This window comes from Lentzea pudingi, assembly GCF_014646255.1.
Lineage (GTDB): Bacteria > Actinomycetota > Actinomycetes > Mycobacteriales > Pseudonocardiaceae > Lentzea > Lentzea pudingi.
In genome coordinates this window covers 893,513-949,130 of the sequence record NZ_BMNC01000002.1, presented here as the reverse complement: position 1 = coordinate 949,130, position 55,618 = coordinate 893,513, and the positions used below count along the sequence as shown (strand labels likewise).

General features: G+C 69.4%; 60 protein-coding genes (2 of these 60 cut by a window edge). 30 read left to right on the top strand and 30 right to left on the bottom strand.

Translation table 11 applies throughout. From position 1 onward, the window contains the following. The 6 genes from IEY88_RS10310 to IEY88_RS10285 form a co-directional block, all read left to right on the top strand. On the top strand, positions 1-1,319 hold the 3' portion of the coding sequence (locus IEY88_RS10310) for a methylmalonyl-CoA mutase family protein (RefSeq protein WP_189154373.1). Its footprint begins 655 nt before the window's first position; 1,319 of the gene's 1,974 nt are visible here — the last part of the coding sequence; the start codon falls outside the window, past its left edge; its stop codon occupies positions 1,317-1,319. Then, entirely contained in the window at positions 1,316-3,454 is a 2,139-nt protein-coding gene (scpA, locus tag IEY88_RS10305) for a methylmalonyl-CoA mutase (protein WP_189154372.1), read from the top strand. The genes IEY88_RS10310 and scpA overlap by 4 nt, the downstream gene beginning before the upstream one ends. Further along, positions 3,447-4,439 carry a methylmalonyl Co-A mutase-associated GTPase MeaB gene (meaB, locus tag IEY88_RS10300; RefSeq protein ID WP_189154371.1) on the top strand — a complete coding sequence of 331 codons (993 nt, stop codon included), beginning with the start codon at positions 3,447-3,449 and terminating at the stop codon, positions 4,437-4,439. The genes scpA and meaB overlap by 8 nt, the downstream gene beginning before the upstream one ends. Positions 4,440-4,495: 56 nt before the next feature. Continuing rightward, a complete protein-coding gene (locus IEY88_RS10295; protein WP_189154370.1) occupies positions 4,496-4,789 on the top strand; it encodes a hypothetical protein in 294 nt (97 codons plus the stop codon). 204 nt (positions 4,790-4,993) lie between these two features. Further along, a complete protein-coding gene (locus IEY88_RS10290; RefSeq protein WP_189154369.1) occupies positions 4,994-6,166 on the top strand; it encodes a M20 family metallopeptidase in 1,173 nt (390 codons plus the stop codon). After that, entirely contained in the window at positions 6,163-7,440 is a 1,278-nt protein-coding gene (locus tag IEY88_RS10285) for a M20 family metallopeptidase (protein WP_189154368.1), read from the top strand. Before IEY88_RS10290 ends, IEY88_RS10285 begins: the two co-directional genes overlap by 4 nt. A 107-nt stretch (positions 7,441-7,547) precedes the next feature. Here the strand turns inward: IEY88_RS10285 and IEY88_RS10280 are convergent, their stop codons facing one another. Further along, positions 7,548-8,981 carry an alkaline phosphatase D family protein gene (locus IEY88_RS10280; RefSeq protein ID WP_189154367.1) on the bottom strand — a complete coding sequence of 478 codons (1,434 nt, stop codon included), beginning with the start codon at positions 8,979-8,981 and terminating at the stop codon, positions 7,548-7,550. Between the two features lie 20 nt (positions 8,982-9,001). Beyond that, positions 9,002-10,663 (bottom strand): glycerol-3-phosphate dehydrogenase/oxidase, encoded by a 1,662-nt coding sequence (locus IEY88_RS10275; protein WP_229693270.1) that lies wholly within the window; start codon positions 10,661-10,663, stop codon positions 9,002-9,004. A gap of 332 nt (positions 10,664-10,995) precedes the next feature. On the opposite strand from IEY88_RS10275, the gene IEY88_RS10270 reads away from it, so the two are divergent. Both IEY88_RS10270 and glpK read left to right on the top strand, forming a co-directional pair. Further along, positions 10,996-11,739: an MIP/aquaporin family protein gene (locus tag IEY88_RS10270; protein ID WP_189154365.1), complete on the top strand. Its 744-nt coding sequence runs from the start codon at positions 10,996-10,998 to the stop codon at positions 11,737-11,739. Positions 11,740-11,753: 14 nt separating this feature from the next. Continuing rightward, positions 11,754-13,262, top strand: coding sequence for a glycerol kinase GlpK (gene glpK, locus IEY88_RS10265; RefSeq protein ID WP_189154364.1), 1,509 nt, complete (start codon positions 11,754-11,756; stop codon positions 13,260-13,262). A gap of 70 nt (positions 13,263-13,332) precedes the next feature. On the opposite strand, the gene IEY88_RS10260 is transcribed toward glpK, so the two are convergent. From IEY88_RS10260 to IEY88_RS10235, 6 genes are all read right to left on the bottom strand, one after another. Further along, on the bottom strand, positions 13,333-14,043 hold the full coding sequence (locus IEY88_RS10260) for a hypothetical protein (protein WP_189154363.1): 711 nt from the start codon (positions 14,041-14,043) through the stop codon (positions 13,333-13,335). 29 nt (positions 14,044-14,072) lie between these two features. Then, positions 14,073-14,651, bottom strand: coding sequence for a class F sortase (locus IEY88_RS10255; RefSeq protein ID WP_189154362.1), 579 nt, complete (start codon positions 14,649-14,651; stop codon positions 14,073-14,075). Then, positions 14,648-14,992, bottom strand: a complete 345-nt coding sequence (locus IEY88_RS10250; RefSeq protein WP_189154361.1) for a hypothetical protein — start codon at positions 14,990-14,992, stop codon at positions 14,648-14,650. The genes IEY88_RS10255 and IEY88_RS10250 overlap by 4 nt, the downstream gene beginning before the upstream one ends. 202 nt (positions 14,993-15,194) lie before the next feature. Continuing rightward, entirely contained in the window at positions 15,195-15,734 is a 540-nt protein-coding gene (locus IEY88_RS10245) for a sortase domain-containing protein (protein WP_189154360.1), read from the bottom strand. 70 nt (positions 15,735-15,804) lie between these two features. Beyond that, a complete protein-coding gene (locus tag IEY88_RS10240) occupies positions 15,805-16,263 on the bottom strand; it encodes a hypothetical protein (RefSeq protein WP_189154359.1) in 459 nt (152 codons plus the stop codon). 256 nt (positions 16,264-16,519) lie between these two features. Beyond that, positions 16,520-17,923 carry an NAD(P)H-quinone dehydrogenase gene (locus IEY88_RS10235; protein ID WP_189154358.1) on the bottom strand — a complete coding sequence of 468 codons (1,404 nt, stop codon included), beginning with the start codon at positions 17,921-17,923 and terminating at the stop codon, positions 16,520-16,522. 109 nt (positions 17,924-18,032) lie between these two features. Here IEY88_RS10235 and IEY88_RS10230 point away from each other — a divergent pair, with 109 nt between their 5' ends. Further along, the gene (locus IEY88_RS10230; RefSeq protein WP_189154357.1) at positions 18,033-18,503 is read left to right on the top strand and encodes a gamma-glutamylcyclotransferase family protein; all 471 of its coding nucleotides are present in this window, start codon (positions 18,033-18,035) and stop codon (positions 18,501-18,503) included. A gap of 38 nt (positions 18,504-18,541) precedes the next feature. Here IEY88_RS10230 and IEY88_RS10225 read toward each other — a convergent pair whose 3' ends face one another. The 8 genes from IEY88_RS10225 to IEY88_RS10190 form a co-directional block, all read right to left on the bottom strand. After that, entirely contained in the window at positions 18,542-19,348 is an 807-nt protein-coding gene (locus IEY88_RS10225) for an ESX secretion-associated protein EspG (RefSeq protein ID WP_189154356.1), read from the bottom strand. Next, positions 19,348-20,550 carry a PPE domain-containing protein gene (locus tag IEY88_RS10220; protein ID WP_189154355.1) on the bottom strand — a complete coding sequence of 401 codons (1,203 nt, stop codon included), beginning with the start codon at positions 20,548-20,550 and terminating at the stop codon, positions 19,348-19,350. The genes IEY88_RS10225 and IEY88_RS10220 overlap by 1 nt, the downstream gene beginning before the upstream one ends. Positions 20,551-20,552: 2 nt before the next feature. Beyond that, on the bottom strand, positions 20,553-20,918 hold the full coding sequence (locus IEY88_RS10215; RefSeq protein WP_189154354.1) for a transcriptional regulator: 366 nt from the start codon (positions 20,916-20,918) through the stop codon (positions 20,553-20,555). A 97-nt stretch (positions 20,919-21,015) separates the two neighbouring features. Next, positions 21,016-21,606 (bottom strand): DUF3558 domain-containing protein, encoded by a 591-nt coding sequence (locus IEY88_RS10210; RefSeq protein ID WP_189154353.1) that lies wholly within the window; start codon positions 21,604-21,606, stop codon positions 21,016-21,018. A gap of 6 nt (positions 21,607-21,612) precedes the next feature. Continuing rightward, a complete protein-coding gene (locus IEY88_RS10205; protein ID WP_189154352.1) occupies positions 21,613-22,179 on the bottom strand; it encodes a GNAT family N-acetyltransferase in 567 nt (188 codons plus the stop codon). A gap of 173 nt (positions 22,180-22,352) precedes the next feature. Continuing rightward, entirely contained in the window at positions 22,353-23,150 is a 798-nt protein-coding gene (locus IEY88_RS10200; RefSeq protein WP_189154351.1) for an HAD family hydrolase, read from the bottom strand. After that, a complete protein-coding gene (locus tag IEY88_RS10195) occupies positions 23,129-23,515 on the bottom strand; it encodes a DUF1707 SHOCT-like domain-containing protein (RefSeq protein ID WP_229693227.1) in 387 nt (128 codons plus the stop codon). Before IEY88_RS10195 ends, IEY88_RS10200 begins: the two co-directional genes overlap by 22 nt. Before the next feature lie 31 nt (positions 23,516-23,546). Continuing rightward, entirely contained in the window at positions 23,547-25,313 is a 1,767-nt protein-coding gene (locus IEY88_RS10190) for an acetyl/propionyl/methylcrotonyl-CoA carboxylase subunit alpha (protein WP_189154350.1), read from the bottom strand. A gap of 135 nt (positions 25,314-25,448) precedes the next feature. On the opposite strand from IEY88_RS10190, the gene IEY88_RS10185 reads away from it, so the two are divergent. Further along, positions 25,449-26,099 (top strand): hypothetical protein, encoded by a 651-nt coding sequence (locus tag IEY88_RS10185; RefSeq protein ID WP_189154349.1) that lies wholly within the window; start codon positions 25,449-25,451, stop codon positions 26,097-26,099. On the opposite strand, the gene IEY88_RS10180 is transcribed toward IEY88_RS10185, so the two are convergent. The 3 genes from IEY88_RS10180 to IEY88_RS10170 all read right to left on the bottom strand — a co-directional run bounded on the left by IEY88_RS10180 (position 26,096) and on the right by IEY88_RS10170 (position 29,536). Next, on the bottom strand, positions 26,096-27,382 hold the full coding sequence (locus tag IEY88_RS10180) for a dicarboxylate/amino acid:cation symporter (protein ID WP_189154348.1): 1,287 nt from the start codon (positions 27,380-27,382) through the stop codon (positions 26,096-26,098). The genes IEY88_RS10185 and IEY88_RS10180 overlap by 4 nt on opposite strands. Positions 27,383-27,567: 185 nt before the next feature. Further along, positions 27,568-28,167: a Maf family protein gene (locus IEY88_RS10175; RefSeq protein WP_189154347.1), complete on the bottom strand. Its 600-nt coding sequence runs from the start codon at positions 28,165-28,167 to the stop codon at positions 27,568-27,570. After that, positions 28,127-29,536 (bottom strand): MFS transporter, encoded by a 1,410-nt coding sequence (locus tag IEY88_RS10170; protein ID WP_229693226.1) that lies wholly within the window; start codon positions 29,534-29,536, stop codon positions 28,127-28,129. Before IEY88_RS10170 ends, IEY88_RS10175 begins: the two co-directional genes overlap by 41 nt. Before the next feature lie 77 nt (positions 29,537-29,613). Between IEY88_RS10170 and IEY88_RS10165 the strand changes: the two genes are divergently transcribed. Further along, positions 29,614-30,000 (top strand): hypothetical protein, encoded by a 387-nt coding sequence (locus IEY88_RS10165; RefSeq protein ID WP_189154346.1) that lies wholly within the window; start codon positions 29,614-29,616, stop codon positions 29,998-30,000. Here the strand turns inward: IEY88_RS10165 and IEY88_RS10160 are convergent. Further along, a complete protein-coding gene (locus IEY88_RS10160; RefSeq protein ID WP_189154345.1) occupies positions 29,997-30,218 on the bottom strand; it encodes an acyl-CoA carboxylase subunit epsilon in 222 nt (73 codons plus the stop codon). The two genes, IEY88_RS10165 and IEY88_RS10160, sit on opposite strands and share 4 nt — an antisense overlap. Then, positions 30,215-31,861, bottom strand: coding sequence for an acyl-CoA carboxylase subunit beta (locus IEY88_RS10155; protein ID WP_189154344.1), 1,647 nt, complete (start codon positions 31,859-31,861; stop codon positions 30,215-30,217). Before IEY88_RS10155 ends, IEY88_RS10160 begins: the two co-directional genes overlap by 4 nt. 117 nt (positions 31,862-31,978) lie before the next feature. Here IEY88_RS10155 and IEY88_RS10150 point away from each other — a divergent pair, with 117 nt between their 5' ends. From IEY88_RS10150 to IEY88_RS10140, 3 genes are read left to right on the top strand one after another with little or no spacing between them, the layout of a single operon-like run. Next, positions 31,979-32,782, top strand: coding sequence for a biotin--[acetyl-CoA-carboxylase] ligase (locus IEY88_RS10150; RefSeq protein WP_189154343.1), 804 nt, complete (start codon positions 31,979-31,981; stop codon positions 32,780-32,782). Between the two features lie 13 nt (positions 32,783-32,795). Next, on the top strand, positions 32,796-33,320 hold the full coding sequence (locus IEY88_RS10145; protein ID WP_189154342.1) for a PH domain-containing protein: 525 nt from the start codon (positions 32,796-32,798) through the stop codon (positions 33,318-33,320). Further along, positions 33,307-34,239 carry a hydroxymethylglutaryl-CoA lyase gene (locus IEY88_RS10140; protein ID WP_189154341.1) on the top strand — a complete coding sequence of 311 codons (933 nt, stop codon included), beginning with the start codon at positions 33,307-33,309 and terminating at the stop codon, positions 34,237-34,239. Before IEY88_RS10145 ends, IEY88_RS10140 begins: the two co-directional genes overlap by 14 nt. A 349-nt stretch (positions 34,240-34,588) precedes the next feature. On the opposite strand, the gene IEY88_RS10135 is transcribed toward IEY88_RS10140, so the two are convergent. After that, positions 34,589-35,029 (bottom strand): MaoC family dehydratase, encoded by a 441-nt coding sequence (locus IEY88_RS10135; protein ID WP_189154340.1) that lies wholly within the window; start codon positions 35,027-35,029, stop codon positions 34,589-34,591. 95 nt (positions 35,030-35,124) lie between these two features. Between IEY88_RS10135 and IEY88_RS10130 the strand changes: the two genes are divergently transcribed. From IEY88_RS10130 to IEY88_RS10115, 4 genes are read left to right on the top strand one after another with little or no spacing between them, the layout of a single operon-like run. After that, positions 35,125-35,613: a YbaB/EbfC family nucleoid-associated protein gene (locus IEY88_RS10130; RefSeq protein ID WP_229693225.1), complete on the top strand. Its 489-nt coding sequence runs from the start codon at positions 35,125-35,127 to the stop codon at positions 35,611-35,613. Beyond that, the gene (locus IEY88_RS10125) at positions 35,610-35,924 is read left to right on the top strand and encodes a hypothetical protein (protein ID WP_189154339.1); all 315 of its coding nucleotides are present in this window, start codon (positions 35,610-35,612) and stop codon (positions 35,922-35,924) included. Before IEY88_RS10130 ends, IEY88_RS10125 begins: the two co-directional genes overlap by 4 nt. A gap of 1 nt (position 35,925) precedes the next feature. Then, positions 35,926-38,460: a TNT domain-containing protein gene (locus IEY88_RS10120; RefSeq protein ID WP_189154338.1), complete on the top strand. Its 2,535-nt coding sequence runs from the start codon at positions 35,926-35,928 to the stop codon at positions 38,458-38,460. After that, positions 38,457-38,711, top strand: a complete 255-nt coding sequence (locus tag IEY88_RS10115; RefSeq protein WP_189154337.1) for a hypothetical protein — start codon at positions 38,457-38,459, stop codon at positions 38,709-38,711. The genes IEY88_RS10120 and IEY88_RS10115 overlap by 4 nt, the downstream gene beginning before the upstream one ends. Here IEY88_RS10115 and hisN read toward each other — a convergent pair. Next, positions 38,692-39,471: a histidinol-phosphatase gene (hisN, locus tag IEY88_RS10110; protein WP_189154336.1), complete on the bottom strand. Its 780-nt coding sequence runs from the start codon at positions 39,469-39,471 to the stop codon at positions 38,692-38,694. The two genes, IEY88_RS10115 and hisN, sit on opposite strands and share 20 nt — an antisense overlap. A gap of 32 nt (positions 39,472-39,503) precedes the next feature. On the opposite strand from hisN, the gene IEY88_RS10105 reads away from it, so the two are divergent. Further along, positions 39,504-40,178, top strand: coding sequence for a response regulator transcription factor (locus IEY88_RS10105; RefSeq protein ID WP_189154335.1), 675 nt, complete (start codon positions 39,504-39,506; stop codon positions 40,176-40,178). After that, positions 40,178-41,452, top strand: a complete 1,275-nt coding sequence (locus IEY88_RS10100; RefSeq protein ID WP_189154334.1) for an ATP-binding protein — start codon at positions 40,178-40,180, stop codon at positions 41,450-41,452. The genes IEY88_RS10105 and IEY88_RS10100 overlap by 1 nt, the downstream gene beginning before the upstream one ends. Before the next feature lie 10 nt (positions 41,453-41,462). Here the strand turns inward: IEY88_RS10100 and IEY88_RS10095 are convergent, their stop codons facing one another. The 3 genes from IEY88_RS10095 to IEY88_RS45050 form a co-directional block, all read right to left on the bottom strand. Next, the gene (locus tag IEY88_RS10095; protein WP_189154333.1) at positions 41,463-41,996 is read right to left on the bottom strand and encodes a GtrA family protein; all 534 of its coding nucleotides are present in this window, start codon (positions 41,994-41,996) and stop codon (positions 41,463-41,465) included. Beyond that, positions 41,926-42,525, bottom strand: a complete 600-nt coding sequence (locus IEY88_RS10090) for a GtrA family protein (RefSeq protein ID WP_373294063.1) — start codon at positions 42,523-42,525, stop codon at positions 41,926-41,928. The genes IEY88_RS10095 and IEY88_RS10090 overlap by 71 nt, the downstream gene beginning before the upstream one ends. 111 nt (positions 42,526-42,636) lie before the next feature. Next, on the bottom strand, positions 42,637-44,889 hold the full coding sequence (locus IEY88_RS45050) for a sigma-70 family RNA polymerase sigma factor (RefSeq protein WP_268241222.1): 2,253 nt from the start codon (positions 44,887-44,889) through the stop codon (positions 42,637-42,639). A gap of 142 nt (positions 44,890-45,031) precedes the next feature. Here IEY88_RS45050 and IEY88_RS10080 point away from each other — a divergent pair, with 142 nt between their 5' ends. From IEY88_RS10080 to IEY88_RS10050, 7 genes are all read left to right on the top strand, one after another. Continuing rightward, positions 45,032-45,799 carry a GGDEF domain-containing protein gene (locus IEY88_RS10080; RefSeq protein ID WP_229693224.1) on the top strand — a complete coding sequence of 256 codons (768 nt, stop codon included), beginning with the start codon at positions 45,032-45,034 and terminating at the stop codon, positions 45,797-45,799. A gap of 111 nt (positions 45,800-45,910) precedes the next feature. Then, the gene (locus tag IEY88_RS10075) at positions 45,911-46,291 is read left to right on the top strand and encodes a GntR family transcriptional regulator (protein ID WP_189154332.1); all 381 of its coding nucleotides are present in this window, start codon (positions 45,911-45,913) and stop codon (positions 46,289-46,291) included. Next, positions 46,288-47,082, top strand: a complete 795-nt coding sequence (locus IEY88_RS10070) for an ABC transporter ATP-binding protein (protein WP_189154331.1) — start codon at positions 46,288-46,290, stop codon at positions 47,080-47,082. The genes IEY88_RS10075 and IEY88_RS10070 overlap by 4 nt, the downstream gene beginning before the upstream one ends. Beyond that, positions 47,079-48,155: an ABC-2 membrane transporter-related protein gene (locus IEY88_RS10065; protein WP_189154330.1), complete on the top strand. Its 1,077-nt coding sequence runs from the start codon at positions 47,079-47,081 to the stop codon at positions 48,153-48,155. Before IEY88_RS10070 ends, IEY88_RS10065 begins: the two co-directional genes overlap by 4 nt. Before the next feature lie 103 nt (positions 48,156-48,258). Then, entirely contained in the window at positions 48,259-49,446 is a 1,188-nt protein-coding gene (locus tag IEY88_RS10060; protein ID WP_189154329.1) for a 5-(carboxyamino)imidazole ribonucleotide synthase, read from the top strand. Further along, complete coding sequence (gene purE, locus IEY88_RS10055; RefSeq protein WP_268241221.1) at positions 49,443-49,931, top strand: 5-(carboxyamino)imidazole ribonucleotide mutase; 489 nt, start codon at positions 49,443-49,445, stop codon at positions 49,929-49,931. The genes IEY88_RS10060 and purE overlap by 4 nt, the downstream gene beginning before the upstream one ends. Positions 49,932-50,009: 78 nt before the next feature. Then, a complete protein-coding gene (locus IEY88_RS10050) occupies positions 50,010-51,173 on the top strand; it encodes an acyl-CoA dehydrogenase (protein WP_189154328.1) in 1,164 nt (387 codons plus the stop codon). Between the two features lie 118 nt (positions 51,174-51,291). On the opposite strand, the gene IEY88_RS10045 is transcribed toward IEY88_RS10050, so the two are convergent. From IEY88_RS10045 to IEY88_RS10035, 3 genes are all read right to left on the bottom strand, one after another. Then, a complete protein-coding gene (locus IEY88_RS10045) occupies positions 51,292-51,645 on the bottom strand; it encodes a hypothetical protein (protein WP_189154327.1) in 354 nt (117 codons plus the stop codon). 93 nt (positions 51,646-51,738) lie between these two features. Then, positions 51,739-52,218, bottom strand: coding sequence for an SRPBCC family protein (locus IEY88_RS10040; RefSeq protein WP_189154326.1), 480 nt, complete (start codon positions 52,216-52,218; stop codon positions 51,739-51,741). Then, entirely contained in the window at positions 52,218-52,541 is a 324-nt protein-coding gene (locus IEY88_RS10035; RefSeq protein WP_189154554.1) for an ArsR/SmtB family transcription factor, read from the bottom strand. Before IEY88_RS10035 ends, IEY88_RS10040 begins: the two co-directional genes overlap by 1 nt. A 301-nt stretch (positions 52,542-52,842) precedes the next feature. Here IEY88_RS10035 and IEY88_RS10030 point away from each other — a divergent pair, with 301 nt between their 5' ends. The 3 genes from IEY88_RS10030 to IEY88_RS10020 all read left to right on the top strand — a co-directional run bounded on the left by IEY88_RS10030 (position 52,843) and on the right by IEY88_RS10020 (position 55,405). After that, entirely contained in the window at positions 52,843-53,787 is a 945-nt protein-coding gene (locus IEY88_RS10030) for a trypsin-like serine peptidase (protein WP_229693223.1), read from the top strand. An 85-nt stretch (positions 53,788-53,872) separates the two neighbouring features. After that, on the top strand, positions 53,873-54,634 hold the full coding sequence (locus tag IEY88_RS10025) for an META domain-containing protein (RefSeq protein WP_189154324.1): 762 nt from the start codon (positions 53,873-53,875) through the stop codon (positions 54,632-54,634). A 6-nt stretch (positions 54,635-54,640) separates the two neighbouring features. Next, the gene (locus tag IEY88_RS10020) at positions 54,641-55,405 is read left to right on the top strand and encodes an META domain-containing protein (protein ID WP_189154323.1); all 765 of its coding nucleotides are present in this window, start codon (positions 54,641-54,643) and stop codon (positions 55,403-55,405) included. A gap of 23 nt (positions 55,406-55,428) precedes the next feature. Here the strand turns inward: IEY88_RS10020 and IEY88_RS10015 are convergent, their stop codons facing one another. Next, on the bottom strand, positions 55,429-55,618 hold the 3' portion of the coding sequence (locus tag IEY88_RS10015) for a hypothetical protein (protein ID WP_189154322.1). 71 nt of this gene lie beyond the right edge of the window; only the last 190 of its 261 coding nucleotides appear in the window; the start codon falls outside the window, past its right edge; it ends in the stop codon at positions 55,429-55,431.

Below are 55,618 nucleotides of genomic sequence, written 5' to 3'. Positions count from 1 at the left end.
TCGCGCAGCTGGAGTTCCGCTACGCCGCGACGGCCGACCAGTTCATGACGATCGCGAAGCTGCGCGCCGCTCGCCGGTTGTGGGCGCGGGTGGCCGAGGTGTCCGGGGTCGACGCGGTTCAGGTGCAGCACGCCGTGACGTCGTCGGCGATGATGACCCGCCGCGACCCGTGGGTGAACATGCTGCGCACGACGATCGCGACTTTGGCCGCCGGTCTCGGCGGGGCGGATTCGGTGACCGTGCAGCCTTTCGACGCTGCTCTTGGCTTGCCGGACGAGTTCGCGCGGCGGATCGCGCGCAACACGCAGAACCTGTTGCTGGAGGAGTCGCACCTCGGTGAGGTGATCGATCCTGCCGCCGGGTCCTGGTACGTGGAGCAGCTGACGGACTCGCTGGCTCGGGCGGCCTGGGCTTGGTTCCAGGAGATCGAGCGGGCCGGGGGGATTGCTGCGGCTGGGGCGCTGGTGGCGTCGCGGATCGCTGCCACGTGGGCGGCGCGGTCGGCTCGGCTGGCGGATCGGAGCGACCCGATCACGGGGGTGAGCGAGTTCCCGAACCTCGGGGAGAAGCCGGTGGTGCGCGAGCCTGTGCCCGTTGCCGGGCCGGGTGGTGCCGGACCCGTGCCTGTTGTCGAGCCGGTGGCCGATGCCGGGTCCGCGTCTCTCGCCGAGCCGGCGGCCAGCGCTGAGCCTGCGCTTCTTGCCGAGCCTGCGCCCGTTGCCGGGCCGGTGGCTGGTGCCGTGCCTGCGGCCAGTGCCGAGCGGCTAGCTGGTGCCGTGCCCGCAGCCAGTGCCGAGCCCGCCCCCGGAATCGATTCCGACTCGCAGGCCCCCTGGAGGGATCCACCCCCCATCCCAAGTTTCTCAGGCAGGTCTGACAGTTTCGGGCTGCCGCGGGTGCGTTATGCACAGGCCTTCGAGGAGCTGCGCGACCTCGCCGACGCCCAGCCCGAACGTCCCCAGGTCTTCCTCGCCACCCTCGGCCCGGTCGCCGCCCACACCGCCCGCGCCACCTTCGCCGCCAACCTCTTCAACGCCGGCGGCTTCGCCACCCCCAACGCCGGCCCGACCAAAACCGCCGACGAGGTGGCCGAGAAGTTCACGGAGTCCGGCGCGAGGGTCGCGGTCCTCTGCGGCAGCGACACCAGCTACGCCGACCAGGCCGTCGCCACCGTCGAGGCGCTGCGTCAGGCCGGTGCCGAGCGGGTACTCCTCGCGGGCAAGAAGACCGACGCGGAAGTCGACGGCTTCGTCTTCACGGGCTGCCCTGCGCTGGAAATCCTGACCAACACCTACGCGTTTCTGGGAGTGGAGCGATGATCCCCAACTTCGCGGACATCGACCTCGGCCCCACCCCGCAGGCGAAGTACGAGACCGACCTGCCCCCGTGGGAGACGCCGGAGGGCATCGCGGTCAAGCCGGTCTACGGGCCGCAGGACACCGACGGCCTCGACTTCCTGCAGACCTACCCCGGCGTCGCGCCGTTCCTGCGCGGCCCGTACCCGACGATGTACGTCAACCAGCCGTGGACCGTCCGCCAGTACGCGGGCTTCTCCACCGCCGAGGAGTCGAACGCCTTCTACCGCCGCAACCTCGCGGCGGGCCAGAAGGGGCTCTCAGTGGCGTTCGACCTCGCCACCCACCGCGGCTACGACTCGGACCACCCGCGGGTAGCAGGTGACGTCGGCATGGCCGGCGTGGCGATCGACTCCATCTACGACATGCGCACGCTGTTCGACGGTATCCCGCTCGACAAGATGTCGGTGTCGATGACGATGAACGGCGCGGTGCTGCCGATCCTCGCGCTCTTCGTGGTCGCGGCGGAGGAGCAGGGGGTGAAGCCGGAGCAGCTCATGGGGACGATCCAGAACGACATCCTCAAGGAGTTCATGGTCCGCAACACCTACATCTACCCGCCGAAGCAGTCGATGCGGATCATCTCCGACATCTTCAGCTACACGAGCCAGCACATGCCCAAGTACAACTCCATCTCCATCTCCGGTTACCACATGCAGGAGGCAGGGGCGACGGCCGACCTGGAGCTGGCGTACACGCTCGCGGACGGTGTCGAGTACATCCGCGCCGGCAAGGAGGCCGGGCTGGACGTCGACAAGTTCGCGCCGCGGCTGAGCTTCTTCTGGGCGATCGGCATGAACTACTTCATGGAGATCGCGAAGATGCGGGCGGCGCGGCTGCTCTGGGCCAAGCTGGTCAACGGCTTCGAGCCGAAGTCGCAGAAGTCCCTGAGCCTGCGCACGCACTGCCAGACGTCCGGCTGGTCCCTCACCGCCCAAGACGTGTTCAACAACGTCGCGCGCACGTGCGTCGAAGCGATGGCGGCGACGCAGGGGCACACGCAGTCGTTGCACACCAACGCACTCGACGAAGCCCTCGCTCTGCCCACCGACTTCTCCGCGCGCATCGCCCGCAACACGCAGCTGCTGCTGCAGCAGGAATCCGGCACCACGCGCGTCATCGACCCGTGGGGTGGCAGCGCCTACGTCGAACGCCTCACTGCGGAACTCGCGGCCAAGGCCTGGGAGCACATCACCGAGGTCGAGGCGGCCGGCGGCATGGCCCGCGCCATCGACGAGGGCATCCCGAAGCTGCGCATCGAAGAAGCCGCCGCGAGAACCCAAGCGCGCATCGACTCCGGACGTCAGCCCGTCATCGGCGTCAACAAGTACCTCGTCACCAATGACGAGCAGATCGACGTCCTCAAGGTCGACAACGCCGGAGTCCGCGCCCAGCAGCTGGAAAAGCTGCGCAGACTCAAGGAAGAACGCGATCAGTCCGCAGTGGACGGTGCGCTCGACGCCCTGACGAACGCGGCGACGAGCGGCGAGGGCAACCTGCTGGAGCTGGCGATCAACGCCGCCCGCGCCAAGGCCACCGTCGGCGAGATCTCCGAGTCGCTCGGCAAGGTCTGGGGTCGGCACAGCGCCCAGATCCGCACCATCACAGGCGTCTACCGGCAGGAGGTCGGCTCAGTGTCCAACGTGGACGCCTGCCGCGAGGTCGTCGAGGCCTTCGCCGAAGAGGAAGGACGCCGGCCCCGCATCCTCGTCGCGAAGATGGGCCAGGACGGCCACGACCGCGGCCAGAAGGTCATCGCCACCGCGTTCGCCGACCTCGGCTTCGACGTCGACGTCGGCCCGCTGTTCCAGACGCCGGACGAGGTCGCGCGCCAGGCCGTCGAGGCCGACGTGCACATCGTCGGCGTGTCCTCGCTCGCCGCCGGCCACCTCACGCTCGTCCCCGCACTCAAAGAAGAACTCACGAAGCTCGGCCGCGAGGACATCATGATCGTCGTCGGTGGCGTCATCCCGCCGCAGGACTTCGACGAGCTGTACGCGGCGGGTGCGTCGGCGATCTTCCCGCCCGGCACCGTGATCGCGGACGCGGCCAAGGACCTGCTGGTGAAGCTCGCGGACCTGCTCGGACACCATGGCTAGGACCATCGACGTCGCCGAGTACGCGAAAGGCGTCCTCGGCGGCGATCGCGGCGTGCTGGCCAGGGCCATCACGCTCGTCGAGTCGACACGCGCCGAGCACCGGGCCAAGGCCCAGGAGCTGCTGGTCGAACTGCTGCCGAAGTCGGGCGCCGCGATCCGCGTCGGCATCACCGGGGTGCCCGGCGTGGGCAAGTCGACCTTCATCGACGCCCTCGGCACCACGCTGACCGAGCAGGGCCACCGGGTCGCGGTGCTCGCCGTCGACCCGTCCTCGACGCGCACCGGCGGCAGCATTCTCGGCGACAAGACGCGGATGCAACGGCTGTCGGTGAACCAGAACGCGTTCATCCGGCCCTCTCCGACGTCGGGGACGCTCGGCGGGGTCGCGCAGGCGACCCGCGAGACGATCGTGCTGGTCGAGGCCGCGGGCTTCGACGTGGTGCTGGTCGAGACCGTCGGCGTCGGGCAGTCCGAGGTGGCCGTCGCGAACATGACGGACTGCTCGCTGTTCCTGACCCTCGCGCGCACCGGCGACCAGCTGCAGGGCATCAAGAAGGGCATCCTGGAGCTCGCGGACGTCATCGCGGTCAACAAGGCCGACGGCGAGCACGAGATGGACGCCCGCAAGGCCGCACGCGAACTGGCCGGCGCCCTCAAGCTGCTGCGCCCGCCGGACGCGCTGTGGCACCCGCCGGTGCTCACGTGCTCGGGCCTCACCGGAACCGGGCTCGACGAGCTGTGGTCCCGCGTGCTGGAACACCGCCGGACCCTCACCGACGCCGGGGAGCTGGACGATCGCCGCCGCCGTCAGCAGATCGACTGGACCTGGATGATGGTCCACGACGAACTGTGGCGGCAGGTGCGCGAGAGCGGCGCCGTCCGCTCGCTCGCCCCCTCCCTGGAGGAGAAGGTCCGCCTCGGAGAGCTCACCGCCACCCTTGCGGCAGAGCAGATTCTGCAGGCGTTCCAATCGGACTCACGGTAGGCACTTAACTAGTTTGGGTGACCTTCGATCGTGGTATTCGAGGTACAGTTCAGGCCATGTCTAGGTTGCTGCTGGCCTGCGTGTTCTCGCTGATGAGCGTTCTCGGGATCGCCGGTGTGGCGTCCGCGCAGGAGGCGGCGAACGCGCCTGTGCCGGTCGCGCAGCAGACGACCGTGAACCCGGCTCCCGACGTGAACGCGCCGCAGGAGCCGTCGCCTGAAGCTCGTGAGGAGACCAAGCGCAAGCTGTGGATGGGCGGCATCGCCGTGGTGCTGTTCGCCCTGGTCTACCTCCGCAACAAGAAGCGGTGGGCGAAGTGGCGCAAGGAGCGGGCGGCCAAGAAGGGCTAGTCCGCTGACCGTTGGACTGGGACCGCTCGTCTCGCATGCTGGGACGTGATAGCCAAAGTTAAGCGTGTCTCCCGACCGTTTGCGTCATCGTTGATCGGTCAGACCGAAACTCGCTCGCCGCTCGGCGCAGCGCTGCGACCGGCCGTCCGGTTGATCATCATCAGCGCACCGCGTCCGTCAAGGGGTGATGCAGGATGGTGGCCAATGGGTACCGACTTGAAGATCAGCACACGCTCGACCGTCGAGCGGTACTCGGACGCGCTGCTGGACCTGTCGCACTCGATCCACGCCGAACCCGAGCTGGCCTTCGAGGAGCACCGCAGCGTCGAGAAGATCGCCTCTTTGCTGGTCAAGGAGGGGTTCGAGGTCGACCGCGGTGTGGCTGACCTCGACACCGCGTTCGTCGCGACGTTCGGCGACGGTGAGCTCGTCCTGGGTCTGTGCGCCGAGTACGACGCGCTGCCCGAGGTCGGGCACGCGTGCGGGCACAACGTCATCGCCGCGGCTTCGGTCGGTGCGGCTCTCGCTCTGCGTGACGTCGCTGACCAGCTGGGTGTCACCGTGAAGGTGATCGGGACCCCGGCCGAGGAGGTCGGCGGCGGCAAGGTGCTCATGCTGGAACGAGGCGTGTTCGACGACGTCTCGCTCTCGATGATGGTGCACCCGGCGCCGTACGAGTCCTGTGCCGCCAAATCGCTCGCCATCACCGATCTCAAGGTGCACTACAAGGGCAAGCCGTCTCACGCGGCCGCTGCCCCGCACCTGGGCGTCAACGCCGCGGACGCGGTCACGATCGCCCAGATGTCGATCAGTCTGCTGCGGCAGCACTTCGAGCCCGGTCAGATGGTGAGCGGCATCGTCACCAACGGCGGTACCGTGCCGAACGTAATACCCGCCCGCGCATCGGCGATGTTCGACGTGAGGGCGGAAAACCTGGAATCGTTGCAGCGCCTGGAGAACCGAATTCGGGACTGCTTCTCAGCCGGTGCGCTCGCGACCGGCTGCACCCATGAGGTGGTGCAGGTCTCGCCGATCTACGCCGAGTTGACTCCCGATCCGTGGCTCGCTGACGCCTACCGGCGTGCGGCCACTGAGCTGGGCAGACGACCGCTCTCGCCCGAGCAGGAACAGCGGGAGAAGATCGGGAGCACCGACATGGGCAACGTCACCAGAGTGTTGCCCGCAATCCACCCGACAATCGCCATCGACTGCGGAGACGCGGTGAACCACCAACTAGAGTTCGCGACCGCCTGTGCCTCGGCGTCGGCCGACCGTGCGCTCCTCGACGGAGCACTTGCCATGGCCTGGACGACGATCGCGACAGCCACCGATTCCCAGCAGCGCGCACGGCTGCTGGCCCGCGGAGGTGCGGCATGACGGTTCTGGACTCCCGGCCTTCGGGCTCCTCAACTGTGAAGACGTCCCCTGAGATGCTTGTCGGCCCCACCGGGGTGAGCATGTCTGGTGTGGATGATCTCGGAGAAGGCCGCGGCCCCGCGTGGCTCGACGACTGGCTGAAGGCGCACGCCGCCGACGTGGTCGCCTGGCGCCGCCACATCCACGCCAACCCCGAGCTCTCCCGGCGCGAGTACAACACCACCGAGCTCGTCGCGAAGCTGCTGCGCGAGGTCGGCCTCAAGCCGCGCATCCTCCCCGGCGGCACGGGCCTGATCTGCGACATCGGCCACGGCTCCCGCTGCGTGGCCCTCCGCGCGGACATGGACGCCCTGCCGCTGCACGAGAACACCGGCCTCCCGTTCGGGTCCACTGTGGACGGTGTGTCGCACGCGTGCGGTCACGACGCCCACACCACGGTCCTGCTCGGCACCGCGATGGCCCTCGCGTCGGCGACGGAGTTGCCCGGCCGCATCCGCCTGGTGTTCCAGCCGGCCGAGGAGGTCATGCCGGGCGGTGCGCTCGACGTGCTCGCCGCGGGCGGGCTCGACGGCGTGGAGCGGATCTTCGGCCTGCACTGCGACCCGCGTCTGCAGGTCGGCCGCATCGGCACGCGGATCGGCGCCATCACGTCGGCCTCCGACCTGTTGGAAGTGCGCCTCTCCTCACCGGGCGGCCACACCTCGCGCCCGCACCTCACCGCGGACCTGGTGCACGCCCTCGGCACGCTCATCACCGGCCTGCCGACGATGCTGTCGCGCCGCGTCGACCCCCGCTCCGGCACCGTCCTGGTGTGGGGCGCGGTGCACGCGGGCGAGGCCCCGAACGCCGTGCCGCAGGACGGTCTGGTGCGCGGCACGCTGCGCACCGGCGACCGCGACATCTGGGCCGAGCTGGAGCCGCTGGTCAAGGACCTGGTGACGGGTCTGCTGGCCCCGACCGGCGTCGGTTTCGACCTGCACCACCGCCGCGGCGTGCCGCCGGTGGTCAACGAGCGCGAGTCCACCCAGATCCTGCGCGCCGGCATCGAGGCCGCACTGGGTGACGACGCGCTCGCGGGCACCGAGCAGTCCTCCGGTGGTGAGGACTTCGGCTGGTACCTGGAACACGTGCCTGGTTCGTTCGCGCGCCTCGGCGTGTGGGACGGCCAGGAGAAGCAGCGCGATCTGCACCAGCCGACGTTCGACCTCGACGAGCGCGCGCTCCTCGTCGGCGTCCGCGTCATGGTGCACACGGCGTTGGCTGCTCTGGCTTAGAGCGGAACCCTCTCGGTCAGAGCGGAGTGCTGTGGCGCGTGCGGATTCGCACGCGCCACAGCGCTGTCCGGGTCGTGGGCTGTCCGGGTCGTGGGCTGTCCGGAGGCCTACAGCAGCACCTTCTCCGTTTTGGCGGTGTCGTGGCGGGTGCGCCACGAGTGGGCCTTGGTGATGGTGGCGTTCGGGTCGGTTCGGTTCGACGTGTAGAACCAGTCCATCCGCACCTCCTCCGCCGTCACGTCGAGCACCGAGACGCCGTGCGAGTCCAACTCGACGAACCTCACGTGCGGGTTGTACGCCATGATCCCGGCCTCCAGCTGCAGCGAACCGGTGCGTGGCGGCACGTTCTGGAACTCGTCGAAGTTGTCGGACGTGACCGACGTGGTGATGTACTCGGTGGCCACGGACTTCGTCTTCGCGGCGTCCGGCACGTCCACCGCCCACGACGAGTGGATGTCGCCGGTGAGGAACACCGCGTTCTTCTGCCCCGCCCGTTCCAGGGCCCGCAGGACGAACTCGCGGTCGGCGGGGAAGCCGTCCCACTGGTCGGTGTTGACCGACGGGAACGTCGGGTTCGGCGGGATCGCGAGCGGGCTGAACATCACCGACGTGCCGACGAGTCGCCACCGGGCCGTGCCGTCGCAGATGCCCCGCGCCAGCCAGTCGCGCTGCAGCCGGCCCATGATCGTGTCCGGCGTCCGGTGCGACCGCAGGTCCAGCATCGTCAGGTCGGCCAGCGCGCCGTACCGCAGCCGCCGGAAGATCAGGCCCTCCCTGATCGGCATCCACTCGAAGTAGGCCTGCGTGGCCGCGGCCAGCCGGACCGCCCACGGGCCCTCGGTCGCGGGGTCGTGGCCGATGGCTCCCAGCGCGGACGAGTTGTCGGCCGACTCGTTGTCGTCCCACGTCGCGATCATGGGGTGCGTGGCGTGCAGCCGTTGCAGGTGCTGGTCGGTCTTGTACATCGCGTGCCGGGTCCGGTAGTCCTGCAGCGTCACGATCTCGTGCGGCGGCACCGCGTCGCGGACCTTCGGGTCGTAGTGCGGGTAGATGTAGTCGCCGAGGTGGATCACGGCGTCGAGCTTGTCGCGGTCCGCCAGGTAGCCGTACGGGACGAAGTGGCCCGCCATCCAGTTGGCGCAGGAGACCACGCCGAACTGCACGCGCGAGCAGTCGGTGGGCGCCGTCTTCGTGCGACCGACGGGCGACAGGACGCCGTCGACCCGGAACCGGTACCAGTAGCGGGTTCCCGGCCTCAGCCCGTGCACCTCGACCTTCACGGTGTGGTCGCGGTGCGCCCCGGTGGTGGTGCGGCCGCGGCGCGCGATGCGTGCGAAGGACTCGTCGCGCGGGGCCTCCCACTCCACCGGCGACGACGTCACGACACGCGTCCACAGCAGGACGCCGTCGGGCAACGGGTCGCCGGACGCGACACCGTGCTCGAAGAGAGGAACGGCCGCCGAAGCGGTGCCCGAGACACTCGTGGCACCGGCCGCGGCGGCCGTCGCGATCAGGAACGTTCGACGATCGACCCCAGTCATGGGGCCGATAGTGCCCGAAGTCAGCTCACGGGTTCCGTCAACTGCGCACGTGCTTCCGGTGCGGCAGCGCGGACCGCGTCCGCCGCCTGGTCGTCCGGCTGGGTCTGGGACGCGCGCTCGGCCTCGACGCGCGCGTTGTAGACCTCTACCTCGCGCTTGATCGTGTCCTCGTCCCACCCGAGGATCGGCGCGACGAGCCGGGCCACCGCCTCCGCCGAGTCGACGCCGCGGTGGGCGTACTCGATGGAGATGCGGGTGCGCCGGGTCAGCACGTCCTCCAGGTGCATCGCGCCCTCGTGCGAGACCGCGTACACCGCCTCGACCTGCAGGTAGTCCGGTGAAGCTGGGATGGGCTTGAGCAGCTCCGGGTTGTCCGCCGCCAGCGACAGCACCTCGTGCACCAGCGAGCCGTAGCGGTCCAGCAGGTGCCGGACGCGGTACGGGTGCAGGCCGTGCTTGGCCGCCAGTTGGTCGGCCTGGTTGACCAGCGCGTGGTAGCCGTCGGCGCCGACCAGCGGCACCTTGTCCGTGATCGACGGCTGGATCCGGCCGGGCAGGTCGACGTGCGCCGCGTCCACGGCGTCCGCACCCATCACCCGGTACGTCGTGTACTTGCCGCCCGCGATCGCGACCAGGCCGGGGGCCACACGAGCCACCGCGTGTTCACGCGAGAGCTTCGACGTCGAGTCGGACTCGCCCGCCAGCAACGGCCGCAGGCCCGCGTAGACGCCCTCGATGTCGTCGTGCGTCAACGGCGTCGCGAGCACCGAGTTCACGTGTTCGAGGATGTAGTCGATGTCGTGCTTGGTGGCCGCGGGGTGCGCCAGGTCGAGGTTCCAGTCCGTGTCGGTGGTGCCGACGATCCAGTGGTTGCGCCACGGGATGACGAACAGCACGGACTTCTCGGTGCGCAGGATCATCCCGGCCTCGGCGACGATCCGGTCGCGTGGAACGACGATGTGCACGCCCTTGGACGCCCGCACCCGGAACCGCCCGCGCGAGCCGCTCAGCCGTTGCAGCTCGTCCGTCCAGACGCCGGTCGCGTTGATCACCGCGTGCGCCCGCACGTCGACCTCACGGCCGTCCTCGACGTCGCGCACCCGCACGCCGGACACCCGGTCGGCCTCGCGCAGGAACCCGATCACCTGCGTCGACGTGCGCACCACGGCGCCGTAGTGGGCGGCGGTGCGGCCGACCATCATCGTGTGCCGGGCGTCGTCCGCCTGGGCGTCGTAGTAGCGGATGCCACCGATCAACGCGTCGCGCTTCAACGCCGGCACGAGCCGCTGAGCACCCGCTCGGGTGAGGTGCTTCTGCCCCGGCACGGACCGGGCGCCGCCCATCGTGTCGTAGAGGAACAGACCGGCGGCCGTGTACGGGCGCTCCCAGACCCTGTTCGACAGCGGGTAGAGCAGCGCCACCGGTTTCACCAGGTGCGGGGCGATGCGCGTGAGCATCAGCTCGCGTTCGCGCAGTGCCTCGCGGACCAGACCGAACTCCAACTGCTCCAGGTAGCGCAGGCCGCCGTGGAAGAGCTTGGAGGACCGGCTCGACGTGCCGGACGCCAGGTCGCGGGCTTCGACGAGGGCGACCCGCAGGCCTCGGGTGGCAGCGTCGAGCGCCGCACCGACGCCGACCACACCACCGCCGACCACCACGACGTCGAACGTCTCCGAGCCCAGCCGCTGCCACGACTCCTCGCGCTCGGCGGGGCCGAGTCTGCCGGTGACCGGAGGTTCGGCATGGGTTCGAGGTGCTGCATCTGGGTTCTTGCGCGTGGCCACGACGGACGCCTCCCTGTGACGACTGCGGATCACGTTACCTGCAGCAACGCGCCTTCGCCGATGGGCGCGCGATCCAGAACCCAATGGCCCGAAAACGGCCCGACAGCAGGTGCTCGGCGTAGACAACTGATCAGCGCGGTAATAGCGTCCGAGCACGTTGAAGGCGGGCGGCGCGGCCCTGACCTCGGGTTTGCGCGTCCTGTCTGGCCGCAAACGAGTGGAGGTCGACGATGAGTGCAGGCTCGATCTTCGTCTGGGAGACGCTGGGGACAGCGGTCCTCATCCTCCTGGGCACCGGTGTCGTCGCGAACCAGGTGCTCAAGAACACGCTCGGCAACAGCACGGGCTTCCTGTTCGTCAACATCGGCTGGGCCTTCGCGGTCTTCGCCGGCGCCAGCATCGCCAACCCCAGCGGGGCGCACCTCAACCCCGCCGTCACCCTCGGCCTCGCCATCGCGGACAAGACCCCGTGGGGCGACGTTCCCTTCTACGTCCTCGGGCAGATGGTCGGCGCCGTTCTCGGCGCGATGCTCTGCTGGGCGACCTACAAGCTGCAGTTCGACACGCACGACGAACCGCAGAACACGCTCGGCATCTTCTCCACCGGGCCGACCGTGCCGAACAAGCCGTGGAACCTCGTCTCCGAGATCATCGGCACGTTCGTGCTCGTCGCGTGGATCCTGCTGTCCCCTGGCGCGAAGGAGACGGCCGACGGGGTGCCGCAGTTCGGCAACTCGGCGCTGGGTTACGCGGGTGTCGCGTTCGTCGTGCTGGTGATCGGCACGTCGCTCGGCGGCCCGACCGGGTACGCCATCAACCCGGCACGTGACCTCGGACCGCGCATCGCCTACGCGTTCATGATGCCGATCCACAACAAGGGCAATGCCAACTGGGGCTACTCGTGGGTCCCCGTCGTCGGCCCGCTCGTGGGTGGCGCGCTCGCCGCGTTGCTCTTCCTGGTTCTCCCGGTCTGAAAGGACTTCCCGCAATGACGCAGTACGTGGCCGCGATCGACCAGGGCACCACGTCGACCCGGTGCATGATCTTCGACCACTCCGGGCGGGTGGTCTCGGTCGACCAGAAGGAGCACGAGCAGATCTTCCCGAAGGCCGGGTGGGTCGAGCACGACCCGAAGGAGGTCTGGCAGAACACCCGCCAGGTCGCCGCGGGCGCGCTCGCGAAGGCCGATCTGTCCACTTCGGACATCGCCGCGGTCGGCATCACCAACCAGCGCGAGACCGCGCTGGTGTGGGACAGGAACACCGGCGAACCCGTTTACAACGCCATCGTGTGGCAGGACACCCGCACCGACAAGATCGTGCAGGAGCTCGGCGCGCTGGGTGGCGGCCAGGAGCGGTACCGCGCCAAGGTCGGCCTGCCGCTCGCGACCTACTTCTCCGGGCCCAAGGTCCGCTGGATCCTCGACAACGTCGAGGGCGCGCGGGAGAAGGCCGAGGCCGGCGACCTGCTGTTCGGCAACATGGACACGTGGGTGCTGTGGAACATGACGGGCGGGGTGGACGGCGGTGTGCACGTCACCGACCCGACGAACGCCTCTCGCACCATGCTGATGGACCTCGACACGCTGCAGTGGGACTCGTCGATCGCTTCGGACATGGGGATTCCCATGTCGATGCTGCCGGAGATCCGTTCCTCGTCGGAGGTCTACGGCCAGGTGCGCGAACGCGGCGCGCTGGCGGGGGTGCCGATCGCGGGCATCCTGGGCGACCAGCAGGCGGCGACGTTCGGCCAGGCCTGCCTCTCGCCCGGCGAGGCCAAGAACACCTACGGCACCGGCAACTTCATGCTGCTCAACACCGGCACCGAGAAGGTGATGAGCGAGAACGGGTTGCTCACCACCGTCTGCTACAAGATCGGTGAGGCTCCCCAGGTCTACGCCCTGGAGGGCTCGATCGCCGTCACCGGTTCGCTGGTGCAGTGGCTGCGCGACAACCTCGGCATGATCGGCTCCGCGGCCGAGATCGAGGAGCACGCCCGTTCCGTGGAGGACAACGGCGGCGCGTACTTCGTGCCCGCGTTCTCGGGCCTCTTCGCCCCGTACTGGCGTTCCGACGCCCGCGGCGCGATCGTGGGCCTCACGCGGTTCGTCAACAAGGGCCACCTCGCGCGGGCCGTGCTGGAGGCGACGGCCTTCCAGACCCGCGAGGTGCTCGACGCGATGAACGCCGACTCGGGCGTCGACCTGACCGCGTTGAAGGTCGACGGCGGCATGGTCGTGAACGAGCTGCTGATGCAGTTCCAGGCGGACATCCTCGGCGTGCCGGTCATCCGGCCGGTCGTCGCGGAGACCACGGCACTGGGCGCGGCCTACGCGGCCGGTCTCGCGGTCGGGTTCTGGGAGACCGAGGACGACATCCGCGAGAACTGGGCGCAGGACAAGCAGTGGGAGCCGCAGATGGACGAGTCCCGCCGCGCGTCCGAGTACGCCAACTGGAAGAAGGCGGTGTCGAAGACCTTCGACTGGGTCGAGGACTGACGTGGCCGAGGGGAGCTTTCCCTCAGGTTCGGGAAAGCTCCCCTCATCACGTCAGGCTGGAGCTGCGCGATTACGCGGTGCCGCCGCCACCGGTCTGCGGGGCACCCTTCGGCTTGATGATCGGAGCCTTGGCCTTGGCCTTGGGCTTCTCGGTGATCGGGGCCGGTACCGGCTTCGGTGCCTTCGCCGCCTTCGCCTTGACCACGAGCTGCTGGAGCACCGGCTGTCCCTTGCAGATCATCTGCACCTCGTACACGCCGGGCACGTCGACGGCCTTGCCGTTCCCGATCCGCAGGTTCTGCGACTCGTACTTCAGCTCGATGGGCGCGGTGAAGCCCGGCGAGGTCGCGACATCGCCGCAGATCGACTGCTTGGTCTTCATCACGCTGACGTCGCCGCCCGCCTCGACCTCGCCGCTGCCGAGGAAGAAGAGGTCGGAGCCCTGGGCGTGCACGACCTCGAAGGTCCTGCTGATCGGCTGCCCGCCACAGATCATCTCGGCGGTGTACCTGCCGGCCACCTGAACGGCACTGGCCGTGGCGCGCAGGACGTTCGGTGCATCGAGTTCGAACTCGGACGAGTACCGGTTGACGAAGCCGTTCGAGCTCGCCCTGCCCTCGCAGTTGGCGGTCGCGTCGTAGGCGAGCTTGATCGCCTCACCGGGCTGGTACTCCGCCTTGTCCAGCACGAAGCCCTCGTTCGTCCCGGCGCTCGCGAACGGCGCGAACGCGAGTGCGGCGGCGACAGCGGCGAGTCCGACGACAGCCTTGGTGATCTTCATTTTTCTTTCTCCCCCATGGTTTCTGATGTTCAGACGAGCGTTGCGTAAACGATGACGTTGTCCCGGTAACTGCGCGCAGCCTGGTCGTAACCGCCCCCGCAGGTGATCACGCGCAGCTCGGGTACGTCGGTGTCCCCGTAGACGGCTTCCGCGGGGAAGCTGTCCTTGGCGATCTGTTCCGTCTTGTGCACACGGAACTTGGCTGTGGTGCCATCTTTCCTGGACACTAGGATCTCGTCCCCCGCGACGAGTTCCTTGAGCCGGAAGAAGATCCCCGGCTGCTTGTTGCCGTCGACGTGGCCGAGGACGACGGCCGGTCCTGCTTCACCCGGCGTCCTCGCGTGCCGGTACCAACCGGCCTGCATCGGCTGTTCGACCGGCGGTACCTCGACGGTCTCGTCGGCGTTGAGCCCCAGCGGTACCAGCGACGACACCGCGTCGATCTTCGGAATGCGGATCTCGGTCGGCTCCGACGGCGGCAGCTCGCGAGACTCCGAAGTGGACGGTGCTGACCGCGTTGGTGCTGATGGAGGTTCGGCTTCCTGAGGTGAAGCGCAACCCGTCAGCGCCAGGATCAGCAGCAGTACGCCGGCGAGGAGACGCTTCATCTCGTCGCTCCCACGGTGAACGTGCGCTCGACGACCTCGCCCGCGCAAGTCGCCTTGGCGGTGTAGGAGCCGGACGCGTTGACCGCCTCCCCGACGCCGATCCAGGAGCCGTCAGCGTTCTGGTAGGTGAACTCGACCGGTGCGACGAAGCCCGGCGACGTCACCGCGCCGGTGCACGTCGACAGCTGGGACTTGAGGACCACGGCCACGCCGCCGGGCGTGACCGTCCTTTGTGGAACGACGAACAGGTCGGAGCCGACCGGCTCCGTCTGCGCGCTCGACGACTGTGCAAAAGCGAACGCAATCCCCAGTGCGACCGCGGCCGCGAAAACGCGCTTCATTTGTTTTTCTCCCCCGAGTGGTACCTGCACACCGAAGACGCCCTTGTGGGCGCCTCGGTTGCCGGGGGAGATCGGGGTTATTCAATCGAGATCGTCGTGCCGCACGAGCTGGCGGCCGGCCTCGGTGATGGAGCGAGAGAGCGACGGGTACCGAGAACGCCGAATCCGGCCGCTGCTTCGTCCTGGTTGGGCTCCGCCGCAATCAGGACGAAGCAGCGGCGTGCACGATCACGTTGTCGCGAGTGCCGCACGTGATCAGCCGCAGTCCCTGCTCGTCCTTGTCCCGTGCGACGGCCTCCGCGAAGAAGTCGTCGCGGATGATCCTCTCCGTGCGCCCCACGGTGAAGCGGGCGAGTGAACCGTCCTTCTTGGACACTTCGAGCACGTCGCCCTCGACCAGGTCGTTCAGCCGGAAGAAGACGCCTCTGGCGTTGTTGCTCTCGATCCGGCCGACGATGATCCACTGCTGCGGTTGCGTCTGGTACCAACCGGCCTGCATGCCCTCGTTCGCGGGCGGCATCTGGACGGCACCCTGCTGGTCGAGGCCGAGCGCGACCAGCGACGAGCGCACGCCGATCCGCTCGATCCGCAGTTCCATCGGGTCCGACTTGCCGAGCGGTGACACCACCGGCGGTGGAGCGCTGTCGCTCGTCGCCGCCGTCGGTGCCGGTGCTGGTCCCTGCGAACAGGCGGAGGTGGCCAGCGCCACGCACAGCACCGCGATCAAGACACGAGTCCCCACGAACCCATTGACGCACATCTCGTGGGTTAGTTGCGCGTCCAATCAAGACAGTTCCGAACCGTGATCAGCGTTACGGCGCGGTGCCGCCACCGCCTGTGTCCGGCGCACCCTTCGGCTTGACGATCGGAGGCTTCGGCTTGGGCACCGGGTTTCCCGGTTGTGGGGCGATGGTGAACGTGTCGACCACAGGTCCCGTCATGCCGCACGGGATCTCCGCCCGATAGGTGCCTGGCCTGGCGACGGCGGTCGTCGCTCCCCTGAGGGAGTAGCCGGGCCGGACCAGCGCGAGCTCGGCGGGCGCGGTGAAGCCCGGGGAGGTCGCCGTGTAACCGCACCGGTGGGTGTCGACCAGGAAGATCTCGATCCGCTCGCCCGGCGCGTACTCGTCCTTGTCGAGGAACGAGCCGATGACCGGCGGCATGGGGTCGGGGAGGGAGAACCGCACCTCCTGTGCGCCCGCTGCCGGGGTGGACGCGAACGCCGTGCCCACGACCAGCAGCACGGCAAGGGATCTCCGGGGCCTCCTCATGATGGCACTCCTCAGGTCGATGTCGCGTAGACGATGGTGTTGTCCCGGTGGCTGCGGGTGGCCTTCTCCGCTGCCGCACCGTCCGAAGTGGACGTCGGCGTGACCGGCGTCGGCCCGGTGGGCCGCGTCGGCTCAGGCCGCGAGGCGCGACCGCTGAGGGACGCCGGCGCCGTAAGCGCAGGGAGGACCGTGCGCAGAACCATGCCCCGGACACGCTGGTGTCCGGGGCATGGTTGCCGTGCGGGTCCGGCGTTGCCTAATCGAGATCGTCGTGCCGCATGAGCTGGCGGCCGGCCTCGGTGATGGAGCCCGAGAGCGACGGGTACACCGAGAACGTCGTCGCGAGGTGCTCGACGGTGAGTTGGTTCTGCACGGCCAGCGCGATCGGCAGGATGAGCTCGCTCGCGTTCGGCGCGACGACCACACCACCGATGACGACACCGGTCGCCGGGCGGCAGAACAGCTTCACGAAGCCGCGGCGCAGCCCCTCCATCTTGGAGCGGGGGTTCGTGGCGAGCGGCAGCATGATCGTGCGCGCGGGCACCTCGCCCGAGTCGATCGCCTGCTGGCTGATGCCGACGCTCGCGATCTCCGGGTTCGTGAAGACGTTCGCGGCGACGGTCTTGAGCTTGATCGGGCTGACGCCCTCGCCCAGCGCGTGCCACATCGCGATGCGGCCCTGCATGGCGGCGACGGACGCGAGCAGCAGCACGCCGGTGCAGTCGCCCGCCGCGTAGACGCCGCTGACGTTCGTCCGGCTGACCCGGTCGACGGGGATGTACCCGCCACGCCCGAGCTCGATACCGATCTTGTCGAGGCCGATGTCGGTCGTGTTCGGCACCGAGCCGACGGTCATCAGGGCGTGCGACGCCTCGATCGTGCGACCGTCTTCCAGGTGGATCAGCACGCCGTCGCCGGTGTTCTCGACCTTGTCCGCGCGGGCGTGCTTGACGACGGCCGTGCCGCGCTCGGCGAACACGTCCTCGAGCACCGCGGCCGCGTCGGCGTCCTCGTGGGGGAGCACCCGGTCCCGGCTGGAGACCATCGTCACCTTCACGCCCATCTCGGTGTAGGCGCTGGCGAACTCGACACCGGTGACGCCGGAACCGATCACCGCGAGGTGCTCGGGCAGTTCGGGGAGGTCGTAGATCTGCCGCCAGGTGAGGACCCGCTTGCCGTCGGGCTCCGCGCCCTGCAACACGCGCGGGGTCGCACCGGTTGCGATGAGCACCACATCGGCGTTGAGGACCTCTTCGGACCCGTCCACGGCGTGCGCGACGACCTGGTGCTGGGCGAGCCCGCGCGAGTCGTCGACGAACTTCGCGCGGCCGTTGATGAGCCGCACGCCCTCGCGCTGGAGACGTGCCCGGACGTCGGCGGACTGCGCGAGCGCCAGTCCCTTCACCCGGCCGTGCACGACCGGCAGATCCACCGTGGCGAGCTCGTTGTGAGTCTGAATGCCCAGCTCACCGGCGTTGCGGAAGGCGCTGCGGGCCCCCGCCGAAGCGATGAACGTCTTGGACGGAACGCAGTCGTACAACACGCATGCGCCACCAGCCCCGTCGTTCTCGACCACGGTCACGTCGGCGCCGTGCTGCGCCGCGACCAGAGCTGCTTCGTAACCTGCGGGTCCGCCGCCGATGATGACGATGCGGGTCACGATCAGTTCCCTTCCACGGGCTTGTTGGGCGGCTCAACCGTACGCGTTGACCGAATCGACCGTGTCGTCAGTACCGAAAGCTGATCGCCGTGTCGCTACGCTGTCGGACGTGCCGCTCTATGCCGCGTACGGGTCGAACATGGATCCGAACCAGATGATGGAGCGAGCCCCGTACTCCCCGCTCGCGGGGACCGGCTGGCTCGTCGGTTGGCGCATGACGTTCGGTGGCGAGGACCTCGGCTGGGAGGGGGCCCTCGCGACCATCGTCGAGGAGCCAGACCAGCAGACGTTCTGCGTGCTCTACGACATGTCCCCCCGTGATGAATCGCGGCTGGACCGGTGGGAGGGCGCGCTCGGGCTGTACAAGAAGATCCGGCTGAGGGTGCAGACCCTGGAGGGGTCTGTGGTGGCCTGGCTCTACGTGCTCGACGCCTACGAGGGCGGGCTGCCGTCCGCCCGGTACATCGGGGTCGTCGCGGACGCCGCCGAGGCCGCCGGGGCGCCTGCCGACTACGTGAACGACCTGCGCACCCGGCCCTGTTCGGGGATCGGGCCCGGCGGGCTGGCGTCCGAGGGCTGACGCGCGCAGGGCTGGGGTCGCGCCCAGCCCCGACGCCGTCAGGAGCCCGTGGCCTCTGCGAGCAGTTCCACCAGGTGGTGGTGCATGCGGCGGTAGTCGACCGGCGTGATGGTCGACCACGGCGGCTGCCCGTCGGCCGCCCGGCGCATCTGCAGGTAGCGGCCCTTGGGCGTGTCGTAGAAGGCGACCACCCGGTCCGGCCGGACGCGCTTGCCCCACTTGTCGCGGGCCGCCGCGCCGAACTGACCCCGGTTCGAGGCGTCGCGGATCATCTCGGCCAGGGTGTGCGCGTCGTCGGCGCGCAGCCGGCTGCGCAGCGCCTCTTCCAGGTCTTCCGGAGTGCTCGCTGAGGCCGCCGCCGCGTCCAGGTCGGCCGAGGGCAGGGTGATCGAGTGGCCCTCGCCCGCCGGTGCGGCGGGCAGGGCCGTGAGGGCCTCGCGGGGGAGTCCGTCGGCCTCCGCCGGGCGCAGGACGAGCTGGCTGCCGTCGAGGATCGCCAGGACACCGGCCTGGCCCTTGCCCGCGGCCAGCACGCGGAGGCTGCGGTCGTCGAGCCACATGCGCGCGTCGATCTCCTGCTGCGGGCGGTTGAGCACGTGCAGCAGGTCCTCGAGGGTCGGGTCCAGGGAGCGGGGGCCACCGAGACCGCGCGCGCCCAGCTGGAGCCAGACGCGGTCCTCGATGGCCCGGCGTTCCTCGGTCGTCTTGCCCGGTGAGGGCACCTTCAGGACGAGGGGCATCGTCTCCAGGCCCAGGTGGTCCCAGAGAACGTCGAACTCCAGCGTGGAGATGACCATCGGGTCGCGCGTGTCGCTCGTCCCGACGTCCAAGCCGAACAGAGTCATCAGTCGGTCGTGCTCTCCCCGATGACGGGCAGCGTGTAGCTGCCCACGCCGTAGATGTCGTCGCGTTCGCGCAGGTAGTCGGCGGCCTTGTGCTCCAAGTCCTCCTCTTCCTCGCCCTTGCGCCCGCCCATGCCGCCGAACGGGTCGAACGACGGCGGCATCGGCACGGCCCTGCGGTGGACCTGGTCGCCGTTGTTCGCGGCACCGGCCGTGCCCATCGAACCCATGGCCGACCCCGCCGCGCCCGAGGCACCGGCGGCGTGGCCCTGGTTCATCACCGTGCCCATGGCGGCGGCGCTGGAGGCCGCGGTCGCGCCGTCCTCCATCTGCTTCGGCTCGGAGCCGGAGCTGCCCGAACGGCCACCCGTGCGCTGACCCGGCAGGCCGACGCCCGCGGTGCCCGTGCCCGCGCCGCCGGGGCCGTTGACGCCGGGCGTGATCGACGTGTGCGAGCCCTTGCCGGGAGCAGTCGACGTACCGGCGTTCGAGGTGCTGGTGGTGGAACCCGGCGCGGACGAGCCGCCACGTGGGGGCGGGGCGGCAGCGGCGCCACGCGTGCCGGACGAGGTGCGGCCCCGCGTCACGCTGCCACCGGTGCCGCGCGGGCCGACGCCCCAGACCGCGGCCGTGCCGATCTGCGCGCCACCGCCGTGCGCGACGCCGGTGCCGCTGATCTGCAGCTGCGGCGGCTGGGAGAACTGGCCCAGCGTCGAGGTGTTCGCCGTCGTGGACGACGCGTAGGTGGACATGACCTCACGGGCTCGGCGCTCGGCCGCGTCCTGGGCCGCCTCCTGCTTCTCGTGGTCGGTCTGCCCGCCGAAGAGGTGCGTGAGGCCGGTGACGAGCGCGCCCGGCTGCTCGGCGGTCACCTTGACCGGCGCGGGCATGTCCGCGCGGGCCTTCGAGACGTAACCGGCCTGCAGCTCGGCCGAGTAGCGCATGACGTCCGCGCCGGTGCGTGCGCCGTCCGCCCAGGCGGCGATCGGGTTCAGGCCGGCCTGCGCCAGGTCGGCGGCCTTGCCCTGCCACTTCGCGCCCGAGTTGGAGATGCCCTTGTGCAGGTCGTCGTTGATCTCGGTCAGCGCGGCTGAGACGCCCTGCCAGCGTTCCATCGACGCGAAGGACGCGGAGGCGCCAGGACCCGAGTGGATGCGTTCGTAGAGCTCTTTGTGGCTGTAGCCCTGCCAGCGGTGGTCGGCCATGGTCAGCACCCGCTCTTGTTCATCGTGCCGGTGTTGTCGCCCTCGACCACGTTGTACTGGCGCTCGATCTGGTTGAGGTTGTCCATCGCGGTCTTGAGCTGGCGCTGGTAGTTCAGCAGCGCCTGCAGCGCCGAGTCACCGTCCGCGATCGAACGGTCGTTGAACTTCTCGGCGGCCTCCGCGCTGACCGGGTCACCGGCCCACGGGCGCACGCGGAACTCCGTGACCGCCATCTCGATCTGCTTGTCCAGCTTGATCAGGGCGGCGGAGAACGTGTTGCGCAACGCGGGGATGGCCTCCGGCTCCACGTTCAACTGGTGCTGGCCGGGTGGCGAGGTGTCTGCCCCGCTGCGTCCCCCTGGCGGCATCGTGAAACCTCCGGCGGTTGTGCCTACAAGCGCTTCGTCACTCTAGCCACCGAAGGTAACGCTGTGGAGTGCGAACAGTGACATCCGCCCGTGTGGGTCAGCGCTTCTGGAGCAAACTGGCCATCGCCGCCTCTGCCACACGCTGGGCACCGAGACAAAGATGATCTTGTTGTACCGCAGTGGAATTGCCGCCGTCGCGGAACATCACGTCGAGGAACTGGCCGTCCGCCACGTCCACCTCCACGTTGCAGACGTCGCTCAGGTCAGGTGTGCGGACAGTGATCGCCGCGAATCCCTCGATCGAGCTCACCGCGTACTCCACCTGGGCGTTCTCGGAGAGCCAGACGTCCGCCCCGGAGACCAGCACGAGCGCGATCCTGGCGACGTTCCCGCTGGTCGTGCTGCGGATCGTGCAGGCCCGCGCGCCACCGAAGCTCGGCTCGACGTACGCGCTCGGCGGGTTGTCGAGGCTGAGCGAGAGGCGCTGGTCCTGCGTCAGCACCGCGCACGGGTCAACCTTGTCGAGCGGGACGGCGCGCGGCCGTTGCGGGAAGTCGAGCGGGGTGGGTGTCGTGGTGACCTGCGGCGGCGGGGGCGGCGGGGTGGTCAGCGCGCTCTGCTTGGGCGCGGCCGTGCACCCGGCCAGCGCCATCGCCGTCGCGAGGATCAGGAGCCCCGTGGTCCGCATGGCCGGTCACCGTAGCTGCTCGGGGAAGGGGTCCGAGGCCAGCCGTGACCACAGCAACTGGTCTTCGCGCTGATCATCGACGATCGCCTCCTCGCGAAGTCGACCCTCCAGGGTGAATCCGCACTTCTCCGCGACGCGCTGTGACGCCTGGTTCGAGACCGCGTGCCGGTAGGTGACCCGGTGGATCTCCATCGCGCCGTAGACCCAGCCGAGCACGGAGTTCAGCGCCTTGGGGAGCACGCCCTTGCCGCGGTGTGCGGGCTGGCTCCAGCACATCACCTCGGCCGACTTCAGGTGGTGGTCGACGTCGTGGATGACGATCCCAGCCATCACCTCGGCGGTGACCGCCTCGCAGACCGCCCACGACCAGCGGTAGTCCTTCTCCCAGCCGTCGGTCAGCAGCAGGACGAGCGTCTCGGCGGACGGCGCGTCCTCCCCGGTCAGCCGGGGCATGTACCGCCTGGTCTCCGGGTCGGCGAAGGTCTCGGCCAACGCCGGCACGTCGTCGATGCGGTCGTCGCTGCGGAAGGCGCGCAGGTAGTACTCGCCCGCGTTGATCTCAACTGGCTCCACGGCCAGGAGGCTAGCGGCGTGGCCCGGAACGTTGCCGGGCGGATTCGCGGTCAGACGGGTGCATCGTGGTGTCGCCCCCACGTCCTCGTACTGGTTGTACGGGGGCGTGGGGGCGGCGCCGCGAGGTGCCCTGCTGAGCGTGAATCACCCAGCCGACGTTCCGGGTCACGCCGCTAGCTGTCTCCGGTGAAGCCGTCGTGCTGCTCGGCCAGCTCGTCGAGCTCGGGGCGGTGCGCGGACGCGGGGAGGCCGTCCGGCGCGGTGGTCAGCTCGACCACCCAGTCCACGTCCTCGGCGTCGTCCTCGCCCGCCAGCATGTCCCGGTGCACGTGGCACGGGCCCCAGCCGGACTCCAGCAGCTCCGCCGCCAGTTCCTCGGCCTCGTCGCGGTCCGGCAGGATCAGCAGGACGGTCGGCGGGATCAGCTCCCGCACCGCCAGCGCCGTCCGCAACGCCGCCGTGTTTGGCACGTGCACGCCGTCCAGTCCTGCCGCGCTCGCCGCGTCCGCGTTCTCCGCGGTGTCGTCGCAGAAGACCCCGGTCTCGTACCCGAGCTCGTCGAGCACTCGCCGGTAGATCGCGGGATCGGGCTTCGCGAGACCGAGCCGGGCGGAGCTGAAGACCGCGTCGAACTCGTCGCCGAGGCCCAGCAGCTCCAGGTCCGCTTCGAGGCGCGTGGTCGCGTTGGACAGCAACGCCACGAAGCACTGCCGTCGTGCCATGCGGACCAACGCCAGCGCCTCGGTCATCACGGAACCGAGGACGGCCCACGCGTCGACCTCGGCTGGAGGGATCCGCAGGGCGATCTCGGCACGCCACTGCTCGTCGGTGATCTGCCCGGTGACGGCGCGGCGCAGCAGCGAGGGCTCGAAGGCGACGTCGGCGATCCGCGGCGGGGTCGGTGGGTACGACCGCAGCACGCCGTCGAGGTCCAGCAGCAGCAGGGGTTTCAGCGCCGGCGTCCGTTCCACGTGCCCCACAGGATCGCCACGGCGGGCACCAGCAGGAAGATCAGCGGGTTCTTCACCAGCGCGAAGAACAGGATCACCGTCGCGATGCCCACCACGGGGATGACCGCGCCCTCCCAGCGGCGCGCGGGCGGCCGGGCGGGCTCATTGAACATCGGCACGGGCGCCACGAACTGGGGCCGCGGGTCCGGCAGGTCGTAGAACAACGCCATCAGCTCGCCGCGGGTCTTCGCGGTGGTGATCTTCGCGGACCGGTCGCCGTACTCGGTGATGTCGATGCGGCCCGCGCTCATGTGCTCGCCGAGGACCTGCAACGCCTGCTGACGCTCGGTGTCACCGATGCGGATGTCCCTGCTCGGGTCGCTCACGACTTCAATCGTAGGTGAGCGACCCGACAGGTCAGTCCTTCAGCTCGCAGATCACAGTGCCCTGCGTGATCGGGTCGCCGGGAGCCGCCGCGAGACCCGTCACCGTGCCGGCCTTGTGCGCCGTCACCGGGTTCTCCATCTTCATGGCCTCCAGCACCACGATCAGCTCGCCGGCCTCGACGGTCTGCCCGTCCTCGACGGCCACCTTCACGATCGTGCCCTGCATCGGCGCCGCCACCGCGTCACCGGACACGGCCGCACCACCACCGCCGCCACGCTTGGCCTTCGGCTTCTTCGCAGCAGCCGCCGCGGGCCGCGAACCAACGGCGAGGTCACCCGGCAGCGACACCTCCAGGCGGCGCCCACCGACCTCGACCACCACGGTCTGCCGCGGCGTCTCGTCCTCCGCGGCCTCGCCCGAGCCTGCGAACGGCGCGATCTGGTTGTCGAACTCCGTCTCGATCCACCGCGTGTGCACGGTGAAGCCCTCGGGCTTCTCGGCCGTGAACGCCGCGTCCCGCACGATCACCCGGTGGAACGGCAGCACCGTCGCCATGCCCTCGACGACCATCTCGTCGAGCGCCCGGCGGGCACGGCCCAGGGCCTCCTCGCGGGTCTCGCCGGTGACGATCAGCTTGGCCAGCAACGAGTCGAACTGCCCGCCGATCACCGAACCGCTCTCCACGCCGGCGTCGACGCGCACGCCGGGGCCGGACGGCGCGATGAACGTCGTGACGGTGCCGGGCGCGGGCAGGAAGCCGCGACCGGCGTCCTCGCCGTTGATCCGGAACTCGATCGAATGCGCGCGCGGCGCCGGGTCCTCGGTGTACCGCAGCTTCTCGCCCGCGGCGATGCGGAACTGCTCGCGCACCAGGTCGAGGCCCGTCGTCTCCTCCGACACCGGGTGTTCGACCTGCAGGCGCGTGTTGACCTCGAGGAACGAGATCGACCCGTCGAGACCGACGAGGTACTCGACGGTGCCGGCGCCGTGGTAGCCCGCCTCGAGGCAGATCGCCTTCGCGGACGAGTGGATCGTGGCGCGCTGCTCGTCGGTCAGGAATGGCGCGGGAGCCTCCTCGACCAGCTTCTGGTGGCGGCGCTGCAGGGAGCAGTCACGCGTGCCGACGACGATCACGTTGCCGTGGGTGTCGGCGAGGACCTGCGCCTCGACGTGGCGCGGCTTGTCCAGGTAGCGCTCGACGAAGCACTCGCCGCGGCCGAACGCCGTGACGGCCTCGCGGACCGCGGAGTCGAACAGTTCGGGGATCTCTTCCATCGTCCGGGCGACCTTCAGGCCACGGCCGCCACCGCCGAACGCGGCCTTGATCGCGACCGGCAGCCCGTGCTCGGAGGCGAACGCGATGATCTCGTCCGGCCCGTTGACCGGGTCCTTGGTGCCGGGCACCAGCGGCGCGCCCGCGCGCATCGCGATGTGCCGCGCCGTCACCTTGTCGCCGAGGTCGCGGATCGCCTGCGGGGTCGGGCCGATCCACACCAGACCGGCGTCGATCACCGCCTGCGCGAACTCGGCGTTCTCGGACAGGAAGCCGTAACCGGGGTGCACGGAGTCGGCGCCGGACTGCGCCGCGGCCGCCAGCACCTTCTCGAACGACAGGTAGCTCTCACCGGGGGTGTTGCCGCCCAGCGCGAACGCCTCGTCGGCGAGGCGCACGAACGGCGCGTCGCGGTCGGGATCGGCGTAGACGGCGACGCTCGTCAGACCGGCGTCACGGCAGGCTCGGATGACCCGGACGGCGATCTCACCGCGGTTCGCGATGAGCACCTTGCGCAGCGACACGGCGTCGTACCTCCTGCTGGACCGATTGAATTACGGCTCTGGCTGGTGCCGCAGTCTACGGAGATTGATGAACTCCGAGAGGGAGAGACGGCTCACTTCACATCCATCGTGAGCCCATCGAGCACAATCTGCGATGTGGCTGGAATCAGGTCCGTGCAGGTGACTGCCGTCATCGCCGCCGTGGTCGTCATCGCGGGGCTGGTGTTCGCCTATTTCCAGAGGCCGGACAACACCGATTCAGGTCAATCCGGGACCGACACCGGAATGCGCTGCGGTACCACCGTCTGCCAGGTCGTCATCGGCAAGTCGGTCGGCAGGGACCTCGTGGAGCTGCTCTCCGGAACGGGCGGCGGGCGGATCAGGGTGACCGGCGAGTCGGGCCCGTTCATCTTCGAGATGACCATCGCCGAGTCCGGTGCGACGGTCACCGACAAGTCGCTGCAGTGCACGGAGGCGGCGGTCAGCGTGTGCCTGGTGCACGGCGCGCGCGGCACCGACCTGGTCGGCGAGGTGCTGATCCGCAAGGACGGCACGTGGTCGCGTGCCCAGGCCTACCTGTCGACCGGCGGGTTCCTCGGGCTGCACGACGTCAACGAGGACGGCACCGCGGAGGTCGTCGCCGTCCAGCTCGCGTGCGACGGCCAGTGCAACAACGCGTTCGTGCAGGTGTTCTCGGTGTTCGGGCCGGACCTCGGCTGCACGGCGGCGGCGCCGGCGCGGGACCAGCTCCCTGGCTGGCCCGCACCGGCGCCGAAGTTGTCCCAGCTCCGCCCGTGTGCTGACTAGGCGTTCACGAGGTCCTTCTCAGCGGGGGCGGCGGGCTCCTCGATCAGGTTCTCGCTGCGGGCGACCAGCACCGGCACGGTGATCTGGCCGGCCACGTTGGTCGCGGTGCGCATCATGTCGAGGATCGGGTCGATCGCGTAGACCACGGCCACACCGGTCGCGATCACGGCCGGCGGCAGGCCGATGACGCTCAGGGTCAGCGTGAGCATCGTGTACCAGCCGGTCGTGCCGGCCGTGGCGAGCGCGCCGAACACGGCGACGAGCACGATGCCGACGTACTGCCACACCGAGAGCTGGATGCCGAAGAGGTTCGCGATGAAGATCGTCGCGACGGCCGGGTAGACCGCGGCGCACCCGTCCATCTTGGTCGTCGTGCCCAGCGGCACGGCGAAGTTCGCGTACTCGGTCGGCACGCCGAGGTCGGTGGCGGCCTTGCGGGACAACGGGAGCGTGGCGCCGGACGAGCGCGACACGAACGCGAACTGCAGTGCCGTACCCGCCTTGCGGAAGAACTCGACCGGCGAGGTCTTGCCGACGAACTTCAGCAGCACCGGGTAGACGACGAACAGCACGAGCGCGGTGCCGAGGTACACGGCGAGGATCAACGAGAACAGCGGCTTCACGAACGAGTTGCCGTAGGACGCGACGGCGTTGCCGATCAGGCCGAAGATGCCGATCGGGGCCAGCAGGATGATCCAGCCGACGACCCTCTGGACGATCTCGAAGAACGAGCGGACCAGGTTCGTGAACGGCGCGGCCTTGTCGCCGAGCGCGTAGGCGGCGAAACCGACCAGCACGGCGATGAACACGACCTGCAGCACGTCGCCCTCGGTGAACGCGCTGAAGATGTTGGTGGGCACCAGGTTGTCGAGCAGCGCCTGCCACGAACCGGACGCGCGCTTGGCGAGCTTGTCGACCGCGCCGGCGGCGGGTTCGATCTGCAACCCGTTGCCAGGCTTGAGGATCGTGGCGACCGCGATGCCGATCAGCACCGCGATGAACGACGTGATGGCGAACCACAGGAACGTCTTGCCGCCGAGGCGGGCGGCGGTGCGGCCGCCGCCGAGGTTCCGCAGCGACGCGATGCCGACGACGATCGCCGTGAACACCAGCGGGATGACGGTCAGCTGCAGCAGCGCGGTGAAGGTGGAGCCGATCTTGGCGAGGATGGGCGCGAGCCACGTGCCCTTGCCGAGCCAGCCGGCCAGCGCGCCGAGGACGAGCGCGCCGAGAACGGTGAATCCGAAGACCTTGGGCTTGCGATATGTCCGGACGAACGACACGGGAACATCTCCTGGGCAGGGATGAGCGGAGTGAGGGGTGGCGGAGGCGTTAGCTCCGACAACCCGTGCTCGTCCTGCGTGCCAGGTCGATGTGCCTGCGACGCGTCAAGAATTCGTTCACCGCTAGCCCCCAACGCCGGCGTCGGGGGCAAGTCTTCCTCGATCGGGTGAACTGTGACCAGCGTCTACCAGAGTGTGGACACGGAAACACCCAGCTGGCCGAGGAGCCTTCGGGTGAGGGGCAGGCTGATGCCGATCACCGACGTGTGGTCGCCCTCGATGCCGTCGATGAACCAGCCGCCGAGCCCGTCGATCGTGAAGCCACCGGCGACGTGCAACGGTTCGCCCGTCGCGATGTAGGCCTCCAGCTCCTCGTCCGACGGCGTGCCGAACCGCACGGTGGTCGACTCGGCTCCCGAGGCGCGGTCGGTGACGGCGCCGCCGGAGACCCGCAGCACGGTGTGCCCGGTGATCAGCACGCCGCTCTGGCCGGCCACCCGCCGCCACCGGTCGCGCGCGACCTCGGGCGTGCCGGGCTTGCCCACGAGCTCGCCCTCGAAGAGCAGCATCGAGTCGCAGCCGACGACCACGCACTCGTCGTCGTGCTCGATCGCCTCGGCCTTGGCCGCGGACAGCGCGACGACGGTCTCCTCGGGCGTCGGGTCCTCGAGCGAGGCGATCAGCGCGTCCTCGTCGACGCCGGAGACCCGGACGACGGGCTCGATGCCCGCGGACCGCAGGACGCTAAGACGGGCGGGTGACTGGGAGGCCAGGATCAGACGCACGGGGCGAGTCTGCCACGCCCGGCGGGGCGATCTGCCGAAAGGCGAACGCGGCCGCGATGCCGACCACCAGCACCGCGAGCAGCAGGTAGAACGCTGCCCGCACGGCCGTGGTGAAGTCGCCCGTGGCCGCGAGCACGACCTGCAGCACGGCCGCCGTCGCGGCGCTGCCCAGCACGTTCCCGAACTGCCGCGAGGTGTTGTAGATCCCGGACCCCGCGCCCAGCAGCGACCGGTCGAGCGTGCGCGTGGAGATGTTCGTCAGCGGCGAGAACACGAGGCCCATGCCGATGCCCAGGGCCACCATCGACGGCAGCAGCACCCACTGCGACCCGTCGCCGAGCAGGAACGTCATCGCGACGATGCCCACCGCCATCAGCGCGAACCCGGTGATCGGCAGGTACTTCGCGTCCGCCCGGTTCGACAGCCGTCCCGCGAACACCGCCACGACGCCGGACATCAGCGACGCCGGCGCCGTGACCAGGCCCGTCATCAGCGGCGACAGCTTCGGCACGGTCTGCAGGAACAGCGCCAGCGGCACGAACACGCCGGTCACCGTGATGCCGATGGCGATGTTCGCGACGTTGCCGAGCGAGAAGTTGCGGTTGCGGAAGATCCGCAACGGCATCAGCGGCTCGGGGTTGCGCGCGGACGCCTGCCAGAACACGAACGCCACGAGGAACAACACGCCGGACGCGATGATCTCGGCGACGGTGATCGGTCCGGCCACCCGGCCCCACTGGTAGTGCTCGCCGTTCTGGATGCCGAACACCGCGAGCCCGAGCCCGAGGCAGCACAGCACGACCCCGAGCACGTCGAACCTCGGCGCCCGGTTCGGCCGCAGGTCAGGCACCCACAGGAACAGCAGCACCAGCGCGAGCACACCGATCGGGAGGTTCACGAAGAAGATCCACTCCCAGCCCAGGTGCGTGACCAGCACCCCGCCGAGCAACGGCCCGGAGACCGTCGCGAGCCCGGCCACCGACCCCCACATGCCGAGGGCCGCACCGCGCTTGGCCGCCGGGAACAGGTGCGTGATGAACGCCATCGTCTGCGGGGTCATGGCCGCGGCGCCCAGGCCCTGGAAGACGCGGGCCGCGATCAGCGCGTCCGAGCTGGTGGCGAGCCCGCAGGCCAGCGAGGCCCCGAGGAAGAGCACGAGCCCGATCCCGTAGAGCCGCTTCGGCCCGTACCGGTCACCCAGCCGCCCCGTCAGCAGCAACGGCACCGCGAATGCGAGCAGGTAGGCGCTGACCACCCAGATCACGTCGTTCAGCGAGGCGTTCAGATCGGTGATCATCGACGGCAGCGCGACGTTGACGATGGTCGTGTCCAGCAGCGTCATGAAGAAGCCGACGCACAGCGCGTACACGGTCCGCCAGTTCGCACGGTCCGATTGAGTAGTACTGCTGATGCGCGATCACCTCTTCGGTCGGCACTCTCGGAAGAGTGAAGCGCTGGGTGCTTGTCCTCACCGAACGCGGCTCCGATCGCGAAGGCAAGCGCAGACGGATCGCGGCACTGCTCGTCGTGCTCGGCGGGCTCATCGGATCACTCGGCGTTGGAAGTGTGCTCGCGAGCGACCCGATCGGCTATGGAGTGCCCATTTGGCCGTTCGCCGACACCGCCGATCGCGCGGAGCACGCGTTGCTCTCGTCGGTCGTGCCCGCGGTGCGCTCCGGCTCGCCGCTCGACCACGCGGGCGTCGAGGTGCTGCGCAGGACCTCGGCGTACGGCAGCGTGTTCTGGACGCTGAAGATGCAGGTCGACGGCGAGACCCGCTGTCGAGAGCTCGCCGTCGGCCTGAACGTCACCAGTCGTCGGGTGGACTGCTAACCGGGGAAACCGGAAGCCCGCCAGGCGCCCGGTCCGTGCTGCAACGAGCGCCTGACCCGCCGTGCGGGATTCGCCCATTCGGGGCGCCGCTCAGGCTTTTCCTCGGCGGGCTGAGTCGACGCCAGGCCGGCGATGACCGCCGTCAGCGCAGCCAGCTGGTAGTCGTCCGGCGTGCCCTTGACGACCTTGAGCAGCGGCTTCTCCTCCGGCGCGGTCACAGCGGGATGTTCCCGTGCTTCTTGGGCGGCAGCGTCTCGCGCTTGTCCCGCAGCATCGACAACGCCCGCGCCACGTAACCGCGGGTGTACGCCGGCGGGATCACCGAGTCGACGTACCCGCGCTCAGCGGCCACGTACGGGTTGCACAGCGTGTCCTCGTACTCCTGCTGGAGCTTCGCGCGCAGGGCGTCGACGTCCTCGCCGTTCTGACCGGCGGCGGCGAGCGTCTTGCGGTGCACGATGTTCGCCGCGCCCGACGCGCCCATGACGGCGATCTGCGCGGTCGGCCACGCGAGGTTGATGTCGGCGCCGAGGTGCTTGGAGCCCATGACGTCGTACGCGCCGCCGTACGCCTTGCGCGTGATGACGGTGACCAGCGGGACGGTGGCCTCGGCGTAGGCGTAGATCAGCTTGGCGCCGCGGCGGATGATGCCGTTCCACTCCTGGTCGGTGCCGGGCAGGAAGCCGGGCACGTCGACGAACGTCAGGACCGGGATGTTGAACGCGTCGCAGGTGCGTACGAACCGTGCGGCCTTCTCGGAGGCGTTGATGTCGAGGCAGCCGGCGAACTGCGTGGGCTGGTTCGCGACGACACCGACGCTGTGGCCGTCCACGCGGCCGAAGCCCACGAGGATGTTCGGCGCGAACAACGGCTGCACTTCCAGGAAGTCGCCGTCGTCGAGCACGCGGTTGATGACCTCGTGCATGTCGTACGGCTGGTTCGCCGAGTCCGGGATGAGCGTGTCGAGCTCGCGGTCCTCGTCCGTGATCGAGTCGGAGATCGACCCCTCCGCCAGCGTGCCCTCGAACGTGGGCGAGTCGCTCAGGTTGTTCGACGGCAGGTAGCTCAGGAGCTCCTTGACGTAGGCGATCGCGTCCTCCTCGTCGCTGCCGAGGTAGTGCGCGTTGCCGGACTTGGTGTTGTGCGTGCGACCGCCGCCCAGCTCCTCCATCGTCACGTCCTCGCCGGTGACGGTCTTGATGACGTCGGGGCCGGTGATGAACATGTGCGAGGTCTCGTCGACCATCACCACGAAGTCGGTGAGCGCGGGGGAGTAGACGTGCCCGCCCGCGTTCGAGCCCATGATCAGCGAGATCTGCGGGATCACGCCGGAGGCCTTGACGTTGCGGGAGAAGATCTCGCCGTAGAGGCCGAGCGAGACGACACCCTCCTGGATGCGCGCGCCGCCGCCCTCGTTGATGCCGACGATCGGCCGGCCGGTCTTGATGGCCAGGTCCATGATCTTGACGATCTTCTCGCCGTAGACCTCGCCGAGCGACCCGCCGAAGACCGTGACGTCCTGGGAGAACACGCACACCGGACGGCCGTCGACGGTGCCGTAGCCCGTGACGACGCCGTCGCCGTACGGACGGTTCTTCTCCTGGCCGAAGTTCGTGGAGCGGTGCCGGGCGAGTTCGTCCAGCTCGACGAACGACCCGGGGTCGAGCAGGAGGTCGATGCGCTCGCGGGCTGTCTTCTTGCCCTTCGCGTGCTGCTTCTCGACCGCGCGTGCCGAGCCGGCGTGAACCGCCTCGTCGTTGCGCCGGTAGAGGTCAACGAGCTTGCCCGCGGTGGTGTGGACGTCCGGGGCGCCTGAAGCGCCGGTGGGGACGTGCCCGATCGGCTCGGTCGCACTGCTCATGGGCTGGCAGCCTAACGAGACCATTGCTGAACTGCTCCGTGCAGTTGTCCAGGTCACGGCAACCTGTTGGTCGTGTTCGATCACACGTACTCTCTTCCGTTCCAATAGCCTGGCGCGATGACCACCGCACTCGACGCCGAAGAGCTGCGCTCACGGCTCGTCGCACCCAACGGCCCGTACGCCGCTCTCGACGTCGTGGAGACCACGGCGTCCACCAATGCGGACCTGGCTGCCTCTGGCGCCGCCGACCGCACCGTGCTGATCGCGCTCGAACAGAGCGCGGGGCAGGGCCGACGCGGCCGCAGCTGGTCGTCGCCCGAAGGCGGCCTCTACGTCAGCGTGCTGTTCCGCCCGGCCGGTGTGCCCGCCGCGCGGCTGCCGTGGCTGAACCTGATCGCCGGGCTGGCTTTGGTCCGCGTCGCCCAATCTGCTGGTGTCGAGGCGACGTTGAAGTGGCCGAACGACCTGCTGCTCGGTTCCGGGCCCGGCAAGGGCGCGGGGATCCTGTCCGAGATCACCGCCGACGGCGCGGTCGTGGTCGGCATGGGCCTGAACGTGGCGAAGCTGCCGTCCGACGTCGAGCCCGCGCCGGGTGGCCTCGCGCCGACGTCGCTGGAGGACCTGGGCGCCGCGGAACTGGACCGCGGCGAGCTCGCGTTCCGGCTCCTGGTCGAGCTGGCCGGGCTGGAAGGCGTGTGGCGCAAGAACGAGGGCGACGCCGTCGAGTCCGGCGTGCTGGAGGAGTACGAGGAGCACTCGTCGACCATCGGGCAGCACGTGCGCGTCGAGCTTTCGGGTGGCGCCGAGGTGGTCGGCGTGGCCCAGCGCATCGAAGCCGACGGCACGTTGGTCGTGCGCGGCACCGATGGGGTGGACCACGGCGTGTCCGCTGGTGACGTGGTGCATTTGCGCCCGGCGTAGTTAGGGTTGGCGCATGGCCTACCCCGACGACCTGCTGAGCTCCGGCGAGCACGTCGTGATCCACAAGCACCCCCACTGGAAGATGCTGATCTTCCCGGTGTTCTGGCTGCTGGTGGTGGTCGCGCTCGGCACCTATCTGGCCGGGCTCGTCGGTGACCAGTCGTGGGGTTCGATCGCGTTGACCGCCCTGGCCGTGATCGGCGTGGTGCTGGTCCTGTGGCTGACGGTCGTGCCGTTGCTGCGCTGGCGGACCACGCACTTCATCATCACGTCGGACCGTGTGATGTACCGCGAGGGAGTGTTCAAGCGCACAGGCCTCGACATCCCTTTGGCTCGTGTGAACAGCGTCCGCTTCGAGCACAGTTTCATCGACCGCCTGCTCGGCTGCGGCACCCTGATCATCGAGTCGGCCTCGGACGAGCCGCTCGAGTTCGACGACATCCCGTCCGTGGAGAAGGTGCACACGATGTTGTACCGCGAGGTCAACGACAATCCTGGTGACGACTTCCACCCTGGGGTGCTTGATGGGCGCGCGTGAGGTCGGGCTGCCCGATGTTGTGCCGTCGTCCCGGGAGTTGCCCTCGCGGGTGACGATTTGGGAGGTCGGGGCTCGGGATGGGCTGCAGAACGAGTCCGTTGTGGTGCCTGTTGCGGTGAAGTTGGAGTTTTTGGATCGGTTGGCTTCGGCTGGGTTGTCTGTTTTGGAGGCCACGTCGTTCGTGCATCCCAAGTGGGTGCCGCAGTTGGCTGATGCTGCTGAGTTGTTGGACGGGTTGGTGCAGCGTCCTGGCGTGACCTATCCCGTGTTGGTTCCCAACGAGCGTGGGCTGGATCGGGCTCTGGAAGCTGGGGTTCAGCACATCGCGATTTTTGCGTCTGCCACTGAGACGTTTGCTTCGCGCAACTTGAACCGGACGTTGGAATCTCAGTTCGAGATGTTCGAGCCGACTGTTGCTCGGGCGTTGGCTGCTGGGATGGATGTTCGCGGGTACGTGTCGATGTGCTTTGGCGACCCTTGGGAGGGGGCTGTTTCCCGAGCCCAAGTTGTGGGGGTTGGGGAGCGGCTGTTGGAGATGGGGTGTTCGCAGCTGTCGCTGGGGGACACCATCGGGGTCGCTACTCCTGGGCAGGTTGAGGCGTTGCTTGGTGGGTTTGGGGATGTTTCCCGGTTGGCTGTGCACTTTCATGACACCTATGGGCAGGCGTTGTCCAATACGTTGGCCGCGTTGCGTTGTGGGGTTACGACTGTGGATTCGTCGGCTGGTGGGTTGGGTGGGTGTCCGTATGCCGAGTCGGCTACTGGGAACCTTGCCACCGAGGATTTGGTGTGGATGTTGGACGGGCTTGGGGTTGAGACCGGGGTTGATCTCGACAAGTTGGTCGAGACCTCGGTGTGGATGGCTGAGCGGTTGGGGCGGCCCAGTCCTTCTCGGGTGGTTCGGGCGTTGGGGAAGTGAGCTTGGCTGAAGAACCTGGGGCTCCGCCCCAGACCCCGCCAATCTGATCCAAAGCCGGGGTCCACGCCCCACGCGGGTAGATGGCACGCCTGTTGCTTTCGGCGGCTGCCGGTTGCTTAGGTTGGTTGCGTCGGTGGGGTGGCTTCGTCACGAGTCGAGCCAAGAGCGGGCCACATGCCTGAAGGGGTGTCAACTCGATGAAAAGCGTGTCGAGTTGACACCCCTTCAGGCATGCAGCAAGAGCTATGGCACGACTCGTGACGAAGCCACCCCACCCAGTGTGTTTGGTAAAGACGGCTCGCCTGCGGCATCGCGAGACTAAGGACGGCTCGCCTGCGGCATCGCGTGGTCAGGCGTTGCGGGACGTGAACATCCCCGTCGCTACGAACCTGTAGACGAGCTCGTCGCCTCGGCTTGCTGTGCCCTCGAACTCCACCAGGCCCAGCTCTGGGCGCTTCTTTGAGAGGCGGGCGGTGAGCACCTTTGCCTCGAAGGTGAGGGTGTCGCCTGGGTAGACGGGCGCTAGCCACGAGAGTTCCCGGCCTCCCGGGGAGCCTTGCGAGGTGGAGTCTGCGAGTACCTCGTCCACCCAGCGGCGCATCCAGAGTGAGGCGGTGTACCAACCCGAGGCGGACAAACCGCCGAAAATCGAGTTCTTGCCCGCTTGCTCGTCCAGGTGGAACGGTTGCGGGTCGAACTTCTTCGCGAAGTCCAGCATGTCGTCCCTGTCGACGGTGAGCTCGCCGAGCGGGATGATGCGGCCTGCGGGCAGATCCTCGAAGGCGATCATCCGTTGATCCTAGTAACTGAATCCGCTGGGAACCGATCTACGGGCGACGGCGTCCTAGAGCCCGAGCCCAGGGCTATGCGTGTGAGGGGGACTCGGTGGACGACCACCGTGCGCAGGTCGAGGAGATGCTCGCCGACTACCGGCGCAGCCGTGAGCAGCTTGCTGCTGTTCAGCGTGAGCTTGCTGCTGTGTCCGGGCAGGCCGCTAGTCCTGACGGGACGGTCTCGGCGACCGTGGGGGCCGGGGGTGCGCTGGTGGGGCTCGAGCTTTCCGAGTTGGCCTATCGCAGGCATCGGCCCGAGCAGCTGGCCGAGTTGATCGTGCGGACCGTGGCGGCGGCTGCTGCTGGGGCTGCCGAGGACACCTATCAGACGTTGAGTGCTGTTTTGCCCGTTGCGACGGATCCTGCGTCGTTGGTCGCTGGGACTGCTGATCTGCGGCCTGACGAGTATGCGGTCGGTGACGGCACCGAGACCGTGGATCTGGGGCGGCAGGTTGGTCGTCGGCGTGTGGATGACGACGAGGACAACGAGCAGCGGGAGAGTTGGCTCGACTCCGAGCTGATCGACAGGAGGGTTCGATGAGCGGGTACTCGGCCGACCTCGAGCGGCTCGATGCCGGGGCGCGTGAGCTCAAGGGGTTTGCGGGGCAGGCCGGCGAGATCGCGGGGTCGCTCGATCGGGCGCTCGCCTCGTTCGGTGCCTGTTGGGGGGACGACGCTGTCGGGCGGAGTTTTGCCGCTTCGCACGAGAAGCCTTCTGGGGACGCCACCGGTGCTGTGCTGGGGCTTGCTTCGACGTTGGGGGACGTGAGCGACAAGCTCGCCGCCACGGCTTCTACGTACCGGCACGTCGAGGAGAGCAACTCGTCCGCGATGCGAAGGTTGGACGGCTGACATGGGCATCGAGCTTCCCGCCGAACTCACCGCCATCGCGGCCAAGGCCGGTGTCTCGTGGCCCAAGGCCGACGAGGACGCCATGCGGTCCAGCGCCACCGCGTGGCGCGAGGCGGGCGACAAGATCAAGAGCTTGGGCACCACGTCCGATGGTGCTGCCCACCGTGCGCTGGACGGCATGTCCGGTGGGACCGGTGACGCCGCGCGCGGGCGTTGGGCCAAGGTCGTGGCGCCGGACGGCGACTTCCACCGTGCTGCCCGCGGGTGCCATGCCGCTGCCGACCGGCTCGACCACGCCGCCAAGCAGGTGGGTGCCGCGAAGGTCGAGATCGTGCGCGAGTTGGTGGCGCTGGCCAAGAACAACGATGCCGCCGCGGCCTCGGCCAACGCCGGCAACCCCGCCGCGTTGCTCGGGCTCGACACGCTCACCAAGGGGGCCGCGGCCAACGTCGCGAACCTGCAGAGCACGCTGACCTCGGCCATTCGGTTGGACAGCGGCATCGACATGAGCCAGGGCACGAATCCCGTCAACACCGCTCCCGGCGCCCACGGGCCCGGCACCGGCAGCGGCGGGTTGCTGTCGCCCGTCACGGACATCGTCGGTGGCGTGGTGGCGCCGGTGGCGGGCGTGGTCGCCCCCGTCGTCGAGCCCGTGGCTGCGGTGGTCGCTCCCGTGACTGAAACCGTGGCGCCCGTTGTCGGTGCTGTGACGGCTCCGGTCGCGCCTGTCGTTGGTGCTGTGACCGCACCCGTTGCGCCTGTTGTCGGTGCGGTGGCTGACGTTGCCGCACCTGTTCTCGACGCCGCTGCGCCCGTCACCGCGCCGGCTGCCGCTGTCGTGCAGCCGGTGGTCGACGCGGTGCCCGGTGGCCGTGACACCGTCGGGCCCGTGGTCGACGGGCGGGGCGATGGCGACGGTCCGGGGCATGGTCGTGGTGACGGACGTGGTGAAGGTTCTGGGCGTGGTGAAGGCAATGGGCCGGGGCCGGTGCCTGGTCTCGTGGCCAACCCGGTTCAGGCCGTCGTGCAGCCGGTGGCCGACGTCATCCCGAGCGTCGCGGGCAACCTCGGCCCCATCGCCGAAGGTACGACGCAGACGTCCGGCGCCGCTGTGCTCGACCAGCCGCTGATCCGTGGCGGTGAAGTTCCCGGTCAGGGGTCCTCCGCGCCTCAGGCCCCCGCTGCTCCTGCCGCCCAGCCCGCTCCGGCGGCGCCGGCGATGGGCAGTCCGGTGGCTGCTGCTGCTCCGGCGGCCGGACCTGTCGGTGGTGCTGCTCCGGCGGCTGCCTCCCAGGTCGGTGGCGTCGTGGGACACCAGCAGCAGCAGAGCGGTGCGCAGGCTCCCGGACAGCAGGGGCAGGCCGCGCAGCAGGCAGCCAAGGCGGTGGACGCCAAGGCCGCTGAGGTGCGGGCCGGTGAGGTCAAGGCAGGCGAGGTCAAGTCCGGCGACGCCAAGCCGGGTGCGCAGGCCGCCGCGGCCAAGGCCGGTGCTCCTGGTGCCGTGCCGGTCGCTGGCCAGCCGACCCAGTTCGGTGGTCAGGCCGGTGTTCAGCCGAACCAGGTGCAGGGGCCGGGGCAGGCCTCGTCCGGCACGCAGACCGCCGCGCACGGCCAGAGTCCGCAGGCCCAGGTGACGGCGAAGGACGCGCTGGCCAAGGAACAGGCGGCCAAGGACGCGCAGGCGCAGGCCTGGGAGTTCGGCGAGCCCGAGCCCGACGCGGCTGGTGCGCAGAAGGTCGGCGACACGATCGCTACGCCGGCCGCGCCCGGTGCCGACGTCGATCTCGGCGACACCGCCACGTCGAGCCCGCCGGCCACCGGCGGTCAGCCGGTGTCGCACGCGCTCAGCGACCGCCTCGAGAGCCGGGAGGACCAGGTTCTCGCCGGCGAGATCATCGGCCACACCTACACGGCGGCCGCGGCGGGCAGTTGGTTCATGGCCATCTTCCTGAGCGCGGGCAAGGCGCCGCGGCTCGCCCCGAAGCCCGCCCGTCAGCTTCCGCCGCCTCCGCGGGAGGAGGAGCAGGCCGTTGCCCGGTTCGGTCCGGACGACCACCCGCAGCGGGTCGACACGGCGTCCACGCAGCCGTCCCCGCGGCACGACGGCCTCGGCAAGGATCACCCGATCGTGCAAGGGCTGCTCGAAGGCCACGACCCGCTCGCGGGCATGCACGAACGCGACTGGGAGAGCCTGTTCCAGCACGAGGACGGCACCCCGCGCTGGCCGGTCGAACGCGAGGGCGGTTACGAGGACAGCCAGCCCGAGATCGTGGAGGCGGGCACCGAGCTCGACCGGTTCGGCACCCCGGAAGGCCGTGTCCTGAGCGCCGCGGGCACGCCGTTCGCCCAGCGCTCGCTGCCTCCCCAGGCCGCGGACGAGGGCTACCGGCGGTACCGCGTCGAGAAGGACCTGCCCGTGCACCGCACGATCAGCGCGCCCTGGTTCGGCCAGCCCGGTGGCGGCAGCCGGTACCGCGCCACCTACCCCGTCGCGGACCTCGTCGCGCTCGGCTACCTCACGGAGATCACCGCATGAACGTCGAACAGCTGCCCGAGTGGCTGACCAGGATCGGCGTGGCCGACGACGTCGTCAGCCTCGGTGAGGAGGCCGAGGGGCGCTGGTGCCTGCTCAGCGACGAGACCGGGCACGAGGTGTTCTGGCAGGAGCAGGGCAACCGCTACGACTGGGCCCGGTTCGACGACGAGAGCGTGGCGTGCCACTACCTCTTCGGCCGGCTGGCCTGGGCCCAGGTCGCGCGCGGAAGTCTTACCGTGCCAACAGCTTGAGCGCGGCCTCGTGCAGGTGGCCGTTCGACGTCAGCACGCTGCCGCCGTCGTAGCGCTCCTCGCCGTCGAGCGAGGTGAAACGGCCACCCGCCTCGGTCACCAGCACCTGGAACGGGGCGATGTCCCACGGGTTCGCCACGCACTCGGGCGCCAGGTCGATGGCGCCCTCGGCGACCAGGCAGTGCTGGTAGAAGTCGCCGAACGCCCGGCTTTCCCAGGTCGCGTCCACCAAGCGCAGGTACGCCTCGCGAGAGTGGTACTTGACCCACGACTTGATGTCCGTCGTCGAGACGTAGGCGTCCTCCAGGGAACGCACGCCGGACACGGAGATCGCGCGCTCACCGGAGGCGTCCGACGCGAACGCGCCACCACCGGCGGCCGCCCACCAGCGGCGGCTCAGCGCGGGCGAGGACACGACGCCGACGACCGGCACGCCGTCCTCGACCAGGGCGATCAGCGTCGCCCAGACGGGTACGCCGCGCAGGAAGTTCTTCGTGCCGTCGATCGGGTCGAGCACCCAGACGCGGGCCGCGTCGAGCGTGCCACCGCGTTCTTCGCCCATGACGACGTCGTCCGGGCGTTCGGCGGCCAGCACGGCGCGGACCGCGTCCTCGACCGCGATGTCGGCATCGGTGACGGGCGTGCGGTCCGGCTTGCGCTCGACGGCGAGGTCGTGGGCGCGGAAACGGGTCGCGGTGATCGCGTCGGCGGCGTCGGCGAGGCGGAGGGCGAGTTCGAGATCAGCATCGTGGCGTGACACGCGGCGATCGTTCCACGAATACGCTGGGGCCCGTGAGCGTGGTGTTGCTGGCCGAGGACGACCCGGCCATCGCCGAACCGCTCTCCCGCGCGTTGACGCGGGAGGGTTATTCGGTGCAGGTCGTCGGTGACGGGCCCAGTGCCTTCGAAGCCGCCATCACCGGGGGCATCGACCTCCTGGTGCTGGACCTCGGCCTGCCGGGCATGGACGGGCTGGAGGTGTGCCGGCGGCTGCGCCAGAGCGGCAGGGGCGTGCCCGTGCTGATGCTCACCGCGCGCGCCGACGAGGTCGACTTCGTCGTCGGGCTCGACGCGGGAGCGGACGACTACGTCGCGAAGCCGTTCCGCCTGGCCGAGCTGATGGCCCGCATCCGGGCCCTGCTGCGCCGCCGCGCGCCGGGGACGCTGGAGGTCAACGGTGTGCGCGTCGACCTGGCCGCCCGCCGCGTGACGGTCGACGGCGGCGAGATCCAGCTCGCGAACAAGGAGTTCGAGCTGCTCAAGGTGCTGATCCAGCGCGCGGGTCAGGTCGTGAGCCGCGACGAGATCCTGTCCGAGGTCTGGAACGACCCGGACCTGAAGGGCAGCAAGACGCTCGACATGCACATGTCGTGGCTGCGCCGGAAGCTCAGCGACGGCACCCCGAACTCCGCCGAGAAGCGCATCGCGACCGTGCGCGGCCGCGGGTTCCGCTTCAACGCCGACTAGTGCGCCGCCGGATCCTGCGGGCGATCCTGCTCGCCGTCGCCGTCACGGGCATCGTGCTCGGCCTCCCGCTCGGCTACACCGCGCTGCAGCTCGTCGAGGACACCGCCCGGGGCAGCCTCACCGCCCAGGCCCAGCAGATCGCGACGACGATCGACGACCAGCTCGCCAAGCAGCAGCCCGTCGACATCGAGAAGGTCAGGGTCGCCATCCCGGCCGACGGCCGCCTGACGGTGGTGTCGGAGGGGGCGACCAAGGTCACGGGACCCGACCCCGGCGAGAACCCGGTGACCGTCGAACTGCTGATCGCCCAGGACGGCACGGTCCGGCTGGAGATCCCGTCCGGACCGATGCACACCCAGCAGGCCCAGGTCGCGGGCCTCGTGCTGCTCCTGCTGGCGATCTCCGTCGGCACCGGCACGATCGTCGCCCTGGTCACGGCGCAAACGCTTGCCCGGCCGCTGGTCCACGTGGCCGCCCGTGCGTCCCGCCTCGGCGCGGGCGACTTCCGCGCGGACGAGAAGCGCTACAACATCCAGGAGCTCGACGCGGTCTCCGAGGCCCTCGACACCTCCGCCACGGCCCTCGCCCGCCTGGTCCAGCGTGAACGCGAACTCGTCGGCGACGTCTCCCACCAGCTCCGCAGCCGCCTCACAGCCCTCCAACTGCGGCTGGAGGCACTGGCGGAGCACCCGGAGCCCGACACGGCAGCCGAGGCCCGCGCGGCCCTGGAGCAGGCCGAACGCCTGGCCGCCGTGCTGGACGAACTGCTCGCCGCCGCCCGCGCGGCCCGAGCCGTGGACGCGGAACCGCTGGAACTGCGGCCCGCGCTCACGGTGATCGCCGACGAGTGGCGTGAGCAGGTCAGGAGCCAGGGCAGGGCGTTGCGCGTCCGTGTTCCGGAGGGCCTGCTGGCCCGCGCCACCCCGGCTCGCCTGCGCGAGGCCATCGGGGTGTTGCTGGACAACGCCCTGCGCCACGGCGAGGGATCCGTCGTGGTCTCCGCACGCAGCGAGGAGGGCACTGTCGTCGTCGAGGTCAGCGACGGCGGTGCGGGCGTGCCGGACGAGCTGGCGGCGCACATCTTCGAACGAGGTGTGTCGGGTGGCGGCTCGACCGGTGTGGGGCTGGCGCTCGCTCGGGCGCTGATCGACGCGGACGGCGGCCGGCTGGAGCTGTCCACGGCACGGCCGGCGACGTTCGCCGTCTTCCTGCCGAAGCCGAAGGCGCAGGACGTGGTGGGCATCCCCTGGAAGGCGCCGACCACACCGCGCTAGTTCACACGGGCTAGGAGTGGCCGAGTTCCTTCTCGTCCTCGATCGAGCGGCCCTTGCGGGCGTTCTCCTCGGGGAAGACCCACTTCTTGTAGCCGTACCAGCGGAAGGTCATCGCGATGAGCGTGCCGACGATCTGCGCGCTCAGGAAGTCCGAGATCTCCTCGGTGAGCCGCGACACGTGCGGCTCCTGCAGGTGGAACGCGTAGCGCGCGATGTAGAGCGGCGCCGAGTTCAGCACGATGCCGATGCCGTTGACCATGAAGAAGAGCAGCGCCTCGTGGTGACGCTCGTGGCCACCGCGCGTGCGGAACGACCACTCCCGGTTCAGCAGGTACGACACGATCGTCGCGACCAGCGTGGCGATGATCTTCGCCGTCACCGGGTTGTTCGGCAGGACCACGGTCTTGATCCCGAAGAACAAGACCGTGTCGATCACGAAGCAGGTGCCCCCGACCAGGGCGAACTTGACCAGTTCACGATGCTTCAGCGCGATCGACCGGATCGGCTCCGGAAACCGTGAGACCACTGTTTCGGCTAGAGACACGAGACGAGTCTACGGAGATCGGGTGAACGTGCCGGTCTGGCCGAGCGCCCGCGTCGGGGAAGACCCAGCGCCGCATCGCCCAGAACTTGAAGCCGGTGGCGAGCAGCATGCCGATGATCGAGCCCGAGACGAAGTCCGCGACCTCCTCGGTCAGCACGGAGACGAACGGGGCCTGCAGGCCGAACAGGTGCCGCGACAGCCACAGCGGCAGGATGTTGATGCCCACGCCCAGGCCGCTGACCAGGAAGAACAGTGCGGCCTCGTGGTGGCGTTCGCGGCCGCCGCGGGTGTGGAACGACCACTCGCGGGACAGCACGTACGAGGCGATGATCGCCACCAGCACGCCGATGACCTTCGCCGTGACGACCTTGTCGGTCAGCACGGTGAGCTTCAACGCGTACCAGACGCCGTTGTCGATGAGGAACGTCGTGCCGCCGACCAGGGCGAACCTGATCACCTCGCGGTGCTTGTGCAGCAGGAACTGGACTGGTTCCGGCATCCGGCTCATGGCACGGCGAACGACTGGCAGCACCTCGCCAGCTTACGGATCTGGATCACGGTCCCGTCTCCGGGTGTTGCGAAACGCGACACAGAGGTGCATGACCTGCACGTTCGGTGACGACCAAAGATCAACTTTTGATCAACTTCGCGGCGGTGCGCAGTCCGGCCACCCGAGGATCGGTCCCAGCAGGCCCGGAATGAGTCCCGGCGGCGGTTCGCACGGCTCCTCCGGCCCCGGCGGCGTGGTCGACGGGGGAACTGACGGCGTCGACGGCGGCGGGGTCTGCGACGGAGGGTTCTCCGGCGTCGAGGGCTCGGTCGGCCTGGTCGGCTCCGTCGGTCCGGCCGGCTCGGTGGGACCGGTCGGCTTCGTCGGGTCGGTCGGCCGTGTGGGCTGTGTGGGGTCCGTCGGCTTCGTGGGCTGAGTGGGCTGGGTGGTCGTGGTCGGCGCCGTCGTGGTGGTCGTCGGCGGGTTCGGCGGTTCCTCGCCAGGCGGGTGCTCCGGCCAGCCCTTCACCGGCACGGTCACGGACTTCGTCGCGTTGCCGAGCACGGCCGCCACGGTGACGTCCCCGCCGTGGCGCCCGAACGCCCAGAACGACATCCGGAACTTGCCGCCCTTGTCGAGGTCGGCGACGCAGCGGATCGTCCTCGCGTCGACCTGCCGGCACTGGCGGTCCAGCTTGACGATCACCAGTTTCTCGGCCGTGATGTCGAGCTTCAGCGTGCCCGCGCGCGGGCCCTTGTTGCGCACCTCGACGTCCGCACGCGTCCCTTGCCACCACTTCCCGTACGTCTTCACGGCGAGGTCGATGTCGTCGTTCACCGGAGGCACGTTGACCTCGACGCTGATGTCGACCGAGACCGACGTGCCCGCGCTGATGACGCCGGTGATCGTGCCGGGCACGGCCGTGTCGGTCGCGCGCAAAAGGAAGTGGAACGTCGCCTGCCCGCCCGGCGCGATGCCCTGCGGCGTCGCGCAGACGATCGTGCCGGTGCCGGCGGGGCAGTTCACGGTCTGGTCGGCCGAGCCGTCCGGCTGCAGCAGCCGAGCGCCGCGCAGGCCCGCCGGGCCGCCGGTCGACACGACGCCCGGCGGCAGGTTCAGCACCATGCTCGCGGGAGGTGCCGCGGTGCCGCCGGTGTTGCGGACGGTGATCGGGAAGTCCTTGGGTTCCTCGCCCGGTGTCAGCGAGTACCCGCTGGGGGTGGTCGGCGTGAGCGACGGCGGTGCGGGCGCGGGCGGTTCCGGAGCGGGCGGCTCGGACGGTGCGGGGGGCGCCGGCGGTGCGGGCGGGGTCACCGAGGGCGGCGGCTCCGTCGTGGTCGTCGTCGTGGGCGGCGGTTGCGTGCTGGGGGTCGGAGCGGGCGGAACCGGCGGCACGGGCCGTGGCGGCTGGACCTGCGTCTGCGCCGGCGGAGGATCGACGGCCTGGACGACCGGCGCCTGCTGCTCGCCGCTCGCCGCGGCCAGCGCGATCACCACGGCCGCGGCCACGGCGGCAGCGGAACCACCGACCGTGACGAGCTGGCGGGGGATGGCGGCACCGACGGCACCCGCGCCACCCGCGGCCGCGCCGGCACCGACGACGGCGGTCGTCGTCCCGGCGGCCACCAGGTACGTCGTGGCACCGAGGCCCAGCACCAGCGGCGCGACGAAGATCCGCAGCGCGCCGTTGACGTCCGCGAGTTCCGCGGCCAGCGCCCGGCACCGGCCGCACTCGTCGAGGTGCGCCTCGACCTGGGTCGCCTCGCGCTTGGACAGGCCCGCGCGGGTCCAGGCGCCGAGCCGGTCGACGGTCGCCTTGCAGCGCTCGGCCTCCGTGTCGGCCAGGTGCATCTGCAGGTACTGCTGCTTGAGGCCCTCCCGGGCGCGGTAGGCGAGCGCGGACACGCCGTTGGCCGTCAGCCCGAGCAGCGGGGCGACCTCGGCGGGCGACTGGCCCTCGATCTCGGTGTGCCAGAGCACCATCTGCCAGCGCTCGGGCAGGGCGGCGAACGCGCGGGCGGCGAGCGAGCGCTCCAGCCCGGCCACGGCGGTGTCGCTGAACTGCACGGCCGGTGCGACGTCGGTCATGTCCTCGGTGAGGTCGACCTTCTTGTCGCGGCGGGTCTTGTCGTACGCGGTGTGGCGCAGCGCCGTCAGCAGGTACGCGCGGAACGCGGCATCGGGGCCGCGGCCGGCACGGAGCGTGTCCAGCACCTTCGCGAACGCCTCGGAGACGAGGTCGTCGGCTTCCGCCTGGGAGCGCGCCAACTGGCGGGCGAGGTTGTAGGCCGCCGAGACGTGGCGTTCGTACAACTGGCCGTAGGCGTCGATGGTCCCGCCGCGCACGGACTCGATGAGTTCCGCGTCGCTCGGTCCCTGGACGTCTGCAGGAACGATCGCCACAGTCTTTGTTCCCCTCCCACGCGGCGCTCAGTGTGACTTACGGCGCCTGGCCCAGTCATCTGAATCCCCCGCGCGGGTTGCGTCACGAATCGGCGACGGACGCGTCTCCCACCTGGAATCGGGCGAACTGAAGGGAGACCGGGTGGGTGTCGCACAAGCGGAACGCCTGCTGAAGTCGAGGTGGCGGACCGCCACCATGGCTGCCGGCTGGGCTTTCCCCGCAGACTGGCCGCTCGCCGAGGTCGACGAGGTGTGCGCGGCGATGCTGGACGACGCCGACCCCGGCGACGCGCTGGTCCGGCTGGGCCGCGCTCGGGCCGAGGCCGGGGCGGGCCTGAGCGAGACGCTCATGGACCTCGCCGCGCTGCACGCCGTGCTGACCGACCCGTCGCACGTCGTGTCGCCGGACGTCGACGCGCTCCCTTCCCAGATGGTGCGCATGACAGCGCTGGGGTGGGCGGACGTGGTGACGAAGCAGGCCGGAGAGTGCGCGGCCGAGGACCCTCTGACCGGGCTGGCGACTGCCGCCTACCTGCGGACACGGCTGGGCGAGGTGTACCGGGAGACCCCGGTCGCGTCCCTCGACTACGCCCTCGTCCTGCTGCGGCTCGACGTGCACCGCGCCTCGGGCTGGTCCCGTGTCGTCGCGATGACGCTCGCGAGCGACGCGCTGCGCACCGTTTTCGACGGCGGCGAGACGTTGGCGACCCTCGGCCCGTGCGTGGCCGCGGTGCTGGTTCGCCGTGACGAATGCCTTGCCCGAAGAGTCTCGAACCTCCGGGTCCTGGCGGCCGACCGGCTCGCCGACGACCCGCACGTCCGGCCGGTCGGACCGGCCAAGGTCTGGGTCGAGCAGCTGCCGGACACGCACGCCGAGGCGCGTGCGCTCCTCACCTCGCTCGGGCGCTGACCCCCCTGTCCCGCGCCCGGAGGCTCCCCCTGTCCCCACCGGGAGTTGCTTCCCAACACCCTCAGAAGTGTTCTATTGTCCTAGTCAACTAGAACAATCTGGGGAGCGTGCGTGGTCGAGTTCCACGTTGACCGCGGCAGTGGTTTTCCCGCGTACCTGCAGCTGGGTCAGCAGGTCAGGGAGGCCATGAGGCTCGGCTGGTTGCAGCCGGGCGATCGGCTGCCGACGGTCCGCGACGTCGTCGCCACGAGCGGCGTGAACGCGAACACCGTGCTCAAGGCCTACCGCGAGCTCGAGCTCGCCGGCCTCGTCGAAGCCCGCGTGGGCTCCGGCACCTTCGTCAAGGCTTCCCTGGGGTCCGCCGCCCCCGAGGACCTGGACCCGTTGCGCGTGACGTTCGCCGCATGGGTCGCGGAGGCACGCTCCGCCGGGTTGGAGGACGAGGACATCTACGCGCTGGTGCGCGAGGTGCTGAGTGGGGGAGCGCAATGAGCGTGGTTGCGGCCGATGTGTCGAAGTGGTCGTTGCGGAACGTCTCCTTCGAGCTGCCGCCGGGCAGTGTCACGGCGATCGTGGGGTCCAACGGATCCGGCAAGACGACGCTGCTCAACGTGCTGGCGGGGCACCTGGAACCGGAGTCGGGTCACACCTCGATCGCGGGCCGGGTGGCGTACGTGGCCCAGCACAAGCCGATGTACAAGTCGTTCAAGGTCGCGAACGTGCTGCAGTTCGGCCGCCGCATGAACGAGGTCTGGGACAACGACCGCGCCGAGCAGTGGCTCGACCGGTACCGGATCCCGCGCAAGCTCCAGATCGAGGACCTCTCCGGTGGTCAGCGCACGCACGTGGTGCTCGCGCTGGCACTGGGGTCGCGCCCGGACGTCCTGTTGCTGGACGAGCCGCTGGCCGAACTGGATCCCCTGGCGCGCCGCAAGGTCGTCCGGGAGTTGCTGACCGAGGTCAACGACAACGGCATGACGCTGATCTTCTCCACGCACGTCGTGGCGGAGATCGGCGGCGTCGCCGACCGGTTGCTGCTGATGTCGAACGGCCGGTTGCTGGTGGACGGCGAAACGGACGCGTTGCTGGAGGAGCACGTCCTCTACACCGGCCCGCACGCGTCGAAATCACCCGTGGAAGGGCCTGTGGTGCTGGCGAAGCACGGCCGGTCGCAGTCGTCGTACCTGGTGCGTTCGGGTGGCACGCGGATCGACGAACCGTGGACCGCGCGGTACGTGACGCTGGAGGAGCTCGTCGTGGCGCACCTGGAGCGTGGGCAGTGAAGCTGGAGTCGCTCATCTGGCTGACCTGGCGTCAGCACCGCTGGTCCCTCGTCGCCGTCGTAGCCGTCGCGATGGCCGCGGTGTACGGCCTGCTCACCACCGAGGCGGGTGACCGCGCGCTGAACAACTCGATGCCGATCGCCGGCTTCTACGCGCTGATGGTCCAGCTGGCGTTCGGCGCCGTGGTCGGCTCGTTCTGGGGCGCTCCACTGCTCGCCCGCGAGCTCGAGGAACGCACCTACTTCGTGGCCTGGGGTCAGGACGTCACGCCCGTGCAGTGGTTGCGCGGCAAGCTGATCGTGTTCGGCGGCCTGGCCGTGCTGCTGGGCGCGCTCGTCGGGAACGGCGACGGTTTTGTCGGCGCGACGAGGTCGTGGGGCGGTTTCGAGGCCAACTCTCTCGTGCAGGTCGGCTACGCCGTATTAGGTCTCTCGATCGGTGTGCTCATCGGTCTGCTGAGCCGGCACGTCGTGACGGCGATGGCAGCGACGTTGGTGGTCTTCACGGCCGTGCGCGTCTTTCTGGCCGTGATGGTGCGCGACAACTACCTGCCGTCGGACCGTGTGATCGCCCGTTGGGAGGACACGCCTCAGGTGCCGGATCGGGGGCTCGAGGTCGCCAGGGGGTTCGCCGGACCCGACTTCGAACCGGTGGCCGTGCCGGACAGGTGCGTGCAGGCGATCAACGAGAACACCTGCATGCGCAACTCGAAGGCCGCCATCGGCACGTACATCGACTACCAGCCGATCGAGCGGCTCCTGCTGTTCCAGATCATCGAGTTCGTCCTGTGCGCGCTGATCGCGGCGGCGTTGTTCGCGGTGATCTTCCGGCTGCTGCGCAACGGCGGCGGGTGGAAGCCGTCGCGCTCGCACCGCCGTATCGGCCCGCTGGTGCCCGAGGACTCGGTGGTCACTGCGGAAGCCGAGCCGAGTTCCGAGCCGGAGGCCGCGGCCGAGCCGGAACCCAGGTCCGAACCTGAGTCCGAGGTCGCGGTCGAGTCCGGCGGCGAGGGCGAACCCGGTTCCGGAGACCAGACCGAGCCGGAGACCGCCGCCACCCGCACCGAGGGCTAGCGCGGCCCGAACCGACGTCCGGCTGGACGGCTCCCCTGGGGGTGGGGCCGTTCGGCCGGACCGCTTCGACTGTGGGCGAAGCCGCAGGTAGAATGCCTGAACCGTGGACTCTCGTACCCGTCTCCCCGTCGTCGGAATGATCGGCGGCGGGCAGCTCGCCCGCATGACGCACCAGGCCGCGATCCCGCTCGGGCAGTCGCTGCGCGTGCTCGCAGTCTCCGAGAACGACCCCGCCGCGCTCGTCGCGCGGGACGTGGTGCTCGGCACGCACACCGACCTCGACGCGTTGCGCGCGTTCGCGAAGGGCTGCGAGGTGGTCACGTTCGACCACGAGCACGTGCCCCAGGAGCACCTCCGCGCGCTGGTCGCCGGGGGCGTGAAGGTGCACCCCGGCCCGGACGCGCTGCAGTACGCGCAGGACAAGCTGAAGATGCGCGTGAAGCTGGCGGAGCTGGGCCTGCCGGTGCCGCCGTTCGCCGAGGTGCACGAGGTGCGCGACGTGCTCCGCTTCGGCGCGGAGAACGGCTGGCCGTGCGTGCTGAAGGCGATCCGCGGCGGTTACGACGGCCGCGGCGTGTGGATGCTGAACACCCCGCAGAGCGCCGAGCGGGTCGTCCCCGAGCTGCTGGAGTCCGGGACGCCGTTGATGGTCGAGCAGTGCGTGCCGATGCGCCGTGAGCTGGCGGCCGTCGTGGCGCGCTCGCCGTTCGGGCAGGGTGCGGCGTGGCCGGTGGTCGAGACCGTGCAGTCCGACGGCATCTGCGTCGAGGTGCTGGCGCCCGCTCCCGCTCTGGACGGCGCCGAGGCCCAGGAGCTGGCGCTGAAGGTCGCCGACGCGCTGGGCGTCGTGGGCGTGCTGGCCGTGGAGCTGTTCGAGACGGCGAACGGCGTGGTCGTGAACGAGCTCGCGATGCGCCCCCACAACTCCGGCCACTGGTCGATCGAGGGCGCGCGCACGTCGCAGTTCGAGCAGCACCTGCGCGCCGTCCTCGACTACCCGCTGGGCCGCACCGACCTGATGGCGCCGGCCGTGGTGATGGCGAACGTCCTGGGCGCCTCCGACACGCCCGCGATGGGTCCCGACGAGCGCGTGCACCACCTGTTCGCCCGGTTCCCGGACGCGCACGTGCACCTGTACGGCAAGGAGGAACGGCCGGGCCGCAAGGTCGGGCACGTGACGTTCCTCGGCAACGACATGACCGAGGTCCGCCAGCGCGCGCGTCTCGCCGCGGACTGGCTGTCCACGGGCATCTGGTCAGACGGATTCGACATTCACGGGAGCGCGGAGTGACTCAGGTTGGCGTGATCATGGGCAGCGACTCGGACTGGCCGGTGATGAAGGCGGCCACCGAGGCCCTCGCCGAGTTCGACGTGGAGTTCGAGGTGAGCGTCGTCTCCGCCCACCGCACCCCGCAGCGCATGCTCGACTACGCGGGCTCCGCGGTCTCGCGCGGCCTGCGCGTGATCATCGCGGGTGCCGGCGGCGCCGCCCACCTGCCCGGCATGGTCGCCTCGGCCACCGTGCTCCCGGTGATCGGCGTCCCCGTGCCGCTGAAGTACCTCGACGGCATGGACTCGCTGCTCTCGATCGTGCAGATGCCCGCAGGCGTTCCGGTGGCCACCGTCTCGGTCGGAGGCGCACGCAACGCGGGCCTCCTCGCCGTCCGGATGCTGGCTTCGGGCGATCCGGCACTGCAGGAGCGCATGGCCCGCTTCCAGGCAGAACTCGAGCAGCTCGTACTAGACAAGGACGCGGCGCTGCAGAAGTCCCTCTGAGTGCTCAACAGCACAGCGGCGCCCGACGTGAACGGGCGCTAACATCGTGCCGAGTACTCGCTACTGGGAGGTAACAAGGTGAACCCGAGCTTCGGCACCTATCAGCTCGCCGAGGAGCACGAGGCGCTGCGAGAGGCCGTCCGCTCGCTCGCCGAGAAGGAGATCAAGCCGTACGCGGCCGAGGTCGACGAGAACGAGCGCTTCCCGGTAGAGGCCCACAACGCCCTGGTCAAGGCGGGCTTCGCGGCCGTCCACGTCCCCGAGTCCTTCGACGGCCAGGGCGCGGACTCCGTGGCCACCTGCATCGTCATCGAGGAGATCGCCCGCGTCTGCGCGTCGTCCTCCCTGATCCCCGCGGTGAACAAGCTCGGCACGATGCCGATCCTGCTCTCGGCCTCCGACGAGCTGAAGCAGCTAGTCATGCCGTCCATCGCCTCGGGCGAGGCCATGGCGTCCTACGCCCTGTCGGAGCGCGAGGCAGGCTCCGACACGGCGTCGATGCGCACCAGGGCCGTGCGAGACGGCTCGGACTGGGTGCTCAACGGCACCAAGTGCTGGATCACCAACGCCGGAGAGTCCACCTGGTACACCGTCATGGCCGTGACGGACCCCAACGCCGCGAAGAAGTCGGCCGGCATCTCGGCGTTCGTCGTGCACAAGGACGACCCGGGCTTCTCGGTGGGCCCGAAGGAGCGCAAGCTCGGCATCAAGGGCTCACCGACCCGCGAGATCTACTTCGAGAACTGCACCATCCCCGAGTCCCGCATCATCGGCGAGCCGGGCACGGGCCTGAAGACCGCACTGCGGACCCTGGACCACACCCGCCCGACCATCGGCGCCCAGGCCGTCGGCATCGCCCAGGGCGCCCTCGAGGCAGCGGTCGAGTACGTCAAGGACCGCAAGCAGTTCGGCAAGTCCATTTCGGACTTCCAGGGCGTCCAGTTCATGCTCGCCGACATGGCGATGAAGATCGAGGCGGCCCGCCACATGGTCTACGTCGCCGCCGCCAAGGCGGAGCGGGGCGAGCCGAACATCGGCTTCATCACGGCCGCCGCCAAGTGCTTCGCCTCCGACGTGGCCATGGAGGTCACGACGGACGCGGTGCAGTTGTTCGGTGGGGCCGGGTACACCCGTGACTTCCCGGTCGAGCGGATGATGCGCGACGCGAAGATCACGCAGATCTACGAGGGCACGAACCAGGTGCAGCGCGTCGTGATGTCGCGTGCGGTCCTGAACGGCTGAGACAGGATCCGCTGATGGGCCCGGAGGCACACGTCCTCCGGGCCCATCAGCATTCATCGAGCGGACCGGCCCGGCATCGCCCCGGCCAGTTCATGCAGCCGGGCCCACACCCTTCCGGCTAAGCCGCCACGCACGTGCCGATCGCCTCGCCCACCGCTCCCTTCGCGCCCAGCACGCACGGCGAGTCCGGCTTGAGCGACTTGTCGGCGAGTTGCTGCGCGGACGCGATGGTCACGTTCATCACCCGCGTCGGGCTGCCGCTGTCCACGGCCGACTTCACCGCCGCGGAACGGGCTTCCTCTGTCGTGCACGAGATGTCGGTGCCGAAGCCCGTCACGCGCGGTAGCCACAGGGCTTTCGTGCCGGACGCGCAAGGTGCGATTTCCCAGCGGGTGGCAGAGGCCTGAGCGGCGGGAGCGGAGAGCACGGCGAAGCCGAGCACGAAGGTCAGAGCCACGAGGATACGTCCCATGCGTTCGAACGTAACCCGCGCGGCGAACCCCGACCGGGGGAATCGTTGCCGCGAAAGGTGATTACCCAGCGAGACCGGCCACTGTGGACTGGATCAGAGCGTGGCGAGGACCTCGCCGAGCCGTTCGTACGAACGCCCGGCCCCGTCCGACATGCCGGTCGCCAGCACCGCGTCCCGAGCTTCCTGCGACACCAACGTCATCGTCGTGGTCATGACCGTCTGCCCGCTCTCCTCGACGAACGACACGGTGGTCACCGCCGGCGGGTTGTCCTCGAAGATCTCCGTGTTCACGATCCGCGAGTGGGGCGTGACCTCGGTGTACTCGCCGTGCATCTCGAACGACGAAGAACCGTCCGGCAGGGCCCAGCCGTATCGCCACTTGCCGCCCACGCGCAGGTCGACCTCGCAGATCGGCATCTCCCAGCCGTCGGGGCCGAGCAGCCAGCGCCGCAGCAGCTCGGGCGTCGTGAAAGCCTTCCACACCAACGAAGCGGGCGCGTCGAACGTGCGCGACATCGCGATCTCGTTGTCGGACGGCAGGGTGACGGTGGTGCCGAACTTGGTGTCGTTCATCAGTCCTTCTCCTTCATCTCGGTCAAGAGCGCGTCCAGGCGTGCGTAGCTCGCATCCCAGAAGCGGCGGTAGTTCTCCGCCCACACGGTGACCTCCCGAAGAGGTGTCGCGTCGAGTTGGCAGGGCCGCCACTGGGCCTCCCTGCCGCGGGTGATCAGGCCTGCCTTCTCCAGCACGCGGAGGTGTTTGGAGATCGCCGGGCCGCTGATGTCGAACGGCTCGGAGAGCTCCTTCACCGTTGCCGGGCCCTCGGTGAGCCGCGCCAGGATCGCCCGGCGGGTCGGGTCCGCCAGTGCGGCGAAGGTGGCGCTCAGCTGGTCCATCTCGTACCTAACCACTTGGTTATCTAACCTCTGGGTTAAGTAGAGCCCCGGCGACCCTGCATGTCAACCCCCAACTTCGAGATCGACTCGCTGGATAGCGCTTTCAGATCCGGCACATTAACTGGAGAAATGGCCCGGACGGACCTTTTTCTAAAGGGCATGGAATGGAAGCGGGGCCGAACAGAGCAACTTGTAGTTACAGCTGGACAGCAGGTCAGAGGCCTCGCTACGTTCGAAAAGCCGCAAGTGAACCTCGTTTAGTGAGGTATTTCGAATGGAAGCGAAAAGAACTGTTTCTTTAGTGATCGGTTTTGTGCTCGCTGCTTCCGTGATGGTGCCGACCGCGCAGGCGGCACCGAACGGCAGCGCGAGCAGCCTGGCCAGAACCTCCGACAACAAGATCCAGTCGGCCGCCGCGGCCGAGGCGTACTGGACTCCGGAGCGCATGGCCGCCGCGATCCCGGCGCAGGCTCCGGCCACCGTCCAGGCCTCGTCCCCACGCCGGCCCTCGGGTCGTGCGGGCAGCATCGAGGGCGTCGCACCCTCGGTGAAGGTCCAGACGGAGCAGGCGCAGGGCATCGGGACGATGCTCAACGAGTCGCAGACGGTCGGGAAGGTGTTCTTCACCAACCCGGCCAACGGCCTGAACTACGTCTGTTCGGGCGCGACCGTGAGCAGCACCAAGAGGAAGCTGGTCCAGACGGCGGGGCACTGCGTGCACGGCGGTGCCGGCGGCCAGTGGATGTCCAACTGGGTGTTCGTTCCCCGCTACCGCGACGGCGTCCGGCCGTTCGGCACGTGGAGCGCGTACACGCTCACGACTCGCACTGCCTGGATCAACTCCAGCAACAGCGACGAGGACATGGGCATCGTCGTCATGAACACCCTCGGCGGCAGCTCGATCGCGAACGTCGTGGGTGGCAACGGGTTGCGCTGGAACTGGGGCTACTCGGTGTTCGTCACGATCCTCGGCTACCCTGCGGGTGCGCCGTTCACCGGTGAGCTGCAGTACTTCTGCCAGGGCACGACCTGGAACGGCCACGGCCAGCAGGTGCGGGCCTGGTGCAACATGACCGGCGGCTCGTCCGGCGGTCCGTGGTTGCAGGACTACAACGACCAGAACGGGCTGGGCTACATCAACAGCGTGGTCAGCCATCGGCACGCGGACGCGAGTCAGATGGACGGGCCGTACTTCGACAACGACATCAAGAGTCTCTACGACTTCGCCGAGTCGCTGTCGCCGTGACGTCGAATCCTCCGTCGGCCGGGAGCGGAGACCCCGCTCCCGGCCTTCGGGCAACCACAACGCCCCGCCGTTCCGTCCTACGCACATGAGCAACCGAATCGCCGTCGCCGTCCTGCTGCTGGCCACCGTCACGGCCTGCGGCGGCCCGTCCGCGGGTCAGGGCGCCGACCTGCGCGGCAAGGTGTACGTCTCGTCCTCGGTCACCGAGCAGGGCAAGCCGCGCACCATGGTCGAGGGCACGAGGGTGGAGCTCAGGTTCACCGACGACGACAGGCTCATCGCGACCGCCGGCTGCAACCAGATGCAGAGCCCGGTGAAGCTCGACGACGGCAAGCTCTCCGTCGCCGATCTCGCCATGACCGCGATGGGGTGCCCCAAACCCGAGCTGCACCAACAGGACGAGTGGCTGTCGAAGCTGCTCGGCGCGACCCCGTCCTGGAAGCTCGACGGCACGAACCTCGTGGTCACCGGTTCGAACTCGGAGATCGTGCTCGCGACGGAACAGCCCGCCACCCTGGAGGGCACCTGGACCGTCAACGGCATCGTCACGAACGACGCCGTCTCGTCCGTGCCAGCGGGGGTCAAGGCCACGATCTCCTTCAAGGACGGCAACATCCTCATCGACACCGGCTGCAACATGAACGGCGCCGAGCAGCCGTTCGAGCTCGACGGCCAGAAGATCAAGCACAAGCTGGGGCCGACCACGCTGAAGTCGTGCGGCCCGGCGGACGAGGTGGAGAACGCCGTCCGCGCGACGTTCGAGAACAGCGAGGCCACCTACGAGATCGACCGCACCACGCTGAGCCTGACCAACGCCTCCGGCGCGGGCCTGAAGCTCGGGAAGTAGGACCACGTGGGCTACCGCCTTCTCGCTGTGGTCCTGCTGGTCGCCGGATGCGGTTCGGCAGGAGGGAACGGCATGCAGGGCAAGGTGTTCACGTCCACGTCGGTCACCGAGCAGGGCAAGCCGCGCACGCTCGTCGAAGGCACGAGAATCGAGCTGCGGTTCACCGCGGACGGCAGGCTCATCGCGACCGCCGGCTGCAACCAGCTGCAGGGCCCGGTGGCACTGGGCGGCGGCAAGCTCGCGGTCACCGGCCTCAGCACCACCGAGATGGCCTGCCCCGATCCCGGGCTGCACCGGCAGGACGAGTGGTTGTCCGGGCTGCTCGACGAGAAGCCGTCCTGGCGGCTCGACGACACGACCCTCGTGCTCACGGGCGCGAACGCGGAGGTCGTGCTGGCGGCGGAACCCCAGGCGTCACTGGAAGGCGTCACCTGGACCGTAGAAGGCTTCATCACGAAGGACGTCGTGTCGTCGGTGCCCGAGGGCGTGACGGGCACGATCTCCTTCAAGGACGGCTTCATCCACGTGCAGGGCGGCTGCAACAGCGGTTCGACGGAGGTCAGCGGCGCCGGCAAGTACGAAGTGGACGGTCAGACCATCACCTTCGGCGACAGCCTCGTCACGACCGCGATGATGTGCGACGAGGACAAGATGAAGATGGACGGCGCCATCCACGACACGCTCGCCCTGGGTGAGGTCACCTTCGAGATCGACCGCGACACCATGATCCTGAGGAACGCGAACGGTGCCGGTCTGCAGCTCAGGAAGTGACGGAGCCGGGCCAAGCGACCAGATCAGCCACCGTCGCGCTCGCGGATTTCCTCGGTCCGGCGGGCCTGGATCTTCTCGAAGCGCTTGGCGTCCTCTTCGCTGATCTTGACGACCTCGTAGTCGGCCCGTTCCCACCGGATGCGTCTCATCAGTTCGGTGCGGGACCACTCAAGAGTGGGCTTGAAGCTCTCCTCGACGTCGCCGTCCACCCTT

Excerpts from the sequence above, each read along its gene's own strand:
- IEY88_RS10120 (WP_189154338.1), top strand. The coding sequence starts at position 35,926 with ATGGGCATCGAGCTTCCCGCCGAACTCACCGCCATCGCGGCCAAGGCC.
- IEY88_RS10145 (WP_189154342.1), top strand. The coding sequence starts at position 32,796 with ATGGCCTACCCCGACGACCTGCTGAGCTCCGGCGAGCACGTCGTGATC.
- glpK (WP_189154364.1), top strand. The coding sequence starts at position 11,754 with ATGACGCAGTACGTGGCCGCGATCGACCAGGGCACCACGTCGACCCGG.
- IEY88_RS10210 (WP_189154353.1), bottom strand. The coding sequence starts at position 21,606 with ATGCGGACCACGGGGCTCCTGATCCTCGCGACGGCGATGGCGCTGGCC.
- IEY88_RS10035 (WP_189154554.1), bottom strand. The coding sequence starts at position 52,541 with ATGGACCAGCTGAGCGCCACCTTCGCCGCACTGGCGGACCCGACCCGC.
- scpA (WP_189154372.1), top strand. The coding sequence starts at position 1,316 with ATGATCCCCAACTTCGCGGACATCGACCTCGGCCCCACCCCGCAGGCG.
- IEY88_RS10225 (WP_189154356.1), bottom strand. The coding sequence starts at position 19,348 with ATGACTCTGTTCGGCTTGGACGTCGGGACGAGCGACACGCGCGACCCG.
- IEY88_RS10115 (WP_189154337.1), top strand. The coding sequence starts at position 38,457 with ATGAACGTCGAACAGCTGCCCGAGTGGCTGACCAGGATCGGCGTGGCC.
- IEY88_RS10040 (WP_189154326.1), bottom strand. The coding sequence starts at position 52,218 with ATGAACGACACCAAGTTCGGCACCACCGTCACCCTGCCGTCCGACAAC.
- IEY88_RS10250 (WP_189154361.1), bottom strand. The coding sequence starts at position 14,992 with ATGAAGCGCGTTTTCGCGGCCGCGGTCGCACTGGGGATTGCGTTCGCT.
- IEY88_RS10295 (WP_189154370.1), top strand. The coding sequence starts at position 4,496 with ATGTCTAGGTTGCTGCTGGCCTGCGTGTTCTCGCTGATGAGCGTTCTC.
- IEY88_RS10140 (WP_189154341.1), top strand. The coding sequence starts at position 33,307 with ATGGGCGCGCGTGAGGTCGGGCTGCCCGATGTTGTGCCGTCGTCCCGG.
- IEY88_RS10280 (WP_189154367.1), bottom strand. The coding sequence starts at position 8,981 with ATGACTGGGGTCGATCGTCGAACGTTCCTGATCGCGACGGCCGCCGCG.
- IEY88_RS10220 (WP_189154355.1), bottom strand. The coding sequence starts at position 20,550 with ATGGCCGACCACCGCTGGCAGGGCTACAGCCACAAAGAGCTCTACGAA.
- IEY88_RS10240 (WP_189154359.1), bottom strand. The coding sequence starts at position 16,263 with ATGAGGAGGCCCCGGAGATCCCTTGCCGTGCTGCTGGTCGTGGGCACG.
- IEY88_RS10025 (WP_189154324.1), top strand. The coding sequence starts at position 53,873 with ATGAGCAACCGAATCGCCGTCGCCGTCCTGCTGCTGGCCACCGTCACG.
- IEY88_RS10135 (WP_189154340.1), bottom strand. The coding sequence starts at position 35,029 with ATGATCGCCTTCGAGGATCTGCCCGCAGGCCGCATCATCCCGCTCGGC.
- IEY88_RS10270 (WP_189154365.1), top strand. The coding sequence starts at position 10,996 with ATGAGTGCAGGCTCGATCTTCGTCTGGGAGACGCTGGGGACAGCGGTC.
- IEY88_RS10215 (WP_189154354.1), bottom strand. The coding sequence starts at position 20,918 with ATGCCGCCAGGGGGACGCAGCGGGGCAGACACCTCGCCACCCGGCCAG.
- IEY88_RS10150 (WP_189154343.1), top strand. The coding sequence starts at position 31,979 with ATGACCACCGCACTCGACGCCGAAGAGCTGCGCTCACGGCTCGTCGCA.
- IEY88_RS10255 (WP_189154362.1), bottom strand. The coding sequence starts at position 14,651 with ATGAAGCGTCTCCTCGCCGGCGTACTGCTGCTGATCCTGGCGCTGACG.
- IEY88_RS10260 (WP_189154363.1), bottom strand. The coding sequence starts at position 14,043 with ATGAAGATCACCAAGGCTGTCGTCGGACTCGCCGCTGTCGCCGCCGCA.
- IEY88_RS10070 (WP_189154331.1), top strand. The coding sequence starts at position 46,288 with ATGAGCGTGGTTGCGGCCGATGTGTCGAAGTGGTCGTTGCGGAACGTC.
- IEY88_RS10290 (WP_189154369.1), top strand. The coding sequence starts at position 4,994 with ATGGGTACCGACTTGAAGATCAGCACACGCTCGACCGTCGAGCGGTAC.
- IEY88_RS10045 (WP_189154327.1), bottom strand. The coding sequence starts at position 51,645 with ATGGGACGTATCCTCGTGGCTCTGACCTTCGTGCTCGGCTTCGCCGTG.
- IEY88_RS10285 (WP_189154368.1), top strand. The coding sequence starts at position 6,163 with ATGACGGTTCTGGACTCCCGGCCTTCGGGCTCCTCAACTGTGAAGACG.
- meaB (WP_189154371.1), top strand. The coding sequence starts at position 3,447 with ATGGCTAGGACCATCGACGTCGCCGAGTACGCGAAAGGCGTCCTCGGC.
- IEY88_RS10155 (WP_189154344.1), bottom strand. The coding sequence starts at position 31,861 with ATGAGCAGTGCGACCGAGCCGATCGGGCACGTCCCCACCGGCGCTTCA.
- IEY88_RS10125 (WP_189154339.1), top strand. The coding sequence starts at position 35,610 with ATGAGCGGGTACTCGGCCGACCTCGAGCGGCTCGATGCCGGGGCGCGT.